This is a genomic window from Streptomyces sp. x-80, from assembly GCF_046549095.1.
Classification (GTDB): Bacteria; Actinomycetota; Actinomycetes; order Streptomycetales; family Streptomycetaceae; genus Streptomyces; species Streptomyces celluloflavus.
Genome location: NZ_JAJPWM010000010.1, coordinates 288,358 through 345,763, shown reverse-complemented (window position 1 = coordinate 345,763; position 57,406 = coordinate 288,358). Strand labels below are relative to the sequence as shown.

Below are 57,406 nucleotides of genomic sequence, written 5' to 3'. Positions count from 1 at the left end.
GGAGGACTTTTTCAAAGGAACCTCATCCACCGAAGTGGACGGGGTATCAACATATCTGGCGTTGACTTTTGGCACGCTGTTGAGTTCTCAAGGAACGGACGCTTCCTTTGCGCCTGTTTCACCAGGCCCTCCGGGCGCTTCCCTTCGGTCTTGCGTTTCCGACTCTACCAGACCCTTCCGGACCCGATTTCCACCGGTCTGCGATTCCACCTTCCGGCTTCTTCGCTTTCCCACCGTACCAGACCCGTTTCCGCATCCGGCCCCCTGTGAGATCGGGGTCGGCCTTCCCGCTTTCGCTTTCCGGCCTTTCCGACTCTATCAGGCCCGGTCCGTTCCGTTTCCGGTTCGAATTCGGTTCCGATTACCCGTCGGACGGGGTTTCGCCTTTCGGCGTGATCACTACTTTAGCGGAATTCCTCAGCGGCTCATAATCGAGTCCCGGTCCGAATTCCGGCATGCCGAAATTCTTCCCGGTGAGGGACCGTGCAGTAGTGGTGTGCCGCTGAAGCGGCGGGATGGCCACCGCAGAACCGTTCCGGCTCCGTGGCAACTCGGAGAACACTACGGACCGGGCGGACCCGTGTCAACTTGGGTCAGTTGAGGTCGTTGAGGCGCCCCTCTGCGTCCGGCTGGGTGTCCTCGACGCGGCGCAGCAGGTGGGTCAGCGCCTCACCGAGGAGCAGGCGTTCCCGGCCGGAGAGGTCCTGGAGGAGCTCTTCCTCGAAGACCGTCGCCATGCGCATGGCCTCCAGCCACTTCTCGCGGCCCTCGTGGGTCAGCTCGACGATGACGCGGACCCGGTTGGTCTCATCGCGCTCGCGGGTGACCAGGCCCTCGCTCGCCATGCGGTCGATGCGGTGGGTCATGGCGGCCGGCGTGAGGCCGAGGCGTTTGGCGAGTTCGCCGGGGCCCAGCTGATAGGGGGCGCCCGAGACGACGAGGGCCTTGAGGACCTCCCATTCGGCGTTGCTCATCCCGAGGGTGGCCGTCTGCCGTCCGTACGCGACGTTCATCCGCCGGTTGAGGCGCTGAAGTGCGGAGACGATCTGTTCCACCTGGGGGTCGAGGTCTTGGAACTCTCGCTGGTAGGCCGCGATCTGTTCCTCGAGGCTCGGCTCGGCCGGATCGGGGGCCGCATCTGAGGGCTCAGGCATGCGGCGCAGTATGGCATGGAACGCATTGGCGTTGAAGTCCTTCGGCGTGTAGCCTTTAGCTTCGAACTTTAGTGTTGAAGTCTTCAGAGTGAGACTGTCCGGTCCCTCCCGACGGCCGCCGCAGCTCGTGGGTTTCTTCCGTCCTTACGACATGACCTAGGTAGGTGAGTGTGACCACCGCGATGGGCGCCGCGCTGCGTCGGATCCAGCTGGGGAACGCGCTGAGCGCGTTCGGCAACGGCTTCACCGTTCCGTATCTCTACGTCTATGTGGCGAAGGTGCGGGATCTCGGCGCGAGTACGGCCGGTGTGGCGCTGGCGATGCTGGCGGTGTCGGCGCTGGTCGTCCTGCCGCTGACCGGGCGGGCCATCGACCGGCGCGGTCCGCTGCCGGTGGCCGTCATCGGTACGGTCTCGGCCGCCGTCGGTGCGATGGGGCTCGGGCTGTCCGCCACGGAGCCGCTGGTCATCGCGTCCGCCGTCGCGCTCGGTGCGGGTATCGCGGTGATCCAGCCGGCCCTCGCGACGATGATCGTGTGGTGTTCGACCACGGTGACGCGGTCCCGGGCGTTCGCCACCCAGTTCTTTCTGAACAACCTGGGGCTGGGCGTCGGCGGGCTGGTCGGCGGGCTGCTGGTCGACGAGACGCACGCGTCGAGCTTTGTGCGGCTGTTCGCCATCGAGGCCGTGATGTTCCTGGTGCTCGGTGCGGCCATAGCGACCGTACGGCTGCCGCGGACGCCGAAGGTCGAGGACACCGTGCCGACCGGGGAGCGGGCCAAGGGCGCCTGGCGGACCCTCTTCGCCGACCGGCGGATGGTGTGGCTGTGCGTGCTGGGGTTCGTGCTGTTCTTCGCCTGCTACGGGCAGTTCGAGTCCGGTCTGGCGGCGTACGCCACCGAGGTCACCCGGATCGCACCGGCCACGCTGGGCGTCGCGCTGGCGGCCAATACGGCGGCGATCGTGGCGGCGCAGTTCGTGGTGCTCAAGCTGGTCGAGCGGCGGCGCCGCAGCCGGGTCATGGCGCTGGTCGGGGTGATCTGGACCGTGGCGTGGCTCGCGGCCGGGGTCTCCGGGCTGGTGCACGGCTCGCAGGTGGTGGCGACGACGCTGCTGATCTCGACGTACGCGCTGTTCGGGATAGGCGAGTCGATGCTGTCGCCGACGGTGGCGCCGTTGGTGGCCGATCTGGCGCCGGCGTCCCTGATCGGGCAGTACAACTCGGCGTTCGCCCTGGTCAAGCAGTTGGCGCTGGCGATAGGTCCGGCGGTGGGCGCGCTGATGGTGGGGCACGGGATGTACACCACGTACATAGGGATGGTCGTGCTGTGTGCGCTGGGGATCACGGTGCTGTCGTTGCGGCTGGGACGGCTGCTCAGCCCGGCCCAGGACAATCCGCACCGGTCGGCGCCGGCCGTGCCCGCCGCGCGGACCGAGGCGGAAGCCGCCGAACCGGCGGTGGCCACGGTCTGAGCCGTCGCCACGTGCTGAGCCGTCGGTGGTGTCGCGCCACCCCTGCCTCGTACGGATGGCCCGTACCGACGGCTGTCCGACGGCCGGGGCCGATCTCCGGTCCCGCGGTCCGTCGGCCGCGGGACCGGTGCGTTGACGAGGCCGCGCCGCCCGCCGCCGGTCGCTGAGGGCTGTCCCGTCATACCTGGCGGGACAGCCCTCAGCCGCGGGGCAGGGCGAATTCGCACCAGACGGCCTTGCCGCCGCCCGGGGTGCGGCGGGAGCCCCAGGAAGAGGCGATGGTCGCGACGATCGAGATCCCGCGGCCGGCCTCGTCGGCGGGCTCGGCGCGGCGGCGGCGCGGGAGGTGGTCGTCGCCGTCGGTGACCTCGATGATCAGGCGGCGGTCCGTACGGCGCAGGCGCAGCCGCATGGGCGGGGTGCCGTGTTGCAGGGAGTTGGCGACCAGTTCGCTGACGGCGAGGACACCGAGGTCGTGCAGCTCGGGTGCGAAGCGCCAGGAGGCGAGGACCCCGGAGGCGAAGGCGCGGGCGCGCGGGGCCGCCTCCGTACCGCCGTGCAGTTCGAGGGCGGCGTTGTGGAACAGCTCGGCGTCATGGCCGGTCCGCTCGGGGTGCTGGAGGACCAGGATGGCGACATCGTCGTCGTGGGCGGCGGTGATGCCCAGGGAGCGCAGCAGGCGGTCGCAGACGATGTCCGGGGCTCCGGTGGCGCCGGAGAGCGCGCGCTCCAGTGCCTCGACGCCGTCGTCGATGTCCTTGTCGCGGCGCTCCACCAGGCCGTCCGTATAGAGGACGGCGCTGCATCCGGGGCCGAACGGGACCGCTCCGGAGGTGTGCAGCCAGCCGCCGGTGCCCAGGGGTGGTCCGGTCGGTTCGGCGGCGCGGCGGACGGCGCCGTCCGGGTCGCGGACGAGGATGGGGAGATGGCCGGCCGAGGCGTAGACCAGGCGGCCTTCGTTCGGGTCGTGGACGGCGTAGACGCAGGTGGCGATCTGGCTGGCGTCGATCTCGGCGGCGAGGCCGTCCAGGAGCTGGAGGACTTCGTGCGGCGGCAGGTCGAGGCGGGCGTAGGCGCGGACGGCGGTGCGCAGCTGGCCCATGACGGCGGCGGCGAGCACCCCGCGCCCCATGACATCGCCGATGACCAGGGCGGTGCGGCCGGCGCCGAGGGTGATGACGTCGTACCAGTCGCCGCCGACCGCGGCGTCCGTACCGCCCGGCTGGTACGTGGCGGCCACCCGCAGGTCGTCCGGCTGTTCCAGTTCCTGGGGCAGCAGCGAGCGTTGCAGGGTGACGGCGGCCGCGCGCTGGCGGGCCTCGCTGACGCGCAGCCGTTCGGCCGACTCGATCTGGTCGGTGACGTCCGCGCCGAAGATGAGCACGCCGTGGTGCGGGGCGCCGCAGGCGGCCTCGGGATCGGGTGCCGGGCCGCTGTCGGTGACCTCGATGGGGGTGCAGGTGAAGGTGTAGTAGCCGTCGCGGGAGCCGTCCGGGCCGGCGCCGCCGGGGACCCGCCGGGATTTGACCGTACGGGGCGTGCCGCCGCGCAGCACCTGGTCCAGCAGCGGGAGCAGGCCCAGTTCGTCGAGCTCGGGCAGGGCTTCGCGCGCGGTGCGGCCTGCCGGGCGGGCGCCGAAGACGGTGGCGTAGGCGCCGTTGACGTACGCGATGCGGTGTTCGGGGCCGTAGACGACGGCCACCAGGGCGGGGAGGGTGCCCAGGATGTCGTGGACGGAGAGCGCGTCGACGGTGGGCGGCGCGGCCGCGGGGACGGGCTCGTCGGCGGTGGCCGGGTCGGTGCGGTCGGCGGCGCGTTCGGCGCGGGCCGCGGGGACCGAGCCGGAACCGGGGGCGGCCGCCGCGTCCGCCAGGGGTGCGGCCGCCGCCCCGCGAGGTGCGGCGCGGCCGGACCGGGCGGCGGCCCGCCGCTGTGTACCGGGGAGTTTGGCGCTCCAGCGCGTGAAGATCACGGAGGTGTACCTCTTACTTCGCTTCGTCGCGCGGGATCGGGCCGTCGGCAGGGGGCTGCTCCCCCTGGCTCCGCCGGGGGGATCTCCGCCCGGCGGCAGACGGGGTGAGGGTCGGCTGAGGGCACTCTCGGCACCTTCTGGCGGAATGCAGCAAACGTCCGGAATCCTCGTGATTGTCACTCTTTGCAGATACGAGCCCACCCATGGTCACACGACCAGTGTGACCGACCGTACTGACATCCGTCAGACGCCGGGCGCCGGTGTGGAGTTCCGGGCTCCGGTCCGCCCGGACGGCCCCGGGGCCGTCGCCGTCCGTACGTGTGTGCCGGGACGGCGCGTCAGCTGGTCTCGTTGTGCCGTCCGGTGTCCGCGGCGAGTGCGAACTCGGCCCGCGGGTTCTCCAGCGAGCCGAGCGAGACGATCTCGCGTTTGAACAGACCCGCGAGGATCCACTCGGCGAGCACCCGCGCCTTGCGGTTGAAGGTGGGCAGCCGGCTGAGGTGATAGGCGCGGTGCAGGAACCACGCCGGATAGCCCCTCAGCTTGCGTCCGTAGACATGCGCGACGCCCTTGTGCAGGCCGAGTGACGCCACCGATCCGGCGTTCTTGTGCGCGTAGTCCACGAGGGGCCCGCCGCGCACCGCCGCGGCGATGTTCTCGGCGAGCACCTTCGCCTGGCGGACGGCGTGCTGGGCATTGGGCGCGCACTCCTCACGGGGATCGTCGGGTTTGGCCGGCGGTTCGGCCGTCAGGTCGGGGACCGCCGCCGCGTCACCGCCGGACCAGGCGTGCTCGACGCCGTGCACCTGGAGCGCGGCGGTGCATTTGAGACGGCCGCGGTCGGTCAGCGGCAGTCCGGTCGCGGCCAGGAGGGGGTGCGGTTTGACGCCCGCGGTCCACACCAGGGTGCGGCTGGGGAAGCGGGCGCCGTCGCTGAGCTGCGCGACACGGTTCTCGCAGGAGTCCAGCCGGGTCCGCAGCCGTACGTCGATATTGCGTGCGCGCAGCTCGCGGACGGCGTATCTGCCCAGGGCCGCACCCACCTCGGGCAGGATCCGGTCGGTCGCCTCGACCAGGATCCACTTCATGTCCTCGGGCTTGATGTTGTGGTAGTAGCGGATGGAGTAGCGGGCCATGTCCTCCAGCTCGGCCAGCGCCTCCACGCCCGCGTACCCGCCGCCCACGAAGACGAAGGTGAGCGCCGCGTCACGGACCGCGGGGTCGCGGGTGGAGGACGCGATGTCGAGCTGTTCGAGGACGTGGTTGCGCAGCCCGATGGCCTCCTCGACGGTCTTGAAGCCGATACCGGTGTCGGCGAGGCCGGGGACCGGCAGGGTGCGGGAGACCGAGCCCGGCGCGAGGACCAGTTCGTCGTACGGCACCTCCAGGTGGCCCGCGTCGCTCTCCTCGACGGCCGGCGTCGTGATGGCGACCGTCCGCGCGGCGGGGTCGACGGCCGTGACCTCGCCGACGACGACCTGGCACTGCGGCAGCACCCGGCGCAGCGGCACCACGACATGGCGCGGGGAGATGGAACCGGCCGCGGCCTCGGGCAGGAACGGCTGATATGTCATGTACGGATCGGGATCGACCACGACGACCTCGACCGACCCCCGACGCAGCTCCTGCTTCAGCTTCCGCTGTAACCGCAGGGCGGTATACATCCCGACGTAACCACCGCCGACCACGAGAATGCGCGCCGGTTCCTTCACAGAGGTTCTCCTCGCGATGTCGACCGTTCCCGGGCAGCACCCATCCGGCGGCCGGCCGGGGGTACGGCCGGCACCGGGCGCCGCGCTCCCGGGAGAACACAGCACTGTTCCATGACGCACGCCCGCAACGGCTTTGTCCACCGGCCCGTCGAAATGTATGACCGGGACCGGCCACCGGGACGGAGCGGCACGTTCCGCGTGCGGGGCATGAGCCGCGCAGGTCAGACGGTGGTGTCGCGGGACGGGTGGGGGCGCAATCGGGTCGGACCGGGCCCGTTGGGCCGATCGGGGGGCGCAACTGTACGGAACGCCCCCTTCATTCTTGACCCGGGCTCAACTATGTTCGTATCTCGTTGGGGTGGACCCTCTCGTCGGTACGCCCCGACCGTCAGGGCGGGGAGTCTCCGGGGGGAGACGTCATTACCGGGGGATCACATATGCACATTCAGGGCTCTCAGTGGCCGACAGTCATCGCCACGGCACACCCTTCCGACAGTGCCGGCAACGGAAACAGCGGTAACGGGGGCAACAGCGGCCTCGGTGGCGCCGGCAGCCGGAACGCGCCGCTGCGGGTGGACGCACAGCGCAATCTGGAGCATGTGCTGCGCGCCGCCCGCGAGGTGTTCGGCGAGCTGGGGTACGGCGCACCCATGGAGGACGTGGCCCGGCGGGCCCGGGTCGGCGTCGGGACGGTCTACCGCCGCTTCCCGAGCAAGGACGTCCTGGTCCGGCGGATAGCCGAGGAGGAGACCTCGCGGCTGACGGACCAGGCCCGCGCGGCGCTCGGCCAGGAGGAAGACCCGTGGTCGGCGCTGTCCCGCTTCCTGCGGACGTCGGTCGCCTCGGGCGCGGGGCGGCTGCTGCCGCCGGGCATCCTGCGGGTGAGCGAGCACCCCGAGCGGGTGCCGGACGGCCTGGCCGAGGCGCGGGTGCCGCAGCAGCGGATGGCGCCGGGCCCGGACGGCCAGATCGATCCGCGGGTGGCGACCGGAACGGCCGGGGTGCCTGCCGGGACGGCCGGAGTGGCGACCGGGACGGCCGCGGCGGGCGATCCGGAGGGCTTATCCGAGGGCGCCGAGGGGACCAAGGGCGCGCAGGCGCTGCTGGATGTCGTCGGGCGGCTCGTGGAGCGCGCCAGGTCGGCCGGTGAGCTGCGGGCCGATGTGACGGTCGCCGATGTCCTGCTGGTGATCGCCACGGGCGCGCCGACGCTGCCCGATCCCGGCCATCAGCAGGCCGCGTCCGCCCGCCTGTTGGAGATCCTGCTGGAGGGGCTGCGCTCGCGCCCGGCCGGCTGAGTTCCGGCGGCCGGATCCGTCGGGCGGCCCCGCACGCCGCGCCGTACGGGACGGCCGCCATGCACCGCCGCGGCGGACGGCGGTACCGCCGTGCGGGTTGCCGCCGTACAGAAGTCGCCCCGGACGGGTGGTTGCCCGGCCGGACCCGCAAGCGTGGGCCTACGGTATGGCACTCTTGCGCGGTGTTCCGGTGTGACGGCGTGTTCGGGGGGCTCGGCGATGGGTGTTGACGGGCGGGACGAGCGGCGCGGCGGCGCAGCCGGTACGGGCGGAAGCGAGGACGCGCCGCCCCGGCAGGTTCCCGGCCGGACCAGCCCGTTGGGGCCGACCCCCGCGGTAGCCGGCCCCGCGGAGCGGCACGATCGCGCCGATGCCGCCGAGTCCGCCGGGCCCAGTGTTCCGGCGCAGCGCGAACGCATCGACAAACACTCCGAACTCCCGTCCTCCGACGCCGACTTGATCGCCGCCATGCGGGCCGGGGACGACAGCGCGTACGAGGAGATGTACCGCCGGCACGCCGAGGCGGTACGGCGCTACGCACGCGGCTGCTGCCGGGACGCGCACACCGCGGAGGATCTGACCGGCGAGGTCTTCGCCCGCACCCTCCAGGCGGTGCGCGGCGGCGCGGGGCCGGATTCCGCGGTCCGCGCCTATCTGCTGACGACCGTCCGGCGGGTCGCCGCGGCCTGGGCGAAGACCGCGAAGCGGGAGCAACTGGTCGAGGACTTCGCGGTGTTCGCGGTCTCCGCGGCCGGCTCCTCGCTGGACGACGAGAACCTCGACCTGGGCGCGGACGTCCGCGCCATGCAGGAGGCCGAGCAGTCGATGGCGGTGCGGGCGTTCCGCAGTCTGCCGGAGCGCTATCAGACGGTGCTCTGGCACACCACGATCGAGGACGAGTCGCCGAGCGAGGTCGCCCCGCTGCTCGGGCTGACCGCCAACGCCACCGCCGTCCTCGCGCACCGCGCCCGCGAGGGCCTCAAGCAGGCGTACCTCCAGGCACATGTGAGCCGGTCGCTGACCGCGGGCGGCGACTGCGCCCGGTACGCCGACCGGCTCGGCGCGTACGCCCGCGGCGGGCTGCGGATGCGGGCCGAGCGGGGGCTGCGCAAGCACCTCGACGCCTGCGCGCGATGCCGTACGGCGGCTCTGGAGGTCGCGGACGTCAATCAGCGGATCGGCGCGGTGCTGCCGGTCGCGGTCATCGGCTGGTTCGCCACCGGGTACGCGGTCAAGGCCGCGGTCGCGGCGGCGGGTGTCGTGGGCGCGGCGGCGGGGACCGGTGCGGCGGCGGCCGCCTCGGGCGGCGGCTCCGGCGCGGCGGGGAGCGCCGGCGGCGCCCTGAGCGAGGGCCTGGGGACTCCGGTCAAGGCCGGTATCGGGGCCGGGGTCGTGGTGGTGGCGGGCGCGGCGCTCGCGCTGGCGCTGGCCGGCGCCCCGCGGCCGTCCCCGCCGCCGCGGGCCGAGCCGTACCGGCCGGCCGCGACCGCGCCGCAGCTGCCCTCTCCCGAGCCGCCGCCGAAGCCCACCCCGCCACCGCCGCCGCCCGCGCCGGCCGCCGCGCCGAAGCCGAAGCCCACCCCGGTGCCGACGCCGCCACCGGCCCCGTCGAAGCCGGCGCCGCCGCCCCCCAGCCCGGCACCGCCGTCGGCACCACCGCCCGGTCCCGGGCCCACCCCGACGCCCACGCCCACGCCGACACCACCGGCCCCGGCCCCGTACCGCATCAGCGCGCTGGCCTACGACTTCACCGGCGACGGCAGCCGGCCGGAGGTGCGCGCGGCCGAGAGCGACTGGCTGTGGCAGCGGAAGGCACCGCATATCGACGGCACGGCGTACCCGCACGGCGTGAGCGTGCACGCGCCGTCCTCGGTGGTCATCGACCTCAACCAGCCGTGCACCGCGTACGACGCCGTCGTCGGCGTCGACGATCTCGGCCTGGGGCCGGGGGCGCTGCGCTTCTCGGTCTACGCGGACGGGGAGCGGCTGTGGCGCTCCGGTGTGGTGCGCGGCGGGCAGCCGGCGGTGCCGGTGCATGTGCCGCTGGCGGGCCGTAGGACCCTGCGGCTGGTGGTCACTCCGGCCGGGCCCGCCGGCCGGCTGGCGTTCGGGGACTGGGCGCGGTCGCAGATCAGCTGTCGCTGACCGCGCCGGGCGCGCGTTCCAGCAGTGCGATGACCGCGGCGGGCGTGAGCCGGGCGCCCTCGGCGTGCGGCGTCGCGTACCCGCCGTCGCGCGCGCCGTCGCCGTCCAGCACGGCGCGCAGCGCGTCCGCCGTCTCCCGTACGTCCGCCGTCTCGGGGACGGTGCGCGGCAGTTCACCGCGCCAGGCGTCCGCGGCGCCCAGCAGCCGGGCCGCGTCCCGGGGCCGGCCGACGCGGTGCAGCGCCGCGGCGGCGCCCTCCGCCACCACCGCCATGACGGGTCCGGTGCAGTGCTGCGCCAGCCCCCCGCGCAGCGCCTCGCGGCAGCGGTGCAGCGCCTCGTCCGGCGCGCCCGACTCCGCCGCGATCCGGCCCGCCAGCCCGTCGAGTACGACGGTGAACTGGGGCGGCGGGGTCCCCCGCACGGCGGCCGCGCGCGCCGCCTCGCACTCCTCGCGCGCCACCTCGGTGGCTCCGCGCCGCAGCGCGATCCGGGCGCGCAGCTCGTGGTTGAAGGCCAGCGGGTCCGGGACGCCCCACTCGACGGCCTGGTCGTCCGCCCGCCGCAGGACCCGCTCGGTGGCATCCGCATCGCCCCTCGCGTAGTGGAGTTCGGCCAGCCGGAACAGGATGAACGGGCCCTCGGTGTGTGCGCCCAGCTCATGGGTGAGCGCCAGCGCCTCCTCGTAGGCCGCGCACGCCTCCTGGTAGCGGCCGCGGATCCGCCGCAGTTCCCCGGTGACGGCGGCGACCTGGGCGAGCAGCCAGCGGTCACCGACCCGGCGGGCCAGCGCGGTCAGCTCCGCCTGGTCGGCCTCGGCGGACGCCAGGCCGCCGGGCAGGTCGATCGCGTTATGGGTCCGGAACAGCAGCGAGACGCCCAGCTCCCAGTCGCCGCCGTACGCCCTGGCGGTGGCGACCGCGTCCGCCAGCAGCGACCGGATCCGGTCGTGGCCGCCGAGGAAGTACGCGGTGAACGGCCACAGCAGTCCGGGAAAGCGGGCGCTGCGCGGATGCGGGCGGCGGTACACCGTCAGGATCCGCTCGCTGCGGGCACGGCTCTCCGGAGTGCGGAAGATGCGCTCCGGCTGATGGTCCTGGAGGAGGAAGGATTCCAGCAGCCACAGTTCCAGCGCCGCCATTTCCGCCGGTCCGCCCTTCGGGGTGGCCGCCCCGGGCGGCGCGAGGTCCAGCACCCGGGTCACCCAGGTGGCGCCCTCGACCCGGTAGTTGCGCAGCCACCAGAACCAGCCCATGGCGAGGACGACCCGCCGCGCGGTGCCCTCGTCCCCGTCGGTGACGGCGCGGTGCAGCACCGCCCGTACGTTGTCCAGTTCGGCCTCGACATGCGCCAGCCAGGGCAGCTGCCCGGCGGAGCGGATCCGGGGCTCGGCGTCCCGTACGAAGCGCGCGAAGTGCGCGGTGTGCCGGGCGCGGGCGCCGTCCCGCTCGGCCAGCCGGGCGGCGGCCCGCTCCCGCGCGTAGGCGTGGATGGTCTCCAGCATCCGGTAGCGGGGTTCGGTACCCCGGTGGTCGACCACCAGCAGCGATTTGTCGACCAGCGCCCCGAGGCGGCCGAGGACGTCGTCCGCGCCGTCGTCGCAGACCGCCTCGGCCGCCGCGAGCGTGCAGCCGCCGGCGCACACCGACAGCCGGCGCAGCACGGCGCGCTCCGGCTCGTCCAGCAGGTCCCAGGACCAGTCGACGACGGCCCGCAGCGTCTGCTGGCGGGGCAGCGCGGTACGTCTGCCGCTGGTCAGCAGCCGGAACCGGTCGTCGAGCCGGTCGGCGATCTGGCGCGGGGAGAGCAGCCGCAGCCGGGCCGCGGCCAGCTCGATGGCGAGCGGCAGCCCGTCCAGCCGGCGGCAGATCTCGTCCACCGCCGCCGGATCGTCCGCCGCCCGGAAGCCGGGCCGTACCGCCGCGCCCCGCTCGGCGAACAGCTGGTGCGCGGGGGCCGGCCGCAGCGGCTCCAGCGGCCGGACGAGCTCGCCGGGCACCCCCAGCGGCTCCCGGCTGGTGGCGATCACGGTCAGCCCCGGGCAGTGCCGCACCAGCAGGTCGGCCAGTTCTGCGGCGGCGGCCACCACGTGCTCGCAGTTGTCGAGGACCAGCAGCAGGCTGCGCGGTGCGCAGTGGTCGACGATCCGGGCGGCCGGGTCGCTGTGCTCGCCGGCCGTCCGGGCCTCCATGGCCGGTGAGAAGACTGCGGTGTCCCGGCGGCCGAGCGCGGACAGCACCGCACCGGGCACCGCCTCCGGCGCGTCCAGCGGCGCCAGCTCGGCGATCCACACCCCGTCCGGATGGTCACCGGCCAGCGCGGCCGCCAGTTCCTCGGAGAGCCGGGTCTTCCCGGATCCCCCCGGCCCGGTCAGCGTGATCAGCCGCTGCCGGCGCACCGCCACCTCCGCGCGCAGGGAGGCCAGTTCGGCCTCCCGCCCGACGAACGAGTCCAGCCGCGCCCGCAGGTTCCCCCGGCGCGGCACGGCGTGCGCCGCCACGGCCGCGGCCCCGGCCGCCGCGCCACCGTCCCCGGCGCTCGCCGCCAGCAGCCGGGCGTGCAGCGACCGCAGTTCGGGGCCGGGGTCCGCGCCCAGCCGGTCCACCAGGGTGCGCCGGGTCTCCTCGTACGCGGCCAGCGCGTCGGCGCCCCGCCCCGCGTCGTGCAGGGCGCGCATCAGCTGGGCCCGGAACGGCTCGTCCAGCGGATGGTCCGCGATCAGCTGCCGCAGTTCGGGCAGCGCCTCCTCGGCGCGGCCGAGCGCCAGATCGGCGTCGAGCCGCCGGTGCAGCGCGGCCAGCCGCAGCGCCTCCGGACCGCGGGCCGCCGCCGCCCCGTCCGGCAGATCCGCGAGCGCGGGCCCGCGCCACAGGCCGAGCGCGGCGCGCAGGGTCTCGGCCGCGGCGGGCGCGTCCCCGTCCCGCAGCGCCCGCGTACCGGACTCCACCAGCCGCTCGAAATGGTGCAGATCCACCTCGTCCGGCTCCGTGACCAGCCGGTACGCGCCCGGCAGCGACTCGACCGCGGCCCTGCCGAGCGCCCGCCGCAACCGGCCGACCAGCGCCTGCAACGCGGCCGGGGCGTCCTGCGGCGGCGCGTCCACCGCCCAGACCTCCCCGATCAGCACCTCGACGTTCACCGCCCGCCCGCCCCGCAACGCCAGCGCCGCCAGCAACGCCCGCACCCGCGGCCCGCCCAGAGGCACCGCCCCCTGCTCCCCCAGGGCCTCCGTCACACCCAGAATCCGATATTTCACCCCACCATGCTCCCGCCCCACCAAGTCCCCCATAACGTCCCCCTACCTCTTCCTCCCCGTCAGCACCGCCCATACTTCCCCCCCCCCGGGCGGGCCTCCTCCCCCTCCCTCACCCCCTCACGAGGGGCAGCCGCACACCGTACGGGAGGGGACGGGTCTCCGGGGTGGGTGCTCGGACGTCAAGCGAAGCAGTCCGAGCACCCACCCCGGAGACCCGCCCCCGTCACCACGACGACAGCCCGCGCGCCCGCCCCACACCCCCCTCCCGCCGAAGGCGGAAAACCCCGCACGGCGCCGCAGCCGAGGACGTGGGGCGCACGCACCACCGTCGAACCGCCCACGACGTCAGGCGCACGCACCACCGTCGAACCGCCCACGACATCGGGCACACGGACCACCATCGAACCGCCGAGGACATGGCGCGCACAGGCAACCGCCCACGCCGCCTAGAGCCGGTCGCGGGGAACCACTCCCCCCGCGACCGCCCGCTGCCGTGCCCCCTCCCCCGTCCAGCACGTCCCCCGCCGCGTCAGCAGCCGCCGCAGCCACAGCTCCGTGGCGACCAGCTCCGCCAGCCCGTCCAGGGGCAGCGCGGCGCCCTCGGCCGCCGAGCGGAGCGCCTGGCGGACGACCCGGGCCTCCACCAGCCCGGCGTCGGCGAGCAGCGGCGCGTCGAAGAGGTGCAGCAGATCGTCGACGGCGCCGCGCAGCCCGGCGCGTACCGCGGCCGCGTGGGTGGCGTGCGAGGTGGCGCCCCAGCCGGGCGGCAGATCCCGTACCCCGGCGCCGGAGAGGACCGACCGCAGCACCGCGGCACGCGCCCCGGGCTGGACCCGCAGGGTGTCCGGCAGCGCGCGGCAGGCGAGCACGACCTGGTTGTCCAGGAAGGGCGCGTGCAGCCGCTGGTTGCGGACCTCCGCGGCCTGCTCGAAGACGCGGTGGTCGGCGGCGTGGCGGGCCAGCGCCGCGCGGGCGCGCCGCTCCCCGGGGCGGCCGGCGCCGGGCGAGCGGGTCGCCGCGTCCGCGAGCCGGACCGATACCTCGGCCAGCGCCTCGCCCGTCAGCCAGCGCGCCGCGGGCCCCGGCCGGCACCAGGTGAGGGCGGCCAGCGAGGCGTCCACCGCCCCGCCGGTCACCGGTTCGTCGGCGAACCGCCGCTCCAGGAGGCGACGCGCTGCGTCGGCGATCCCGGCGCCGTAGGGCGTACGGGCGAGCCGGCGGGCGGCGCGGTAGACGGTGAAGGGGACCAGCGCGGACTGCGCGGACCCGCCGTCGGCCTTGGCCAGCGCGGTGACCGGGCGCAGCAGATGGCGCCGGCGGCGGTCCATGAGGAGGTCGGCGAGCCGGGCCGGGTGGGCGTCCAGGACCTGGCGCGCACCGTGCCCGACGAGATGGTCCGCGCTGCCGGCCAGCAGCCGTAGGCGGTGGCGTGCCGCGCTGGTGAGGGCGGGCCCCGGCTCATCGGTGAGCGGGCCGCGCCCCAGGTCCGCGTAGGGGAGCGCCTCCTCGCCCGCCGCGACGACGACATGCCGCAGCCGCGGATTGTCGGCGATGCTGCGGGCGCGCTCCAGCTCGTCCTCGCGGGCGGACCGGCCGCCTTTCGTGGCACGGTCGTTGAAGGTGACCGCCAGCAGGCGTTCGCCCTGCCCGTTGAGCGACCCGGGCGGGCCGGGGAGGCCGGCGGCCAGCAGCGCGAGGGTTCCGGAGGCGCTGCCTCCGGAGAGGTCGGCGCCGACGCCGGGGACCGGGCCGCCGCGCGCGGCGCGCCGCTCGGCCGGGCCCATACCGGGCACCGGGCCGGGGTCCAGACCGTCCCGCCCGTCCGGGTCGGGGGCGTGCCGCGGGCCGGCCAGCCGGACCCGGACGGCCTCGACGAGGGCCTCCCGGACGCCGTCCACGGCCTGTTCCGGGGCGAGCTGGGGCGCGCCGACGGCGAGCGAGGCGGCCGGTTCGTAGGAGGTGATGTCGCCGGCGCCGCCGCGCAGCACGAGGGCGTGGCCGGGCGGCACCCGGCGGACCCCTTCGTACGGCGTCCCGGCGCCGAGCGCCTCGGGCGAGTCCGGGCAGGCCAGCAGCGCGGCGAGGTGGCCGACGTCGAGGCCCGCCTCGATGAGGTCGGCGAGCGGGAGGGCGGCGGTGGCGTAGGCGGTGCCGCCCTCCCAGGGGGTGTGGAAGACGGGCCGGGCCCCGGCCAGATCACCGGTGACCGTCAGCCGCCGTCCCACCTGGACGACGGCGGTGTAGCTGCCCGGCCAGGCGGTGAGATGGCGCAGCGCGCCGCCGCGGGCCGCGAACAGGCCGACGCGCAGCTGGTCGTCGGTGGCACCGCAGACGCCGAAGACGGCGAGCCGGGTCCCCGGGTCGGCCTGGACGACGCGGACCTCGTCCGGCCGCCAGTCGCCGACCGCCCACAGCGGATCCGGGTCGCCCCACAGGAGTTGAGCGCCCACCGGCAGGACCGAACGGCGCTCCCTGGCGGCGGCCGGTCCCGTGGTGGCACTGCTCCACCCCACCAACCAGCGCATCGCCGCCTCCACCCGATTCCCCGTCCGCCGCGCGGCCAACGGCCGCCCGTACAGCGGATCGCCAAGCTGTTGTGCGGACCATGCTGCCATGGTGGGGACGCGCCGGCGGCGTCGGAGGATGCCCGGATGCGGGCGGTTCGTGCCCCAGGGCGGGGCACGACGGCGGTACGGGCCCGGGGCGGGACGTGGGCACGGCGGCCCGGCGGCGAGGGCGCGGGGTACGGGCGCGGCGGCCCCGGGTGACCCCCCGTGTGGCCCCCTGGCGAGCCGCGGCGCGAAACATTCCCCCGCCACATTTCGGCCAAAGTCCGTACCACACAGAGCAGTTGGCGGTGTCCGGAAGTCGCGCCAACCGGACGGCCGGCTGCCGCGACCCGCTCGCGCGACGGTCCGGGAGGCGGGCTTCGCCCCCCGGACCGGACCGCCACCCGCGGGGAATGAGGTGGCGGTATCCCCCAGCCCACTGGATCCAGTGCAGCGGGCCGACCCACGCAGGACCCATCGAAGCGCTCCGGCCGGAGGGGGGCCAGCGCGCACGGCCGGGCGCACGGGCACACGTACCCGGAGCACATGCCAATTCCCGCACCCCTGTTTGAACACGAATCTCGCCATCCGGGACACCGGCCCTTAACGGTCGGGATGCGGCGAACTACTCTGGGTGGACGCATGCCCCGGGGTACCGGGGCGGCCGTCGCTGTGTCGAGGGGTGCGCATGTCCAGGGATATACGCGGGCCGAACGAGAAGCTCGGCACCGTTCTCGCCCTCGCGGGTATCAGCAATGCCGGACTGGCGCGCCGGGTCAACGACCTCGGTGCGCAGCGCGGACTGACGCTTCGTTATGACAAGACGTCGGTGGCCCGGTGGGTTTCCAAGGGCATGGTGCCCCAGGGCGCCGCGCCCCATCTGATCGCGTCCGCGATCGGCAGCAAGCTCGGCCGGCCGGTGCCGCTGCACGAGATCGGGCTCGCCGACGCGGACCCGGCACCCGAAGTGGGCCTGACGTTCCCCCGCGACGTGGGCGCCGCGGTGCGCTCCGCGACCGAGCTGTACCGGCTGGATCTGGCCGGACGGCGGGCCGGCGGCGGTGGTATCTGGCAGAGCCTGGCCGGATCCTTCGCCGTCAGCGCGTACGCGACACCCGCCTCGCGCTGGCTGATATCCCCCGCCGACAGCTCGGTGGCGCGGGCGGCGGCCGAGGCGCGCGACAAGGATGCCGCGGCCGCCGGCGACGCGGGGATTCTGCAGCATGTCGGCCACAGCGACGTCAGCAAACTGCGGGAGGCGGCGGAGGACGCGCGCCGCTGGGACTCCAAGTACGGCGGCGGGGACTGGCGTTCCTCGATGGTGCCGGAGTGTCTGCGGGTGGACGCGGCCCCGCTGCTGCTCGCCTCGTACAGCGACGAAGTGGGCCGGGCGCTCTTCGGGGCCACCTCCGAACTCACCCGACTGGCGGGGTGGATGGCCTTCGACACGGGCCAGCAGGAGGCGGCGCAGCGGTACTACATCCAGGCGCTGCGGCTCGCCCGCGCGGCCGCCGATGTGCCACTGGGGGGATATGTTCTGGCCTCCATGTCACTCCAGGCGACCTACCGCGGATTCGCCGACGAGGGCGTGGACCTGGCGCAGGCCGCGCTCGAACGCAACCGCGGACTGGCGACGGCCCGCACCATGAGCTTCTTCCGGCTGGTGGAGGCGCGCGCCCAGGCCAAGGCGGGCGAGGCACGCGCCTGCGAGGTGGCGCTGAAGGCCGCCGAGGGCTGGCTGGAACGCTCCCGCGGCGGCGACCCGGATCCGTCGTGGCTGGATTTCTACTCCTACGAGCGGTTCGCCGCCGACGCCGCCGAGTGCTACCGCGATCTGCGGCTGCCGCGCCAGGTCCGCCGCTTCACCGAGCAGGCGCTCTCCCGGCCCACCGAGGAGTTCGTCCGCTCGCACGGCCTGCGCCTCGTCGTCTCCGCGGTCGCCGAACTGGAGTCGGGCAACCTCGACGCGGCCTGCGCGGCCGGCACCCGCGCGGTCGAGGTGGCCGGCCGGATCTCCTCGGCCCGCACCACCGAGTACGTCCGCGATCTGCTGCACCGCCTGGAGCCGTACGGCGACGAGCCCCGGGTGGTGGAGCTCCGCGAACGGGCCCGGCCGCTGCTGGCCGCGCCGGCTTAGCCGGCGGCGCGGAGCGGGGGTGCGGTGGCCGGGCCGGTGGCCGGTCGGTGCCAGGGCCCCGCGCCGCGGCCCGGCGTTGTCGCCCGGTGCCGTGGCTCGGGGCCGTTGTCAGCACCACGCGGCATGATGGGTGATGGCGTCGGGATGATGCGCGGGTCCGCGGAGGGGTCGGCCCGCGGTCACGCGGTTGGGGAGGTGCAGTGGCGGCGTACGACTGCGATGTACTGGTGATCGGTGCCGGCATCGTCGGACTCTCTACGGCCCGTGCGCTCACCCGTGCCGCGCCGGGCACCCGCGTCGTGGTCCTGGAGAAGGAGTCCGGCCCGGCCCGCCATCAGACCGGGCGCAACAGCGGTGTGATCCACAGCGGCATCTACTACCCGCCCGGCTCGCTGAAGGCCCGCTTCGCCCTCCAGGGCTCGGCGGAGATGATCAAGTTCTGCGCCGAGCACGGCATCCCCCACGACGTCACCGGCAAACTGATCGTCGCCACCGACCGCGGCGAGCTGCCCCGGCTGCACGGCCTGGTCCAGCGCGGCCGCGCACACGGCCTGCCGGTGCGCGAGCTGGGCCCCGCCCAGATAGCGGAGTACGAGCCCGAGGTGCGCGGCCTGGCCGCCATCCATGTCGGCACGACCGGTATCTGCGACTTCGCCGCGGTCGCCCGGCAGTTCGCCCGCCAGGCCGTGGACGCCGGAGCGCGGGTCGTGTACGGCGCGGAGGTGACCGCCATCGGCCGCCGCCCCGGTCGCGTCGCGGTCCGCACGGCCGCCGGCCCGGTCTACCGCGCCCGTGCCCTGGTCAACTGCGCGGGCCTGCACAGCGACCGGATCGCCCGCCTGGCCGGCGACGCACCGGGCATGCGGATCGTCCCGTTCCGCGGCGAGTACGTCACGCTCGCCCCGGACCGCGCCGGGCTCGTCCGCGGCCTGGTCTACCCCGTGCCCGACCCGGCGTTCCCGTTCCTCGGCGTGCATCTGACCCGCGGCGTCGACGGCGCGGTCCACATCGGTCCGAACGCCGTCCCCGCCCTGGCCCGCGAGGGCTACGACTGGCGCACCGTCCGCCGCGCCGACCTGGCCGGCACTCTCGGCTACCGCGGCACCTGGCAGCTGGCCCGCCGCCACTGGCGCCACGGCGCCGGCGAGCTGCACCGCTCGCTCTCCCACCACGCCTTCACCGAAGCCGTCCGCCGCCTCCTGCCCGCCGTCCGCGAGGAAGACCTGCGCCCCGCCCCCGCGGGCGTCCGCGCCCAGGCCGTCCTTCCCGACGGCACCCTCGTGGACGACTTCCTCTTCACCGCCTCCCCCGGCATCATCCACGTCCTCAACGCCCCCTCCCCGGCCGCCACCGCCTCCCTCCCGATCGGACGTGAGGTGGCACGGCGGGTACTGGGGATGCTGGGGGTGGTGCGGAAGGGGCGGGGGTAGGCAGCCCTGCGCCCCGGCCGACCCACACCTTCCGCGCCCTGGGCCGGCGGGGCGGTCAGCTGTTCGGCGCCTTGAATGCCTGGATGCTCGGCGCGTTGTCGCTGAGGCGCTCGCCCTGGACGTACAGCGTCTTCTCGTTCCCGTTCCAGCGGAGCGACATCTGCATCGGGCTGGGCAAGGAGTGCTTCGGGTCGTACAGCGTGCCCATGACCTTCTCCTCACCGCTGCGCAGGTCCAGCGTGACCAGGCGCGGATCCCGGCCGCCACCGGTAGCCACCGGCCCGGCGACCGCGACCACCTTTCCGTCCTCCAGCGCGGTGGCCGCCGTCTCCCTCTTCGACCACAGGAGCTTGCCGGTCCGCAGATCCGTGGCCGCCATGCCTCCGTTGTTGCGGTAGGCGGACACCAGCACCTGCTCGTTCTCATCGACGAAGGTGGTGCGCGGCTGGAAGTCCAGATCCTTCAGCTCCCCGTTGAGCGGGAACGAGTGACTCGGCTTGAGGTCCTTGGTGTAGGTCTGGATGGATCGTTCGGCGTCCGGTCCGTCGCCGGTCTGCATCAGCAGCGTCAGCGGCCGGTCCGACAGGGTGCGCTCGACCGACCGCTGCTCATCCGGGATGTCCGAGGTGATGCTGCGGTGCTCCAGGTCGTGGAGGGAGATCTGCCGCGCCGGCTTCGCGTCGGTGCAGTCACTGGAGATCGCCAGATACTGGGGGCTCAGCCCCGTCGACGTCCGGCAGTCGTGGCCACGGGTGGTCACGTTCCACGCCTCGCCGCCGCCGGTGATGGTGAAGCCGGCGAAGGTGTTCCCGATCGCGGCACCGACGGCCTTGCCGTTGACGACGACCCTCGGTGTGCGCTCCTTCGTTCGCCCCTTGAGGTTCTTCGACCACAGCGTGTGCCCGGTGTCCGTGTCGACGGCGGAGAGGAACGAGCAGTCGTTGCCGCCCGCGTCGAAGACCACGGCACCGACACCGTCGTCGCTCGGCGCCTCGGACATGGCGCAGACCTCGCCGGCGCCCTTGGGCGTCTCGACCGTCCACTTCTTCTTGCCGCTCTTGCGGTCGAAGGCCCGTACGCCTTGGTCGTCGCCGTAGATGACGTCGTTGTTGTCGGCCCACATCGTGCGCAGGCCGTTGCGGCCCAGGTTCTCGCTCTCGGAGGCGGGCAGCGGCGCCTCCCACACCCGCGGCAGGGCATCCGCCGGCCGTTCATCGGCCGTGTGGCCGGAGCCTTTGCCGCTGAACAGGAAATAACCGCCGACACCGCCGCCGATCAGCAGGAACATCACCACGGCCAGAATGATGACCACTGGCGCCTTGCCACGGGAGGACCCACCGGGCCGGCCCGGCACTCCCGGGTACTGCGCTACCACGGGCACGCCGGGGACCTGGGCCTGCTGCTGGGCGTATGCCGGGCCCGGCGGCTGCCCGCCGGGCGGGGCCGGCGGATACGCGTACCCCTGCTGTGGGGGATGGTGGGTCCCGCCCGGGAGGGGCCCTCCGGGCTGCTGGCCGGCAGCGCCGTACGCCCCCTGTCCCATGTGCTGCTGTACCGGTGCACCAGGCGGCTGACCAGGCACGCCCTGGCCCTGATAACCGGGCCCGCCCGGATAGGGAGCCGCACCCTGATACCCCGGAACTCCCGGCTGCCCCTGCTGAGGGAAAGGCGAGGGGGCGGCCTGCCCCGGCGCGGGGACAGCGGACTGCGGACTGCCCTGCGCGGAACCGGCGACCGGCGACGGCGCAGCGGGGGACGTTCCCGGCGCACCGTACTCACCGGGCTGCCGTTGGCCGGCGGACTGCCCCGGGCCGGCGGGATATCCCTGCCCCGGGCCAGATGCCGCAGCCCTCGGCCCGTCCGGATTCTCGGCACTGCCCTGGCCACCCTGCGACACGATGAACCGACCCCCTGGTTTGGTTCTCATTACATCGGCCACGCATCGTATGCAGCGCGCTCCGCACCGCGCCAACCCCCTGGCTCCTTCTGATCCTTCCCACGGCCGGGCCGCCTCCGCGCCGCCTCCCGGACCGCTCTCCGGACCCCCTTCCGTAGAATCGACGCACTGTGTCCGAGAACCCCACCACCCCCGAAGCCCACGCGCGCCCGGCCGGCGCCCGCGAAACCGACGACCGTGCGGCCGGCACCGCCCGGTCCGCCGGCTCCGCCTCCGGGGCGCCCCGGTCCGCGTCCGGCGCCAGCGTCGCCGCCCGCCGCACCGAGCCGATGTTCCCCGACGGGACCGGCCCCGCGGCCGACCCGGCGGGCTCGCACCACGAGCGGCGGATCCGTTCCTTCCAGCCCCGTCGCAGCCGCGTCTCGCCCGGTCAGGCCGATGCGCTGCGCCGGCTGTGGTCCACCTGGGGGCGGGACATCGACGGGCTCTCCCGTATCGATCTGGCCGCGCTCTTCGGCGGGCGGCCGGTCGTGCTGGAGATCGGCTTCGGTATGGGCGAGGCCACCGCGCAGATGGCCGCCGCCGACCCGGACACCGGCATCCTCGCCTGCGACGTCCACACCCCCGGCCAGGGCAATCTGCTCGCTCTCGCGGAGCGGAACGGCCTGTCCAACGTCCGGGTGGCCAACGGCGACGCGATCATCCTCCTGCGCGAGATGCTCGCCCCCGCCTCGCTCGCCGGGCTGCGGGTCTACTTCCCCGACCCGTGGCCGAAAAAGCGCCACCACAAGCGCCGCCTGATCCAGCCTGAGTTCATCTCGCTGGTCACCACCCGCCTCGCGCACGGCGCCCTCGTCCACTGCGCGACCGACTGGGAACCGTACGCCGAGCAGATGCTCGAAGTCCTCTCGGCCGAACCGACGCTGGAGAACCTCTACCCCTCGTACGCACCGCGGCCGGACTTCCGGCCACTCACCAAGTTCGAGGGCCAGGGCCTGGACAAGGGGCACGTCGTCCACGACCTGCTGTTCCGCCGCCGGGCGGTGTAGGGGAGCGCCATCGGAGGGGCTCCCGTGCCGCGGCTCGGAGCGGGGAGCCGCCCTCGCCGAGCGGCGGGCGTGCGGAGGGGGCGTGCGGTGAGCGTGCGGAGGGCCGACGGCGCGGGGCCGCACAGGGCGGCAGTCGGCACGGGGCCGCAGTCGGCACAGGCCACCCAACGGTGCGCAGACCATCCAACGGTGCGCGGGCGGTTCAACGACGCGCGGGCGGCCCAATTGTGCGCGGGGTCGTCACTCTCCTGCGCCCCCTGCACCGCCCCGCTACGAGGCCCCTCCTCGCCGCCGACCGGTGCGGGGCCGCCACCCTCGTTAGGGTCGATGGGTGCACCCGTCCCGGCCGTCCCCGCAACCGCCCCCACCGGCGTACGCGCCCGGCCTCTGCCTGCACACACCCGACGCGCACACCCCCCACACCCCCCACACCCGTCCGTACGGCTACGCCCGCCGACGCACCGCGCTCTGGCACAGCAGGACCGTCCGCGCCATCGCCCTGGTGTCCCTGCTCGCGCTCTCCGGCGCGGTCATCGTCGCGCTGGTCCGCCGGCAGACCGGCACCGAGGGCTTCCTCGTCGGACTCGGTCTCGCCGTCTTTCCCGTACCGCTGCTCCTCGCGGCGTTCTGCTGGCTCGACCGCATCGAGCCCGAGCCCTGGCGCAACCTCGCGTTCGCCTTCGCCTGGGGCGCCTGCGCCGCCACCCTGGTCGCGATCCTCGCCAACAGCTTCGCCACCGACTGGCTGGCGGCCAATATCGCCTCGGCCTCCCCGTCCGACGCCGAGGCGTGGGGTGCGACCGTCGTCGCCCCGGTCGTCGAGGAATCGGTCAAGGCCGTCGCCGTCCTGCTGCTCTACCGCTTCCGCCGACATGATTTCGACGGCATCACGGACGGCATCGTCATCGCCGGCATCACCGCCACCGGTTTCGCCTTCACCGAGAACATCCTCTACCTCGGCAACGCCTTCGGCCAGGACCGGTCGATGGGCCACTCCGGGCTGAACTCACTCACCGCGGGCACCTTCTTCGTCCGCGTCATCGTGTCCCCCTTCGCCCACCCGCTCTTCACGATCCTCACCGGCCTCGCGTTCGGCATAGCCGCGACCCGCTACCCCCTCCGCCGCGCCGCACGGACCGCGCTGGCCCTCCTCGGCCTGCTGACCGCCGTCCTCCTGCACGCCATATGGAACGCCGCCGCCTCCATCGGCGACCTCGGCTTCCTCACCATCTACGGCCTCTTCATGGTCCCCGTCTTCACCGCCCTGACCTGGCTCGCGATCTGGGCCCGCCACCAAGAGCTGCTCTCACTGCGCCGCTACCTCGCCCCCTACACGGCCGCCGGCTGGCTCTCCCCGGCCGAACCCACCGCCCTCTCCTCCCTCAAAACCCGCGCCCTGGCCCGCGACATCGCCCGCCGCACCCACGGCCCCGCCGCCGCCCGCGCCGTCACCGAATACACCGCCCTCGCCACCGCCCTCTCCTTCCACCGCCGCCGCGCCCACCTCATCGGCCCCACCCCCGACTTCAGCAAGCGCGAGGCGGCCCTCCTGCACCATCTGTGGCAGCACCGGGGGTGGGCGTATCCGGCGCTGGCGGGGGCGTTGGTGGCTACGCATCGGCCGGTCTCCCCTCCACCGCCGCCCCTTCCGCTGCACCCGCACCGGACATGAGCCTCCCGCCTTATCGGCTCTGGGCTGTGTCCGCAGGCCAATCGGCCACGGGAATTCATCGACACCCAGACCAGCCCCCTCGCGCTCTTCTTCCCGAACAGCCACACAAATTGAACGTGGGCGGAGCTGCGGAACATTGCGGTTCCCTGCCTCCAGAAGATGCCAACCGCAGAACCAGTACCCAGGCTCTCAATATCCTTGGTGATCGAATAGCCCTGACGACGGAGTGAGCTGCCGCGCGACCCACGCCGGCGCACATCGCGCATATCGGCACCGGCGATCCGTAGACCTGAGGGCAGTTCGGCTCTCAGGTTTCGGGATGGTCCTGCGATGCCCTTCAGTGCGGAGCCGTGCTGCCAAGGAGCCGGGGACTGCCAGCCGCGGAGCGCTCGCGCATAGAGTCGGTTTGGTTCCTTCATTCCAGATGCGGAGGTTTTGAAATGGCTGGTGTACCGACCGGTGCGGTTGCCGCAGGTGGGCTGGTGGCCGGATACGGCGTCGCCCGATGGACGAAGAAGCGGCCGCTGGGTGGGGTGGCTCTGGCGGCTGCGGGGGCGGTGGCGGCGCGGGAGTGGCAGCGGAAGGCCGGGAATGTGACGGCCGTGGCGTTGAGCGGTGCCTATGTCGCGGCGTTCGCCGGGTCGCATCCGTTGGCGAAGAAGATCGGGGCGTGGCCGTCGGTGTTCGCGGTGGCGGGTGGGGTTGCGCTCGCTTCGTGGGTGGCGGCCGACCGTCGGTCGTGAGGCCGTAACGGCAAGGCGTAAGGACAAGGCGTAGGACATGGTTGCGGGCCGGGGCGATCACCGCCCCGGCCCGCAACCATGCTCTGCCCCCGCCGGTCAGCCGGTCAGCCGGTCAGCCGGTCAGCCGGTCAGCCGGTCAGCCGGTCAGCCGGTCAGGCCGAAGCCTCGTTCAGCAGGGTGAGTTCCGGGTCGGTGAGGGTGAGGTCGGAAACGGCCAGGAGGGCCGGGAGTTGGGCGGTGGTGCGGGCGCTGGCGATGGGGGCGGCGACCGTGGGCTGGGCGCCGAGCCAGGCGAGGGCGACGGTGGCGAGCTCGGCGTGGTGGGCCGCGGCCACGGAGTCCAGCGCGGTCAGCACCTTGCGGCCGCGCTCGGTGGCCAGATACTCCGCCGCCTTGCCCGAGCGGGCGCTCTCCACCGTCGTGCCCGGACGGTACTTGCCGGTCAGGAAGCCGGACGCGAGGGCGTAGTACGGGATGGCGGCCAGGCCGTTGCGGGCGGCGACATCGGCCAGTTCGCCCTCGTAGGTGTCGCGGGAGACCAGGTTGTAATGGGGCTGTACGGCGACGTAGCGGGCCAGGCCCTCACGTGCGGAGAACTCCAGGGACTCCGCGAGGCGGGCGGCCGAGATGTTGGAGGCGGCGATCTCGCGGACCTTGCCGGCCTGGACGAGGTCGTTGAGGGCGGTGAGGAACTCCGCGACCTCGACCGACTCGTCGTCGAAGTGGGTGTAGTACAGGTCGATGTAGTCCGTGCGCAGCCGAGTCAGGGAGGCGTCCACGGCGCGCTTGATCGTGGCGGCGGACAGGCCCTTGAGGTCCGGGTGGGCACCGACCTTGGTGGCGATGACGACGTCGGCACGGTTGCCGCGCGCGGCCAGCCAGTTGCCGATGACGGTCTCGGACTCGCCGCCCTTGTTGCCCGGTACCCAGGCCGAATAGACGTCGGCGGTGTCGATGAAGTTGCCGCCGCCCGCCACGTACGCGTCGAGAACGGCGAAGGACTCGGTTTCGTCCGCGGTCCAGCCGAAGACGTTGCCGCCGAGGCAGAGCGGGGAGACGGAGAGCGAGCCGAGGGGCTTCTGTGTCGCGGTCATACGCGGTTTCAGCGTGGCCCGGAGAGGAGTTATTCCGAGGGAGGGGGGAAGGGAGGGCCAATTACTCCGGTTGGGTGGTTCGTTCGGGTGTGGGCTGAGGAGTGCGGAGTGAGGAGTGTGGGGTGTGGGGTTCGGTGCGCTGGGTGCGAGGCGTCGGGCATGGGGCCCGTTCGGGTTCAGATGTTCAGGCCGCGGTCACGGAACCAGGACGTGGGGTCGATCGGGCTGCCGGCGTCCGGGCGGACCTCCAGGTGGAGGTGGGGGCCGGTGACGTTGCCGGTGGCGCCGACGCGGCCGATGACGTCGCCGGTGGTGACCTTGCCGGAGGTCTTCACCATGGAGGACAGATGGCAGAACCAGAGTTCGGTGCCGTCGTCGAGGGTGAGGACGATGCGGTAACCGTACGAACCGGCCCAGCCCGCCTGGGTGATGGTGCCGGAGTGAACCGCTCTGACGGGAGTGCCGGTCGGTGCGGCGAAGTCCTGCCCGGTGTGGTTCGCCGCCCAGCGGTCGCCGACCTGGCCGAAGCCGGCGGTGAGGGTGTAGGAGGAGACGGGGACGACGAAGTTCTTCGCCAGTTCGGCGAGGCGCGCGGCCTCCGCCTTCTCGCGGGCCGCTGCCTCCTCCTGCCGCTTGGCCTCCAGCGCCGCCGCCTTCTTGGCCGCCGCGGCCTGCTCGGCCTTCGCCTGGTGCGCGGCCGCGTCCCGCTCGGCCTGCTGCACGGCGGCCCGCTCCGCGGCTTCGCGCGCTTCCTGCTCCGCCGTGCCCTGCTGCGTATCGGCCTGCTGCAAGATGCGGCTGCGCAGCGCCTCGCCCGCGCCCTGGCCCTGCCCCGGAGCGGCCTCGTCCGGGCTGAGACCGGCTTGGACGAGGACGGAGCTGGTGTCCGCATCCGTCTTCGCATCCGTCTTCGCGTCTGTCTTCGCGGCTGTCTTCGCGCCCACGCCCACGCCGGCGTTCGCGTTCGCGTTCGCGTCCGCGTTCGCGGAGTTTGTCGTGCCGTCCGACGACATGAGGGCGCCGATACCCGGGAGGGAGGCGGGGTCCGGCAGCTTGTCGACGATGTCCTCGGCGATGCCGCCCAGGTCGGGCAGGTCGGGCAGGTCGGGCATGGAGATCGGAAGCGGCGGCTTGTCCTCGGCCGACGCCATCCCGCCCGCGCCGACCGCCGCGATGACGCCGACGCCCAGGACCGTACCGCCGCGGGCGAACCCGCTGCTGCGCTGCTTTCCGACCCGGTGCTTGCCACGGACCGTACGGATGGATTCCTCGGCGGGATTCCACTCGTCCCACGGTCCGTCGCCATCGCCGTCGCCAACGCCAACGGCATCGACGGTGCCACCGCCGATGACGGTGGCGTCACGGCTGACGGTGCCGTCGCCATTGGCGCCAGTGCCACGGTCGCCGCCCGTCCGTCCGCCCCCGGCTATCCGTCCGTCGCCGTTCCCCAGCCCAGCGCCGCCGCGATCGCCCGCACCGCCGTACGCACGGCCGGGATCACGGCCGCCGATGCGGCTGTCGGCACGGCTGTCGATGCTGCTGTCGACACGGCGGTCGTCGATACGGCTGCGGCCAACCCCACGACTGTCGCCGAGGCCATCCCTACGGACATCGGACGGGCCGGCCATACGGGCATCGAAGGGGCCGGCGAACGGGCCGTCAGTGGGGCCGCGGTCAGCGAGGTCGTAGGCGGTCGGAACCTCGGAGGCAGAGCTGTTGGACGCCACGGGGGCGCACTCCTTTCCTTCCCTCTCGCCTACCGGGTTAGCTGACGGGTTCGGAGCAGGAAGGTCTCCTACGGGCGCCCGCTGGCGGGAGGCGTCCGATTCACCCCAAGGTGGTGGTTCCCCGGTTCCCTCGGCGCGTTCCGTACACATCGACGCGGTGCTCTGTGCTGCTGTGTGGTGCTGTCCGACGTGCGGTACTGAGGTGCCTGGACGCGTCTGACGTGCCTGAAGTGCGCTTGCGGGATTCGGCGTCGGCGCGCGGGGCCGCCTCTTGCGACGGCTGAAACGACCGCGCTCCGTTATCGGACAGTAATAGAGACGGCGGCCGATTTCCAAGCGTTCCCCCGAATCCGCACCGACTTCAGGTCGGTTCTGGCCTGGACTTTTTCACCCATGAAGGCGTCAAACCGGGCGAGTTGACCGGACGTCGGCAAACGAACCTTCGACGATTGTGCGCCAGTCGTTATGCAGAGGGGTGCACGATGGCTACGGAGCGTAAGAGCGCTACGGTCTGATCATGGTCGTCAACGTCGTGAACGTCGTCAACAACGCGCAGACAGTTGCGGATCGGTACCGGGACTTCTCCTGGCGGCAGGCTCGGGGACGGTCCGAGGCCCACGAGGAACTGACCGCACGTATAAGCCAGGACCCGGAATTCTGCGATCTGCTGTCGGGGTCGCTGCCCGCCGGCAACAAGCAGCAGCCGAACCTCCTCCTCGCCGCCGTCCGCTATCTCGACGGTCCGCACGCCGAACAGGGCCCGCGCGGCGAGTCGGCGTACGGGCGCTGGCGCGAGTGGACGATCCGGCACTGGGACGAGGTCCGGACGGTGATCATGCGGCGCGCCACCCAGACCAACGAACCGGGCCGCTGCGCCACGCTGCTGCCGCTGCTCGCCCGCCTCCCGCAGCCGCTCGCGCTGCTGGAGGTCGGCGCGTCGGCGGGCTTGTGCCTGTACCCCGACCGCTATCGGTACCGGTACCGGAACGCCGGGGCCGCGGGGACCGGGACGGAGGTGGGGGCGCCGGAGAACCCGGTGACGTTCGAGTGCCGGACGAGCCGGGAGGCCGGAGCGGCGGAGCCGACGGTCCCGGCTCCCGGGGCGGCGGGCGCTCTCCCCGAGATCGTCTGGCGAGCGGGCATCGACCTGAACCCGCTCGATCCGGCCGCCGAACCCGACGACCTCCGCTGGCTGCACGCCCTCCTCTGGCCGGGCGACCCGGACCGGGCGGCGCGGCTCTCGGCCGCCGTCGAAGCGGTACGGCCGGTGCCCCGCCCGCGGATGGTGCGCGGCGATCTGGTCGAGGAGCTGCCCGCCCTCGCCGCCGAGGCCCCGCCGGAGGCGACCCTCGTCGTCTTCCACACCTCCGTGCTCACCTATCTCCCGCTCGACCGCCGCGAGGAGTTCGCCCGGCTCGTACGGTCGCTTCTCGCGGAGCGGCCGGGCCCCGGTCACTGGATCTCCAACGAGCACCACAGCGTCCTGCCGTGGATCACCACTCCGGCGCACGAGGCGCTGCGCCCCGAGGACGGACAGCCGCTGACCCTCGCGCTGGACGAGCGCCCGGTCGCCCTCACCGGCCAGCACGGCGAGCACCTGCACTGGCTCCGGGAGCCGGCAGCCGGCGGGTGAGCCGCGGCGGCGGTCCGCACGTCCGGGCCGGGCCGGGCCACGGTCACGGTCACGTACAACCTTCCCGTCACGTACGACCCTCCCGTCACGCACGCCCCACCTCACATACGCCCCGCCTCACATACGCCCCTGCGCCACCCTCCGTCCCCTACGCCCCCAGCGGCCGCCGCACCGCCAGCAGGGCCATATCGTCCGCCGACGCCCCGCCCGAATGCCGGGCGACGTCCTCGACCAGCGCGTCCAGGAGGTCGTCCGGCCCGGTGAAGTGGCGGCCGCGCAGCCGGGCCGCCGGATCGTAGAACTCCCCCGTCCGGTCCCGTGCCTCCGTCACCCCGTCCGTGAACAGCAGCAACATGGACCCGGCCGGGAAGAACGTCTCGTCCGCCCGGTCCGGCCACCCCGCCACCTCGCTCATCCCCAGCGGCAACGCGGGCGATGCCGGGGTCAGCTCGCACAGCCCGCCGTCCGGACCGATCAGCAGCGGGGCCGGGTGGCCGCGGTTGAGGACGCGCAGTGCGGCGCGCTCATCGGCGGGGACCTCCGCGAGCACGGCCGTGGTGAACCCTTCGAACTGGTCGATGCCCTCGCGCCGCCCGCCCTCCCGCTGGAGCGCCCGTTCCAGCCGGCCCGCCACCGCCTCCAGGGTGGCCTCCTGCTCCGCCGCCTCCCGGAAGGCACCGATGACGACCACCGCGGCCTCCACCGCCTCCAGCCCCTTGCCCCGTACATCGCCGACGATCATCCGTACGCCGTGCGGGGTGTCCTGGACCGCGTAGAGATCACCGCCGATCCGGGCGTCCGCCCGCGCCGCCACATAGCGCGCGCCGACCGCGAGCGGGCCGATCCGGGCGGGTGGCGTGGGCAGCAGGGCCCGCTGGGCGGCCTCCGAGACGTCCCGTACGGACGCCAGCTGGGCATCGCTGAGGCGTACGACCCGGTTGATGCCGAGCGCCAGTACGGCGACGACGAAGACCGTGGAGGCTTCGGCGACGGTCTCGTTCACCGTCGCCCCACGGTGGTACGTGACGACCCAGAGCTCGCCCGCGACGGCGGCGACGGCCGTGATGGCGGTGGTACGCAGGGAGTAGAGGGGCGCCGCGACCAGGGGGGCGGCGGAGAAGAACGGCGAGGCCGTGTAGCGGGGCGGGGTCCCGATGTCGAAGAGGAGGCCGGCGGCGATCAGGAGGACGGGGAGCCAGCGCGCCAGCCGGCGGCCGAGCGGGGACATCCGGGCATGCCGCGCCTTCCGTTCCCGATCGCCGATACGGTATTTGCCGCCTCGAAGCATCCGCACCGGCCTCTTCCCGCTCCCGCCCGTCCGCCGGGACATCGTCGTCCAGCGACACCGTCATTGAGGAAACCGTTGTGCCATGGGGCCGGCCCTGACTCCGTATCCGGATACGGAGCCGTACCCGGATACGGCTCCGGGTCCGCGCCGCCGGGCGGCACCCTCGACCTCCCAAGGCTTTCCGGTACGGGGCCGCGCGGCGAATCCTCATGGGCCGGACGGGTCACGGGGAGGGCGTGGCGGGTGAACCGGGTGAGTCGGGTGAACCCGGGGGAGTCAGAGGGAACCGGGGGAGTCAGGGGGAACCGGGTGCGGCGGGCCGGTCCGGCAGGGTGGCCGCACCACCGGCGGCGCGCCCGCCCTCGCACTGCCCCACCGTGGCGCGCGCATGCGCGAGGAACCGAGGCGTCAGCGGATGTGCGTGGTGCCGGGGAAAGACGATGTGCAGCGGCACCGGCGGCGCGTCGGGTATCGCTACAAAAGAGACGAACGGGTGGATGTGCCGTCGGCCGATGGACTCGGGGACGACGCCGACGCCACGGTTTCCGGCCACGGCCTCCAGCCAGTCGTCGAAGTTCTCGCAGTACGCGGCGACTTCGGGCCGCGCGCCCACGGGCCAGTCCGCCAGGTCCGACGTACCGCTGACCCGGTTCACCACCAGACGCCGACGGGACAGCTCCGACCAGCTGATCTCGTCCCGTCCGGCGAGCTCCGAGCGCACCGACACCGCGGCGATGCGGGGCTCGTGCAGCAGCGTGACCGCCTGCATGCCGGGAGCCGTGACCCGGCCCCGGAGGATCGCGATATCGGCCGTACCGCTGTCCACTCCCGCCAGCGCGGCATCGTGCCGGTGGACGCGTACGCCGATGCCGGTCTCCGCCTCGAACCGCTCGATGGCTGCCTGCGGCCAGGTAGCGGGGAATCCCCAGGCGAAACCGATACGGAAGAAGGAACCGTCCGCGACCGGCCGCAGCGCCGCGTCCAGACGGGGCAGCAGCATCCGCAGCTCGTCATACAGCCGGTCGCCTTCCGGCGTGAGCGTGACCTGCCGGGTCGTACGCTCCAGCAGGCGGTAGCCGATCAGCTCTTCCAGCCGCCGGATCGTACGGCTCACCGTCGGCTGGGAGAGCGCCAGCCGCTCGGCCGCCCGCGTGAAGTGCTGCTCCTCGGCCAGGGCCACGAAACAGCGCAGATGGTGCAGTTCGATCCCCGCGGCGGGCGGCTTCCGCGCACCCGGGGTCGTCTGCACACCCGGAGCCGTCTGCACACCCGACACAATCGGCGCACCGGGCACGATCGGTACGCCCCGTGCATTCCCCACGCCCTGTGCATTCCCCACGCCCTGCGTGTTCCGCATGCCCTGCGAGTTCCGCATGCCCCGAATCCTAGACAGGGCGTCGAACGCCACCTTGGCGGTGTCGGTCGTCATCCGTCGGTCGTCATCCGTCGGACATCGGACATCGGAGATCGGACATCGGGCACTGGACATCAGGCATCAGGCATCAGCCCTCCGCAGACCTCAGCGGCCCTACGGACCCGGTGATCTCGGTGATCTCGGTGACCTCAGCGGCCCCGGCGGTCTCGGCGGCCCCGCCAGCCTTGGCAGTCTCGGCAGCCCCGACACCCTGCCCGCTCCCGGCGCTCCCGGCGACCCTGGTACTCCCAGTGCCCCCGGTGCTCCCAGTGCCCCCGCCCGCCCCGGCCCCCTCCCCCGCAGGACACGCCGCCCCGCCCCCACTCCGCCCACCACGCATCCCGAGCGAGATGACCAGGAAGGCGACGACGGCCACCCCGGCCAGCAGCCACATCGCCGCCTGGTTGCCACGGAGGAACAGATCACCGAAGAGTTCATCGGCCTCCCGACTGCCCAGACCGGTGTGCGTGCGCAGCGCCGCGGCGCCCGCCGAAGGATCGGCGACCACCGCCTCGGCCCACGCCCCGCCGGGCAGGTGCCGCGCGGCGAGGGCGTCGGTCAGCGAGTCCGCCGCGGACCAGCGGTAGACCGCCATGCCGACGGCCAGCCCGATCGCCCCGCCCAGGTTGTGGAACGTCCACGACGCGCCGACGGCCGTCCCCGCCAGCCGGTCCGGTGCGGAGGACAGAGCGGCGACGGTGGCCGGGCCGAGTACGAACGCCCAGCCGGCGCCCATCAGCAGGAACGCGACCACGATGCCGGCGACGCCGCTGTCGCGGGTGAACCGCGCCTGGAGCACGGCCGACAGCGCGAACGCGGCGAAGCCGACGCAGAGCAGCAGCCGTGGCGGAAAACGGTCCGCCAGCCGCCCCACCACCGGGGAGAGCAGCGCCACGAGCGCGGTGCACGGCAGCAGCATCAGCCCGCTCGCGTATCCCTGGTAATGCCGTACCGAATACAGAAACAGCGGCATCAGGAAGAACGCCAGGCAGTAGAAGAAAGCCAGTGAGAAATCGGCCACGATGGCACCGATGAACGTACGGTTCGCGAAGAGCCGGAAATCAATGATCGGGGAGACAACCTTGCGCTCCACGACGCAGAACGCGGCGAGTGCCAGCCCCCCACCACCCAGCAGCCCGATAATTCGCCCGGATCCCCATCCCCAGGTGTCCCCCAGCGTAAGCCCCAGAATGACCGCGGGCAGCCCGGCCGTCAGCAAGATGAGCCCGAGCCGGTCCATTCGCTCGTTTCCGCCACCACGCGATTCCCGCACCGTCGGGAAACACATCGCCAGCGCGATGACGATGAGCGGAACATTCAGCCAGAACACCCAGCGCCAGCCGAACCCGCTGACGATGACCCCGCCGAGCACAGGACCGACCGCCAGGCCGACGCCGTTGACGCCGTACAGCGCCCCGATGGCCTTGCCGCGCTGCTCCGGCGGGAAGGCGTGCGCGACGATCGCGCTGGTGGCGGTGTAGAGCACGGCGCAGGCGGCGCCCTGTACGAAGCGGCAGACGATGAGCAGCCGCACGTCCGTGGCGGCCCCGGCGGCCAGCGAAGCGACCCCGAAGACGACGGTCCCGCAGTAGAGGACCCGCCGGCGCCCGTGCGCATCGGCCAGCCGCCCCATCGTCACCATGAACATGGACAGCGCCGCGATAAAGATATTCACGACCAGCTGGAGTTCGGTGACCGTCGCGCCCAGATCGCCCTGAATCTCCGGGGCCGCGGTATTGACGATGGTGAGATCGATACACCCGAGAAAGCTGATGACGCCCACTCCGGCAAATGCCCACCAGCGCCGGTACGAGCCGTACCCGTCCGCGCCGTTCCCGTACCCGTCATCACCGAGGTGCATCACATTCACCGTGCCCCGTACCGTCTTTTCGGCGCCGCCGGTTCGGCACCGCGGACGAAGCTAACGGGACGGTGCGAGGCCGGACAAATAGCCGGACCGCCCGATTCATGCGGACGGTGAATGAATGCATTTCCCGTGAATGCCCGGTAAAATCGCTTGCGGCCCGCCCCGCCGCCGGCCGCCGAAGCAACCGGCAACGGAACAGGCCGGATTCACCTGCCGTCAGAACGCTCCGGATCCGTCAGAGCACTCCGGATCCACGTACCGTCAGGATCTGCCGCCCCACCACCGGAACGAGCGCGCGCCGGTGCTCGAAAGCGGCCCGGACCTGACGTGCCTGGTTGTCCGCGCCATGGACATTGGGGTGCACAAAGGTGCACGCCTCACCGTTGCCAGGGATCTCGTCACAGAGTGCGGACGGCGTATCCGTCTGGTCCCCGTCTCCCGTGAGGTCGTCCTTGACCCCGTACATCCACCTCTCACCTTCGGGTTCACACAGCCCGTGGCCGGCGCTCGGCCCATAGCTGTCGACATAGGTCGCGCCGTGCTCGACGGCGTGCCGTTCGATCAGTTCGTTGAGCTCGCGCTCCAGGCCGTCCAGCCAGGGCATGTCCTTCTTGGCGGTGGTGCCGAGCTGACGCCAGACGCCCCAGCTACAGCCGCCGTTGACCGGAACGATCGCCGGATAGCCGACGACCAGGACCTTGGCCCGCGGCGCCCGGTCCCGGATCCCGGTCATCATCCGACCGAAATCGTGGTCCAGTTGGACGAACTTGCCCGCCAGCCACTCCCGCCCCTCCCCGGTGGTGAAGTAGTCCGTGCACGGCGTCCCGAGGCCGAGCGACCGCGCGCCGCGCTCAAGGCACTGGGTCACGATGCCCCCGAAGCCGAGGCTGTTCCCGCCGATGCCGACGCTCACGTAGTCGGTGTCGTCGTGGAGGTAATCGATCTGCGGGCGCTTCTCCCGCCAGCCGCCCGCGGGCGGTACGGAGGGCGGGCCGTGCAGCTTCGAGGCCGGCTGCGGCCCCAGAACGCCGTCCCGCACCTCGGCCGCGCCGCAGGTGACATCGGTGAGGCGCAGACCCAGCTCCTGCGCGACCTGGTGCGGGTAGTCGCGGTACGAGCGGCCGCAGCCGTCGCTCTCGCCCCACGGCCGTACGAAGACATCGGCGCTGTAGGAGTCACCGAGGGCCACATAACTCGGCGCACGGCTGTCGGCGGCACGGGCCGCCGGAGCCGGACCGAACACGGACAGAACGGCAGCGAACGCGGCGGCCGCGGCGAGCGACGCGCGGACGAGTGAGGGCATACGGGGTCTGGACATATGGTCGCCCTTCATGACGTATCGGGACGCTCTCCCAATATCGCTGCGAATCGTAACCAAACCGGCACGCTGCGCGACCGACGCATCACACACACCACCCACAGAGGTGCCCCCGCTCCCCGGCAACCACCCGCCTCCGCCGGACACCGCTCACCGCTCACCGCTCACCGCTCACCGCTCACCGCTCACCGCTCACCGGGCAGGATCCCCCCCCCGTTCCCCCGTCCCCCTGTTCCGCTGTTCCCCCGTCACGCCGGTGGGCGATCGGCACAATGAAAACGTGCCGGATCTCCATGAATCGCAGCTCGCCGAACCGCAGCCCCAAGAACCGCAGCTCGCCGAACTCAGCCTCCGCGACGGGACGACGATCCGCCTGGAACTGACCCCGACCGGCTCCGGTCCCGCCCCGTCCCCCCAAGGCCGGCCCGAAAAGGCGGACGCGCCCGATGGAGCGGACCCGCCCGAAGGCACCGGCCCGACCGTGCCGGCACCCCGGAGCGGTGCGGGCACCACCACGGCCGCCGTCGCGGCGCTGCGGACGACCCTGCGCCCGCTGGGCCCCCTGCTCCAGGAGATCCACGACGTGATCACCACGTCCGAACAGCCGCCGAACGAGCTGTCGGTGCAGTTCGGTGTGCAGGTCGGCCAGGACCTCAAGCTCGGCATCGTCGGGGTCAACGGCCGGGCGAGCCTCACGATCACGGCGACCTGGCAGCCGCGGCCCCGGGCGGAGTGAGGGGCCGATGCCGCGCCGTCCCTCAGCTGGCCCGCTCGTAGTGGTATCCGTCGCCGTGGGCGGGCCCCACGTTGTGGCGGATGCCGCTCGGGTCGTCGAGGATCAGGTACGAGGGGTCCGAGGTTCCGCAGATTCCCGTCGACCGGGCCTGGTCCACGACGGCGGGGCCGATGTTGATGCGGTTCCCGCCACCCGCCACGGAGACGAGCTTGGCCACGTTCTCGCAGTGGCCCGTACCGGTGATATCGCTGATGAGCCGGACGGCGTGACCGCCCGTGGCGGCCCGGGAGATGATCAGCGTGCCCGGCTGGATGGCGTACTGACCGGTGAGACTCCAGGTGCCGACGAAGGACGAGGGGACCTTGCCGCCGTCGGAAGTACCGCCGCCGGCCGTACCGGAACCGCCCGCACCGCCGCCGGAGTTCGCGGTGTTCGAACCGCCGGAGGAGCTGGAGCCACCGGAGCTCCCAGGGTCCGAACCGCCGGAGGCCGACGGCTGCCCCGCTGAGCCCTCACCCCGGCCCGCCGTACCGCCTTTGCCCTGGCCCTCTTTCTCCTTGCCGCCACCTCCGCCTTCTCCTCCGTCGGTGGCTTCGCTTTTGCCCTTGTCATCGGAGCCCTGTGGAGAGCTCGCGCCCTGGGGCGGTGAAGAACCGGGCAGCACCGAGGAGCCACCGGGAGTCGGCGAGGTGGTCCGGACGTTGCCGGGGCGCCCGGCTTGCGGGCCGCTGTCGGGCTGGAGCAGGGTCACGGCGCCGCCACCACCGACCCCGACCACGGCGACCGCGGCCACAATGACCATCGGCCGGCGAGACCGCCGCTCCCGCTCCGGGGTCTTGGCCGGTGACCGCCCTGCCTCCCGTGGCTCCCCTGCCTCCCCGCCTCCGGGTGCCGCTTTCTCGGCTTCGCCGACGGACGAGGCCGAAAACACAGCCGGGGCTGGCGCCAGGTCCAGGGCCGGGGCCGGGGACTTCCCCCGGAGGCCGACCGTGGCGCGGTCGGGGGTCCCCGGGGCCGACGACGCGTCCGCCGACGAAGCCGACGCGTCCGCCGCCGGAGCCGCGCCCGGCTCCCGTACGGGAGCCGCCTCCGCGTCCAGGAGCCGCGCCGCCTGCCGTGCCAGGTGCGCCACGAGCTCCGCGGGCAGCCATACGCCGTTCGCCGTCGCCTGCCGCGGGGGATCCGCCAGCAGCTCGCCCACGCCCGCGCGCCCTGCGACGTCCTTCGCCAGACAGCGGGCGATCAGGGTGCGCAGGGCCTCGTCCCGCACCTCGCTCAGATCGGGATCGTCCTCGGCGATCTGGTACATCACCGCGTGCTGATTGCCCGCGCCCTGCCCGAAGGGCAGCAGGCCCGTCGCCGCGTACATCAGGACGCAGCCGAGCGTGAAGACATCGCTCGCGGTCCCCGCCTCCTGGCCGCGGACCTGCTCGGGCGACATGAATCCGGGCGAGCCGATGACCATTCCGGTGCTGGTCAGCAGGGACTCCACCGAGGTCTGCAGAGCGCGCGCGATGCCGAAGTCGATGACCCGGGGGCCCTCAACGGTGAGCATCACATTGGACGGCTTCAGATCACGGTGCACGATCCCCGCCGCGTGGATGTCCTTGAGCGCGCGCAGCAGGCCGTCGGCCAGCGCGTGTACGGAGTCCGCGGGCAGCGGGCCGTACCGGCGGACGACCTGCTCCAGGGAGGGACCGGGCACATAGCCCGTGGCCACCCAGGGCCGGTCGGCATCGGGGTCCGCGTCGAGTACGGGTGCCGTATAGCGTTCGCCGACGCGCCGCGCCGCGTCGATCTCCCGGCGGAAGCGGGCCCGGAAGTGCGCATTCGACGTGTGCTCCTCGTGCACCACCTTGACGGCTACCGTGCGCCCGCCTTCGGACCGGGCCAGGAACACCCGGCCCATCCCCCCGGCCCCGAGCCGGCCGAGCAGCAGATAGGGCCCGATCCGTTGCGGGTCGCCCGGCGCGAGTGGCGGTATGCGCCCGAAATCATCGTCCGGTTCGCCACTCTTGGCACTGCTCATATCGATCTGATCCCCCGGTGATCGTCCCCATACGGCCGACTGAACTCGGGCAAGGATAAAGGGCGTTGCCGCAGCCACGAAGCTCCGGCGACCGGGGCACGAGCGGACGCCGGCGGGCCCCCATGTCACACATTGCGGCAACCCCGGCGGCCACCGAGCCCGGCCGGCACCACCATGGCGAACGCAGGGAACGCAGGGAACGCAGGGAACGCGGGGACAGTGGCGTACGCGGCGAACGCGACCGGCGTGCGCCCGAGGCCCATCAGCCGCAGGACGGGCCCATGACACCGGCACCCGGCGGCCAGCGCCCCTCCCGGGCCCTCGTCGCCTTCCGCCGCCTCCCGGCAAGCACCCATCACCCGCCGATCACACCTCGTGAACCACATCACATCGCCACGATCACCACGCGAGGCGGAGGCAGCACACCGAACGACGCAGCGCCCCGTCCGAAAGATCCCGGACGGGGCGCTGCGCAGCAGTTCAGAGCCGCTGTATCGCGAAGCTTCTGGTGGGCCATCAGGGGCTCGAACCCTGAACCAATGGATTAAAAGTCCACTGCTCTGCCAATTGAGCTAATGGCCCGCACCGAGCAGCATAGCCCGAGGACGCGCCGAAGCCCGAAGGCACAGGCCCCCGGCCGGCTCACCGGGGCGCGGGAGGCGTCGGCGGCGGACCGGGACCGGGCGCCCCCGGCAGCCCGGTCCACGCCCGCCGCCCGCACAACGCACAGGGCCCGTACGGCACTTGTGTGTCGTACGGGCCCTGTGGTGGATCAGCTCTTCCGCTCGGCGACCGGGCGGAAGCGATCGATCCGATCTGCTCAGGTCGGAGCAGATCAAGCCGGATCAGATCGGGTCAGACCAGATCAGCCGTTGCGCTTCCAGCGCGGCTTGTCGTCGCGGCGGCCGAAGGAGCCGGTCGAGGTGCCGGAGCCACGGTGGTCGTCGCGGCGGCCGTAGGGGCGGTCGCCGCCGCCGGAGCGGAAGCCGCCCGAGGACGGACGCCCACCGGAACGGTCGTCACGGTTGAACGGACGGTCGCCGCCGCCGGAGCGGTAGCCACCGGAGGACGGACGCCCACCGGAACGGTCATCGCGGTTGAACGGGCGGGCGGGGCGGTCGCCGCGGTCACGGTTGAAGCCACCACCGGAACGGTCGTCACGGTTGAAACCGCCACCGGAACGGTCATCGCGACGGTCACGGCTGAAGCCGCCACCCGAGCGGTCGTCACGGCGGTCACGGTTGAAACCACCACCGGAACGGTCATCACGACGGTCACGGTTAAAACCGCCACCGGAACGGTCGTCACGGTTGAAACCGCCACCCGAGCGGTCATCACGGCGGTCACGGCTGAAGCCGCCACCCGAGCGGTCGTCACGACGGTCACGGTTGAAACCACCACCGGAACGGTCATCACGACGGTCACGGTTAAAACCGCCACCGGAACGGTCGTCACGGTTGAAACCGCCACCCGAGCGGTCATCGCGACGGTCACGGCTGAAGCCACCGCCCGAGCGGTCGTCACGGCGGTCGTCACGGCGGTCGCGGCGGTCGAAGTTGCCGCGGTCGTCGCGGCGGTCGTCCCGACGCTCGTAGGAGGCGGAGCGGCGCGGCGCCTCGTCCGGCGCGGCAGCGGCCTGGGCCGGTACGACGGCCTCGGTGGGCTCGGGGGTCGCGGCAGCGGCGGCGACCGCCTCTGCCGGGTCCTCGCCCCGCTCGCGCGCGGCCCGAGCGGTCAGCCGGTCGGCGTCCTCACGCAGCTCGGTGGCGCGGCGCTGGAGGCGCTCCAGCTCGCGGGTCAGCTCCTGCACCTCGCGCTCCGCCTGCTTGGCGGAGTTGTTGGCCGAGTCGGCCTGCACCTCGGTGAGCGAGCGCGCGCCGGTGATCCGGGCGACGTCGTCGTCGAAGACACCGGCACCGCCGACGATGTGGCGCGAGGCGTCGACGCCCGCGTCCTCCATCAGGCGGAAGATCTGCCGGCGCTGGTGCGGCAGCGACAGCGAGACGACCGTGCCGGACTGGCCGGCGCGGGCGGTACGGCCCGAGCGGTGCAGGTAGTCCTTGTGGTCACCGGCCGGGTCGACGTTCAGGACCAGGTCGATGCCGTCGACGTGGATACCGCGGGCGGCGACGTCGGTCGCGACGAGCGCGTTGACGTAACCGTCCTTGAAGTCCGCGAGCACCCGGGTACGCGCGCCCTGCGTCATACCGCCGTGCAGCGCGTCCGCCTTCACGCCCGACTCGACGAGCTGCTCGGCGATCCGGTCGGCGCCCAGCTGGGTGCGGACGAAGATGATCGTGCGGCCCTTGCGGGCGGCGATGGCGGCCGTGACCGGCGCCTTGTCCTTCGGCTTCACGACGAGGACGTGGTGCGTCATGGTCGTGACGTTGCCCTGGGCGCTGTCGACCTCGTGGCTGACCGGGTCGGTCAGGTAGCGCTTGACGAGGGTGCCGATCTCGTTCTCCATCGTGGCGGAGAAGAGCATCCGCTGACCGCCCTCGGGCACCTGGTCGAGCAGCTCGGTGACCTCGGGCAGGAAGCCCAGGTCGGACATCTGGTCGGCCTCGTCGAGGACCGCGACCTGGGTGTTCGCGAGCGAGCAGGCGCCGCGGTTGATGATGTCGCGCAGTCGGCCCGGGGTGGCGACGAGGACGTCGACCCCGCGCTCCAGGGCGTAGATCTGGTTGCCCATGGACGTACCGCCGCAGACGACCTTGATCTTCAGGCCGAGGACGTCGCCGTACGGCTGGAGCGCGTCGGCGACCTGCATCGCGAGCTCGCGGGTCGGGGTCAGGATGACGCCGCGGGGCTTCTTCTTCTCGGTGTGGCCGCCGGACAGCGTGGCCAGCAGCGGCAGACCGAAGGAGAGGGTCTTGCCGGAGCCGGTACGGCCGCGGCCGAGGATGTCCTTGCCGGCCAGGGCGTCCGGGATGGTCGCCGCCTGGATCGGGAACGGGGTGGTGACACCGTTCTGCGCCAGCTTGCGGACGACGCCCTCGGGCAGACCGAGGTCCGCGAAGGTGATGGTCGGCTCAGCGGCCTCAGCGGCCTCAGCCGACTCGGCCTGGGGCTCGGCGGCCTCGGTCGCCTCGGTCGCCTCGGTGGTGTCGGCCGTCTCGACCGCGGCGGCCGTCTCGGCCGACTCGTGCGTCTCGGGAGCCGTCTGCTCGTCGTCTGCGGGCATGACGGACTGCTCAGTGGAAATTGACATGCGAAATGCGAAACCTTCCGGAGTCTCGGCACGCGCCCAAACTCCGTGTGATTTCACAAAGACCGCCTCTATGCGGTCAGCCACGGCAAGGGAGAGAACGCGCCACGCGGCGCGCTTCTGTCTGGCGCCGGGCAAATGGGATCAAACGATCTACCACCATACGCACTCCTCCCCCCGGAAGGCAAATGGCCCCCTCGCCCGCCCCTGCTTCCCCTCCCCTCCAGCCCCTCCCCCGCTACCTCACGCACCCCTCACGCATCCATCTCCATCTGCGGGTACACCGGCGAAACGGCCGACGGACCGGACGCGTGCACACTCGGCGGCGGGGAGCTGCTCGGCTCCGGCGCCGGCTTCGTGACCGACGGCGTGGGGGTCGGCGAGGGCGGTGGCGGCGTCGGCCGGCCCGCCCGCGAGGGCGGCGGATCCGCGGGCCGCTCCGTGTGCTCACCGCCGTGCTCCGCGGACCCGCCGTGCGCCGCGCCCGCACCGGGCACCGGACCGGACGGCTTCACCGGCAGCACCGGCGTACCCCGTACGGATGCCGTCGGCGTCGCACCCGCCGACGGCTCCGATTTCTCGCCCCCGTTCGGGCGCTGCGCGTCCCCGGCGGTACGGCCCATCCGCCGCGGCCCCTCGCCACGCCCGTCCGTCGTCAGCCCGCCGGGCCCCGGGCCGGCCCCCTTCCCGTCGCCGTGCCGCGCGGCGCGGCCGGACGGTTTCGGCGACTCCGGATCGCTCACGCTCATGCACCCGGCGAGCGACGCGGCCAGCGCCGAGACGGCCACCGCGGCGGCGGTCACCCGGCCCAGCGCCCGGCCGGCGGGCGCGGCCGGCACCGGCGACGGATCCAGGCAGGCGGCGGGCACCGGGCCCGCATGTGGCTGTGATGTCAGGTCGGATTGGCGCGAAGTGAGCGGGCGCACGGGCGGGACCTCCGGAGCGCGAGGAAGCGGCGACGGGCGCCCTGCCCAACTCCCGCCCACCGCCTGAGGACACGCGCACCGGGCACCCGATCCCCTCAGCCGTAACCGAGCGCGTGCAGCCGCTCGTCGTCGATCCCGAAGTGGTGCGCGATCTCGTGCACGACCGTCACCTCGGTCTCCGCCACCACATCCGCCCGCGTCTCGCACATCCGCAGCGTCGGCCCCCGGTAGACCGTGATCCGGTCCGGCAGCACCCCGGCGTACCACTCCCCGCGCTCGGTCAGCGGTGTCCCCTCGTACAGCCCGAGCAGCCCGGGGTCGTCGGCCGGCGGTTCGTCCTCGACGAACACCGCCACGTTGTCCATCAGCCGGGTCAGCTCCGGCGGGATCCGGTCCAGCGCCTCGGCGACCAGTTCCTCGAACTCCTCGCGCGTCATTTCCAGCACGCCCCCATTCTCCGCCACCGGCCCCGCAACCGATCGTCACGGCCGCACCGCCACCGCGCGAAACCACGGCCGTACGGTCCCCGCCCGCAGCCCTCCGCACCGCTCCGCCCGTTCCGGCATCGACGCCCTCCGGCCCGCTCTCCCCCATTCCGCCCCGCCGACGGCCGGCAACACCCGCACCACCGGCGCCGAATGCACCATCCGCCCCAAGAAGTTGGCGCGCCCGGCCGCCGACGCCACCGAGCTCCGCACCGCCGCCTTGGCGCCGCCGCCACCCAGCCGGACCCCGCTCCGGACACCGGGACCCGCCCCTGGCCCCCGTCCCCGGCCCCAGCACCCCGCACGTCCGGGTCCGCGTCGGCCACGACACACGCGGCGCACGGACACACCCGGCCGGCCACGAACACCTCACCGCCCCGGACAATGACCAGGTCACCCGCGCGCGCCACCCCGTCCGGCCCTCTCCGCCACCCCGCCCCGGGCCCTTCCCCCGACCCGTCCCGGCCCCCTTCCGACGGCCCCCGGTAATCCGTTTTGGCGAACCGTCCCCCCATCCCATATGCTTCTCACGTCCCCGACGGCGTCGCCAAGACGCCAAGGTGGGCCATCAGCCCTCATCGTCTAGTGGCCCAGGACGCCGCCCTTTCAAGGCGGTAGCACGGGTTCGAATCCCGTTGGGGGCACGCATTACCGTGTGCGAGACTGGCTCAGGCCGCTTTCGCACATTGCAAGGTCCTGTGGAGCAGTTTGGAGTGCTCGCCACCCTGTCAAGGTGGAGGCCGCGGGTTCAAATCCCGTCAGGACCGCTGCGGCTGGGTAGCTCAGTTGGTACGAGCGATCGCCTGAAAAGCGATAGGTCGCCGGTTCGACCCCGGCCCCAGCCACACCCATTGGAAGAAGGCCCCGATCCATCGGATCGGGGCCTTCTTCGTGCTTCTGCTCCCGCACCTCGGCCGAGGCCCGGCCGAGGTGCGTACCCGGACTCAGGCCGTGACCGGCACAGGCTCGCGGCCGCCCGGATGGCGGTGCCGCAGGACCCAGAAGACGGTGCAGGACACCACCGCCCAGGCACCCAGCACCAGGAACGGGAAGAGGTGCTGGGAGCCTCTGAAATAGACGGCGGTGTGCTGGGCGTTGACCGAGGCGCCAGGCGGCAGCCAGCGGCCGATGAAGCCGAGGACGGACGGCAGCAGCGGCCAGGAGACCGCGCCGCCCGAGGACGGGTTGCCCAGCAGCACCATCAGTCCCCAGGTGGGCAGCATCGCCCAGCGCCCCATCAGGGTGTTGAACATCGTGAAGACCATGCCGGTCGTGAACATCGTCAGCGCCAGGATCAGCCAGGACTCCATGAACGGCAGCCGCAGCGCGCCCAGCCACCAGTCCACCACCGCCACGATGGCGAACGCGCCCAGCAGCGCGTAGACGACGGTGCAGGCGATCCGTTCGGCCGGCCGGAGCCTGGCGGCGTGCACGCTGAGCTGGATCGCCCCGACAAAGCCGACGATCACCGCGGCGAGCGAGATGTAGAAGAGCGCCAGCCCGCGCGGATCGCCCTGCTGAAGCGGCTTGATGTCCCGGACGGTCACCGGCACGCCGGCCTCCTTGGCGACCTTCGGACCGGTCTCCGCCAGCAGCTGCGCCACCGACGCGCCCGCGGCACCGGCCACGTCCAGCTCCACCCCGTTGCCGCGGAACCGCAGGATCGCGAACTCCTGCTGCTCCTCGACGGCCTTCTTGGCCTCGCCGTACGTGGGGTAGAGCGTCAGCCGGAGCGAGGCGTTCAGCGCCTGCTCCATCCCGTCGGCGAACGCCTTCTGCCGCGGGGCGTCGCTGGAGCCGACGACGGCGGTGGGGATATGGCGCGGGGTCGGGTTCGCCATGGTGTAGGTGTACGACCCGGCGAAGAGACCGGCCGCCGCGGCGAGGATGAAGATCAGCACGACCGCGGGCAGGAACGGCGACTTCCTGGCGGCCGCCCATCTCCGCGACCAGGTCGGCGGCCGTCCGTGCGCCCCGTGCGGAACCGGATCACCGTGCGAAACAGGATCACCGGGCGGAACAGGATCACCACGCCGATCAGACATATGGACACGCTAAAGCACCAATGCCGGACATACCCGGGCGGGTGCCCCGGCGTCGCGGTCCGATCCGTGCCCCGGCGGCGCCCGCCCGTGGCGCCCGGTTCCGCCGGACGCCCGCAAATGGTTCGCCAGTCGATTCGGGGAGGTGAGATCCTGGAGGACGTATGACCAGTCAGCCTGCCCCCGCCCTGCCCGCCCTGCTGGAGCGACTGCCCGAGCTGATGCTGCGCGACCAGCAGCGGCTGGGGCGCCGACTCGACGGCGCGCGCCGGATCCGTAAGCCCGAAGCCCGAGCCACCGTGCTCGCCGAGATCGCCGACGGGATCGACGAGGCGGAGCTGCGCGTCGCCCGGCGGCGCGCCGCCGTCCCCGAGGTGACGTACCCGGAACAGCTCCCGGTCAGCCAGAAGAAGGACGAGATCCTCGCCGCGATCCGGGACCACCAGGTCGTGATCGTCGCGGGCGAGACCGGCTCCGGCAAGACCACCCAGATCCCCAAGATCTGCCTGGAGCTCGGCCGGGGTGTCCGCGGCCTGATCGGGCACACCCAGCCACGCCGGATCGCGGCCCGTACGGTCGCCGAGCGGGTGGCCGAGGAACTGCGGACCCCGCTGGGCGAGGCGGTCGGCTGGAAGGTCCGCTTCACCGACCAGGTCGGCGGCGAGACCCTCGTCAAGCTGATGACCGACGGCATCCTGCTCGCCGAGATCCAGACCGACCGCGAGCTGCGCCAGTACGACACGATCATCATCGACGAGGCACACGAACGCAGCCTCAACATCGACTTCATCCTCGGCTATCTGGCGCAGCTGCTGCCCAAGCGGCCGGACCTGAAGGTCGTGATCACCTCCGCGACCATCGACCCGGAGCGGTTCGCCCGGCATTTCGGCAGCTTCGCGGCGGTGGGCGCCGGGGACGGCGACGCGGCGCCGGCCGGCGCGCCGATCGTCGAGGTCTCCGGCCGTACGTATCCGGTCGAGGTCCGCTACCGCCCGCTGCTGGAGGAGGGCGGCCAGGAAGGCGACCGCGACCAGATCACCGCGATCTGCGACGCCGTGGACGAGCTCCAGGCCGCGGGGCCCGGCGACATCCTGGTCTTCCTCTCCGGCGAGCGCGAGATCCGCGACACCGCGGACGCGCTCATCAAGAAGAACCTCCGGGCCACCGAGGTGCTGCCGCTGTACGCGCGGCTGTCGCACGCCGAGCAGCACCGCGTCTTCCAGAAACACGCCGGCCGCCGGATCGTGCTCGCCACGAACGTCGCGGAGACCTCGCTGACCGTCCCGGGCATCCGGTACGTCATCGACCCCGGTATGGCCCGGATCTCGCGCTACAGCTTCCGCACCAAGGTGCAGCGGCTGCCGATCGAACCGGTCTCGCAGGCCAGCGCCAACCAGCGCAAGGGCCGCTGCGGCCGTACCAGCGACGGCATCTGCATCCGGCTGTACTCCGAGGACGACTTCCTGAGCCGTCCGGAGTTCACCGACGCCGAGATCCTGCGGACCAACCTCGCCTCCGTCATCCTCCAGATGACCGCGGCCGGCCTCGGTGACATCGAGAAGTTCCCGTTCATCGACCCGCCGGACCGCCGCAACATCAAGGACGGCATCGATCTGCTGCACGAGCTCGGCGCGCTGGAGGGCAGGGCGAAAGCCGGGGCGCCCGGCGGTTCGGGCCCGGCCCGCACGCGAACGGGTCAGCAGCTCACCCCGATGGGCCGCAAGCTCTCCCAGCTGCCGGTCGACCCGCGGCTGGCCCGGATGGTGCTGGAGGCCGACCGCAACGGCTGCGTCCGCGAGGTGATGGTCATCGCGGCGGCGCTGTCCATCCAGGACCCGCGCGAGCGGCCCTCGGACAAACAGCAGCAGGCCGATCAGCAGCACGCCCGCTTCAAGGACGAGACCAGCGACTTTCTGGCCTTCCTCAATCTGTGGCGCTATGTCCGCGAACAGCAGAAGGCGCTGTCGTCCTCCGCGTTCCGGCGGATGTGCCGTAACGAGTTCCTGAACTATCTGCGGATACGCGAGTGGCAGGACATCTACTCCCAGCTGCGTTCGGTCGCCAAGACCATGGGCATTCACCTCAGCGAGGACGATGCGGCGCCCGAGCACATCCACACTTCCTTGCTTTCCGGTTTGCTTTCGCATATCGGCCTGAAGGACACGGACGCCAAGAACGAATACCTGGGCGCCCGCAGTGCAAAGTTCGCGGTCTTCCCGGGCTCCGCCCTCTTCAAGAAGCCGCCGCGCTGGGTCATGTCCGCGGAGCTGGTCGAGACCTCCCGCCTCTGGGCGCGGGTGAACGCGAAGATCGAGCCGGAATGGGTCGAGCCGCTCGCGCAGCACCTGGTGAAGCGGACATACAGCGAGCCGCACTGGGAACAGAAGATGGCCGCGGTGATGGCGTACGAGCGGGTGACGCTCTACGGCGTCCCGGTCGTCGCCCAGCGCAAGATCACCTATGGACGGATCGATCCGGAGACCTCCCGCGATCTGTTCATCCGCAATGCCCTGGTCGAGGGTGATTGGCGTACTCATCACCAGTTCTTCCATGACAACCGCAAACTGCTCGGCGAGGTCGAAGAGTTGGAGCACCGCGCCCGGCGGCGCGACATTCTCGTGGACGACGAGACGCTCTTCGACTTCTACGACCAGCGCATTCCGGCGGACATCGTCTCCGGGGCGCACTTCGACGCCTGGTGGAAGAAGCGGCGCCAGGAGGAGCCCGAGCTCCTCAACTTCGAGCACTCGATGCTCATCAACGAATCCGCCGGGGCCGTCACCAAGGACGACTATCCGGACTCGTGGCGCCAGGGAAAGCTGAAGTTCAAGGTCACCTACCAGTTCGAGCCCGGCGCGGACGCGGACGGCGTGACCGTCCACATCCCCCTCCAGGTCCTCAACCAGGTCTCCGCCGAGGGCTTCGACTGGCAGATCCCGGGCCTGCGCGAGCAACTGGTGACCGAGCTGATCCGGTCACTGCCCAAACCGATCCGCCGCAATTACGTCCCGGCGCCGAATTTCGCCGCCCGCTTCCTGGACTCCACGGTGCCGCTGCAAGGCGCCCTGACGGCCTCCCTGGCCGCGGGGCTGCAACGGATGGTCGGGGTGCCCGTGGCGGCCGCGGACTTCGACACCGGCAAGATCCCCGACCACCTCAAGATCACGTTCCGGGTGGTCGACGAGCGGCGCCGCAACGTGGCCGAGAACAAGGACCTCGAAGCGCTGCGGCTCCAGCTCAAGCCGAAGACCCGGGCCGCCATCTCCAAGGCGTTCGAACAGGCCGCCGAGCGGCCCGCCCGGGACGGCGCGGGCGGCACGGGCGACGGCCGGGCGCCGGCGGGCCCGGAGCAGCGGACCGGGCTGACCTCCTGGACGATCGGCACGCTGCCGCGCACCTTCGAGACCCGGCGCGCAGGCCAGCCGCTGAAGGCGTACCCGGCGCTGGTGGACGAGGGCAGCAGCGTCGCCGTACGCCTCTTCGACACCGAGGCGGAGCAGCTGACGGCGATGTGGGCGGGCACCCGCCGCCTCATCCTGCTCAACATTCCCTCCAACCCCGCCAAGTTCGCCCAGGACAAGCTGTCCAACCAGCAGAAGCTCGCGCTGTCCCGCAATCCGCACGGCTCCATCCCGGCCCTCTTCGAGGACTGTGTGACGGCCGCCGCCGACCGGCTGATCGCGGCCCGAGGCGGCCCGGCGTGGGACGAGGAGTCCTTCCGGAAGCTGTTCGACGCGGTGCGCGCCGATCTGGTGGACGCGACGCTGCGGACGATCCAGCAGGTGCAGGAGGTGCTGGCCGCCTGGCAGGCGTGCGAGCGCCGGCTGAAGGCGACGGCGTTCCCCTCCCTGCTGCCGTCGCTGGCGGACGTCAAGGAGCAGCTGGCGGCCCTCGTCAAGCCGGGTTTCGTGACCGCGCACGGCGCCAAGCGGCTGCCGGACCTGATGCGCTATCTGGTGGCCGCCGACCGCCGCCTCCAGCAGCTGCCCACCAACGCCGAGCGGGACCGCACCCGGATGGCGAAGGTGAAGGAGATGCAGGACGAATTCGCCTGGCTGCTGGAGCAGTTCCCCGCGGGCCGCCCGGTGCCGGCCACGGCCCTGGAGATCCGCTGGATGATCGAGGAACTGCGGGTGAGCTACTTCGCGCATGCGCTGGGGACGGCGTATCCGGTCTCGGACAAGCGCATCGTGAAGGCGGTGGACGCGGCGGCGCCCTAGCCTTCAGCGGGGCCACCGGCGCGGCCACCGGCATCGGGTTCGACCACACCCCCTGACCTGCTGTACAGTCTTGCTTCGCAGCCCGCCGCAAGCGGAAAGCGAAAACAAGGTCCTGTGGAGCAGTTTGGAGTGCTCGCCACCCTGTCAAGGTGGAGGCCGCGGGTTCAAATCCCGTCAGGACCGCATCGATTCGGCCCGCATCCTCATCGGATGCGGGCCGTTGTGCTGTCCGGCCCCTGTGCCGATGAGCGCTCGGCCTGCCGGGTGCGGCGGACCGGACAGGCTCCGTCGGGCATCTTGACTGCGGCACGTACCGCCGGTACCCACAGAGGAGACGTGGGGGCCGGGGAGGCGCGTGCGATGACGACGATGACGACGGCGGTGCGGCACGAGACCAGGGCGCTGTTACGCGCCCATCTGGCGGCCGCGACGGGCTACCGCCATCTGACACGGCACTGTCCGATCTGCCATCAGCTCCTGCGGCTCGCCATGGAGCCGCAGGCGGCCCGTTCGCGGGACAAGGCGCCCGCGGGCACCCCCGCCCCTCCACCGGCCGTCTGCGGGCCTTCCGTGGCGGAGGACGAAAGTCCCTCGGCCCGGTGACCATCGGCGCCCTCCCCTCCCACCGTGCGGTGGCAGGCTGTTGAACGATGGCGGCGAAAGTTCACTACCGCAGCGGCCGTACCACCTTCAAGCACCACACCATGTGACGGGCGTCACCCAACAAGTTTCACAAGAGAGGGAACTTACACCCTCCCTACAGTCGGTCAATTTAATATGTGCAATTGCACCGCCCTCCAGTGGCACGAAACAAGACCGTGAGGTCGGTACAGGCAGGCCCTCACAGGGCCGCACAGGCCCCCCCTGCGGCACCGCGGCCGCACCCTCGACAGCGGACCGCCATCGGGCCGGCCGCAGGCGAACTGACGGGCGTACAGACAAAAAATCGCGCTGGACCCGGCGGAGTCCAGCGCGATTCATGACGTACCCGGGTGAAGCGGGTGTGGGCCCGTCTGAGCGGGCGCCGCGTCGTATGGAGCTGTGTGGAGCTTGGTGGAGCAGGTCGAGCAGATCGTGCCAAGTGGGCTTTTACGGGTTGGGGGGCCCGGAAACAGCCCGGTTATGCGGTTATTCAGGCCTCGCTGCGCTGCTGCGGGATGCCCGCGAGCAGTGCGCGGACCTCAGCCTCGCGGTAACGCCGGTGCCCTCCGAGCGTGCGGATGGACGTGAGCTTGCCTGCCTTGGCCCAGCGGGTCACCGTCTTCGGGTCCACGCGGAACATCGTGGCGACCTCGGCGGGCGTAAGCAGCGGCTCGGCGTCAGGGGTGCGAGCGGTCATGAGCGGCCTCCTCGGGAGAACCGAACCATCACGGTTCTTTCCTCTAAATTCTGCACCTTGACCCACGTTGCCCGAAATGGCAGACGCGGGCCGAGTCGGTTATAGGACGAACGGCTTGTCCTCGGCACTACAACTACACCATCTGTCCAACCACGTCGGCCAAACCGATGGAATTGCCCTCTCAGGTGTTCAACCTCGGCGGAAGCCGATGGACCATGCCATAGCGGACAGTCACACCGTCGTGACGATCAGTCACAACGTGATCAGGCGTCACTAGACCCCTCAAGGAACGCAATACCGATCTATCCGCCCATACTTGGGCGGAAGGAACCTTTGTCAGGCTCCTTGTCCTATTTTGGCACGAGGGTATGGCTTGTGGGCAAGGCCCGAAGTCAGTGCTTTAGGTCACCCTTGTGGCAATCGCCCGGATCGGGACCTACGTCCCACAGTGTCGGATCCGGCGGATCGTGACGCATCACGACGGCCACAACGGGCCGCGACGATCACGATGGCCACAATTCGCCGCACCCCGCGCCCCCGGAGCCCGCCCGGGGCCCTAGCTGGAGAACTGGCGTTCCCGCACCGCCCGCCACCGCTCCGACAGTTTCTCGTACGCGAGACCGGCCCGCGCACCGTCCCCGTCACGCAGTGCGGCCAGCCCCTCCGCCACTTCCGCGGCGGACCGGTCGTCCGCGAGCCGCCCCTCGGGCACCGCGTGCACCAGCCCGCCGTAATCCAGCTCCACGAGCGAGCGCGGGTGGAACTCCTCCAGCCAGCGCCCCACGTCCATCAGGCCGTCGATCAGCGGCCCCTCCTCCAGCGCGTCCCGCAGCGTCCGCAGCCCGCGCGCGACCCGGCGGCGTGCCTGCGCCATCGGCGTCCGGTAGCGCAGCAGCGGCCCCTGGCCGTTCTTGGTGTACTCCCGCTCGGCGTCGTCGAAGAGCACGAACCACCGGACCGGGACGTGCCAGGTCGCCCCGCGGATCCAGGGCCTGGCGTCCGGATTGCGCGCCAGCCACCGCTCGTAGTCGGTCGCCGCCTGCCGGCGCACCACCGGGGGCAGCGCCGCGTCCAGCACCGGCGCCGGCAGCAGCTCCGCCAGCTCCTCCAGCGCCTGCCAGCCGCGCAGCCGGGTGCGCCACGGGCAGACGCAGGTCACACCGTCCACGACGGCGACGAACGCGTCGGCGCTCTCGTGGACCGGCACCGGCACCGGCGGGGTCGGCAGCAGGTCCGCCAGCGCCCGGCGCTGCTCGTCCTGCGCCGTGGGGGTGTCCGCGCGCTTGGCATAGCGCGCCCAATGGGAGCGCTCCGGTTCGGGGAATGCCGCCAGCGGCTCGTAAACCCGCAAATAGGCCATATACGGGACCATCACCGACGACGCCAGGGCCACGCCCGCTCCTTCAAAGGAAAGTCCACCGCCGGGAGTTGCCTACCCCGCCCGGCCCGGGATACGGCAGATCGTGCCATGCCCGCCCCTCGTACGAGAGTGATCCTCCGCACCTGCCGGACCAGTGCGCCCCGGAAGTCTTACGCTCTTCCCGACCGGCCCTCCTCGCCTCCTGCCACAAGCGGGAGACCCCGCAGAGGGCGTCCTTCACGACATATGGGAGTCACTACAGTGACCGACGTACGTCCTGCCTCCGTCAGTGCCGACGGTGGCGTCCTGCACACCCTGTTCCGATCGGAGCAGGGCGGCCACGAGCAGGTCGTTCTCTGCCAGGACCGCGCCAGCGGCCTCAAGGCTGTGATCGCCCTCCACAGCACCGCTCTGGGACCTGCCCTGGGCGGCACCCGCTTCCACGCGTACTCCTCCGAGGAGGAGGCCGTGCTGGACGCCCTCAACCTGTCGCGCGGTATGTCGTACAAGAACGCCCTCGCCGGACTGGACCACGGTGGCGGTAAGGCCGTGATCATCGGCGACCCCGATCTGATCAAGACCGATGAACTCCTGCTCGCCTATGGCCGGTTCGTGGCCTCCCTCGGGGGCCGCTATGTGACCGCGTGCGACGTCGGCACCTATGTCGCCGACATGGACGTCGTCGCCCGGACCAACAAGTGGACCACCGGCCGCTCGCCCGAGAACGGCGGCGCCGGCGACTCCTCCGTCCTGACCGCCTTCGGCGTCTTCCAGGGCATGCGCGCCTCGGCCCAGCACCTGTGGGGCGATCCGACGCTGCGGGACCGCAAGGTCGGTATCGCGGGCGTCGGCAAGGTGGGCCACCACCTGGTCGAGCACCTCCTGGCGGACGGCGCCGAGGTCGTGGTCACGGACGTCCGCGCCGAGTCGGTGGAGCGGGTCCGCGCCAAGCACCCCCAGGTGGCGGCGGTCACGGACACCGAGGCGCTGATCCGCACCGAGGGGCTGGACATCTACGCGCCGTGCGCGCTGGGCGGCGCGCTGAACGACGGTTCGGTGCCGGTGCTGACCGCGAAGGTGGTGTGCGGCGCGGCCAACAACCAGCTCGCGCACCCCGGCGTCGAGAAGGACCTCGCCGACCGCGGCATCCTCTACGCCCCGGACTACGTCGTGAACGCCGGCGGCGTCATCCAGGTCGCCGACGAACTGCACGGCTTCGACTTCGACCGCTGCAAGGCCAAGGCGGCGAAGATCTTCGACACCACGCTGGCGATATTCGCTCGTGCGAAGTCGGACGGCATTCCGCCCGCCGCGGCGGCCGACCGGCTCGCCGAACAGCGGATGGCGGAGGGCCGGCGCGGCTGACAGGCGTCGCACCGGACGGCCGTGATCTCGGCGCCTCGGGGTCCCGCGCGGCTCCCCGAGGCGCTCCTCAGGCCGAAAATGCACCCTTGTGCGGCCCGCCGCGAGGGGGTGAGGGAGACATCTCTCACCACCCGTCGGCGGGTCGCCGTACAGGACAGGTTAAAATCGCAGTTGACCAGCGGGGACAGGGCGACCGAAGGTTGTGCCGAGCGGTGGGTGATACGGGCGACGTACCGTATGGCCGCGGAAGCAGGTACCGTTAAAGCTCTACGGACCGGTCTCTCTGCCGAGAGCCCGCTCCGAATCATGAACGCGTGTCAAGACTCTGGGGCCAACGAGCCCCGTCATTGAGGGGGTCGACCCATGGGGCGCGGCCGGGCCAAGGCCAAGCAGACAAAGGTCGCCCGCCAGCTGAAGTACAGCAGCGGTGGGACGGATCTCTCACGACTGGCCGACGAGCTGGGTGCATCGACGTCGAACCAGCAGCCTCCGAACGGGGAACCGTTCGAGGGCGAGAAGGACGACGACGACCCGTACGCAAAGTACGCGGATCGGTACAACAACGACGATGAAGACGAGGGCGACTCGTCCCACCAGCGTCGTCGCGCCTGACGCACCACTGTGCGTTCAAGGCACTGACAGCAGCATCACCGACCCGGTCCGGAGCATCACCCGGACCGGGTTCTGTGCTGCTCTGGTGACCGCCGCCCCGGCGGCCCCGCGGCTCAGCTCGCGTAGTCACCGGTCAGCGTCACTGCCTCTGCGTGGTCACCGCGCTCGACGATCTCGCCGCTGACCCAGGCGTCCACGCCACGGTCGGCCAGTACGGTCAGCGTGACGTCCACCGACTCCTGAGGTACGACGGCGATCATGCCGACGCCCATGTTCAGGGTCTTCTCCAGTTCCCGGCGCTCCACCGAGCCGGCCGTGCCGACCAGGTCGAAGACGGCGCCCGGCGTCCAGGTGGCACGGTCGACGGTGGCGTGCAGACCGTCCGGGATCACCCGCGCGAGGTTGTTGGCGAGGCCGCCGCCGGTGATGTGCGAGAACGCGTGCACCTCTGCCGTACGGGTCAGCGCCAGACAGTCCAGCGAGTAGATCTTGGTGGGCTCCAGCAGCTCCTCGCCGAGGGTGCGGCCGAACTCCGGGATCTCCCGGTCGAGCGCCAGCCCGGCCCGGTCGAAGAGGACGTGCCGGACGAGCGAGTACCCGTTCGAGTGAAGTCCGGAGGACGCCATCGCGATCACCGCGTCGCCCGCGCGGATACGGTCCGCGCCCAGCACCCGGTCGGCCTCGACGACGCCGGTGCCGGCGCCCGCGACATCGAACTCGTCCACGCCCAGCAGCCCGGGGTGCTCCGCGGTCTCGCCGCCGACCAGCGCGCAGCCGGCCAGCACACAGCCCTCGGCGATGCCCTTCACGATCGCGGCGACCCGCTCCGGGTACACCTTGCCGACGCAGATGTAATCGGTCATGAACAGCGGCTCGGCGCCGCAGACGACCAGGTCGTCGACGACCATGCCGACGAGGTCGTGGCCGATGCTGTCGTAGACGCCCATCTTGCGGGCGATGTCGACCTTCGTGCCGACGCCGTCGGTGGCGGAGGCCAGCAGCGGCCGCTCGTACCGCTTGAGCGCCGACGCGTCGAAGAGGCCGGCGAAGCCGCCGAGCCCGCCGACGACCTCGGGGCGGGTGGCCTTCTTCACCCACTCCTTCATGAGGTCCACGGCGCGGTCGCCCGCTTCGATGTCGACACCCGCCGCGGCATAGCTGGCACCGGCGCCCGCGGACTGCGCAGGCTCAAAGGACTCGGTAGGCATGGCCCAGAACTTTCGTGTCGTGTGTGTGCGGGCTACGGGCGGCGCAGCGCGTCGGCGCCGCCGACACCGGCCGTCAGCGTCCCGACGCCGTCCAGGTCCGGCTTGGCCTGACCAGCGTTCTCCGACTCCAGGAGGTGCTTGCCCAGCAGCCCCGGGTCGGGCAGGTCCATCGGGTATTCGCCGTCGAAGCAGGCCCGGCAGAGATTCGGCTTGGCGATGGTGGTCGCCTCGATCATGCCGTCGATGGAGATGTACGCGAGCGAGTCGGCGCCCAGCGACTTGCCGATCTCCTCCACGCTCAGCCCGTTGGCGATCAGCTCCGCGCGGGTGGCGAAGTCGATGCCGAAGAAGCACGGCCACTTGATCGGCGGGGACGAGATCCGGATGTGGACCTCGCGGGCGCCGGCCTCGCGGAGCATCCGCACCAGGGCGCGCTGGGTGTTGCCGCGGACGATCGAGTCGTCGACGACCACCAGGCGCTTGCCGCGGATCACTTCCTTCAGCGGGTTGAGCTTGAGGCGGATACCGAGCTGGCGGATGGTCTGCGAGGGCTGGATGAAGGTCCGGCCGACGTAGGAGTTCTTGACCAGACCGGAGCCGTACGGGATGCCGCTGGCCTCGGCGTATCCGACGGCCGCGGGGGTGCCGGACTCCGGCGTCGCTATCACCAGATCGGCCTCGGCCGGCGCCTCGGCGGCCAGCTTGCGGCCCATCTCCACCCGGGAGAGGTACACATTGCGGCCGGCGATGTCGGTGTCCGGGCGGGCGAGGTAGACGTACTCGAAGATGCAGCCCTTGGGCCTGGCCTCGGCGAACCTCGTGCTGCGCAGGCCGTTCTCGTCGATGGCGACCATCTCGCCGGGCTCGATCTCCCGGATGAAGCTGGCACCGCAGATGTCGAGGGCGGCGGTCTCGGAGGCCACCACCCAGCCGCGCTCCAGGCGGCCGAGGACCAGCGGGCGGATGCCCTGCGGGTCGCGGGCGGCGTACAGCGTGTGCTCGTCCATGAAGACGAGGGAGAAGGCGCCCTGCACCTTCGGGAAGACGCGGGGCGCGGCCTCCTCGACGGTCAGCGGCTTGCCGTCCTCGTCGACCTGGCCGGCCAGCAGCGCCGTCACGAGATCGGTGTCATTGGTGGCCGCGACCTGGGTCGCGCGGCCGCCTTCACGGGGCAGCGCGGCGACCAGATCCGCCAGCTCGGCGGTGTTCACCAGGTTGCCGTTGTGGCCGAGCGCGACCGAGCCGTGCGCGGTGGCACGGAACGTCGGCTGGGCGTTCTCCCACACCGAGGCACCGGTGGTGGAGTAGCGGGCATGGCCCACGGCGATATGGCCCTGGAGGGAGCCGAGGGAAGTCTCGTCGAAGACCTGGGACACCAGGCCCATGTCCTTGAAGACGAGGATCTGGGAGCCGTTGCTCACAGCGATGCCCGCGGACTCCTGTCCACGGTGCTGCAATGCGTACAGCCCGAAATAGGTGAGCTTGGCGACCTCTTCCCCCGGGGCCCAGACACCGAAGACGCCGCAAGCGTCCTGGGGGCCCTTCTCGCCGGGGAGCAGGTCGTGGTTGAGTCGTCCGTCACCACGTGGCACATCACTGAGTCTAGGGCAGGTCGCGGATTCATCCGAACCGGGGATGGCCGCTCTCTTGGACGCGTGCACAAACGGCGCGTGCGGCGTGCTTGACGCGACCGTGCGCGAACGGCCCGGATTTCCGGCCCGGCGCGCTCCGTGGGCCTTGCCGCGCCTGATCCCCGGCCGGTCCGCCCGCTCGGCGCGACCGCCGGGGCGGCTTCCCCGGCCGTCGCCGCCCCCGCCTTCGCCGCGTGTACGGAGCGCCGGATTCCGCCCCGTGCGCGGCTTGCGTCACCCGGACCGCCGGCTCACCGGTGTGAGATGCGCAACGTCCGGGGTGGCCGGTTCTGTGCGGGCCGGCCGCGGTCCGGTTCAGCGCAGTACGGGGAGGTATCCGCCGATGTCGGCGCGCTCGCCGCTGGCGCTGACGGCCGCCGCGTCCAGCGCCTCGTGCCACGCGGTACGGCCGGTCGCGAGCCGGAGCCAGGTCAGCGGGTCGGTCTCGACGACGTTCGGCGGGGTGCCGCGGGTGTGTTTGGGGCCCTCGACGCACTGCACCACCGCGAAGGGCGGCACCCGGACCTCGACCGACCCGCCGGGTGCCTTCACCGCGAGTGCGTCGGCGAGGAGGCGGGTGGCGATGGCCAGGGCCTGGCGGTCGTACGGGATCTCCGTGCCGGTCGCCGCCGCCAGGTCATCGGTGTGCACGACCAGTTCGACACAGCGGGTGACCAGGTAGTCGTCCAGCCGCATCGCGCCGAAGCGGGTGGCCAGCAGCCGGTCCGCGGGGGCGGCCGGGAGGACCTCGGCGAGCTGCTCCGCGGTGCGCGTCAGCAGCGCGTCCGGGTCGTCGGCGGCCAGGGCCCGGGTATCGGCGTCGATCCCGGCCGCGTGCGGCGCGGTCGCGGACGGCCAGTCCAGCAGCGCGACCCGCTGCTCCGGCGGGGCCGGCCGCGCCAGATTCCGCGCCACACCGCCCAGCGTCATCGACAGATGCGCGACCAGTTCGCGCACCGTCCAGTCACCGAGCCGGGTCGGCCGCGCGAACTGCTCGGGTGCCAGCGCCCGTACGGCCGCGTGCACGTGCGCGCACTGCGCGGTGAGGGCGGCACGGGTCTTGGCGGGGTCGTAACTGCGGGTGCGGGACCTGCCGCGGGCCGGAGACATGGCGCCGAGGCTACCGGGCGCGTCCGGCAGGGCCGCGGGCCGTCCGCCGACGACGACGGTCCGCCCCCGGAGCGGGGACGGACCGTCGTGGCAGCGGCGGACGCTCAGGCGAGGATGGCCGGAATGGTCTCCTCGTGCGCCACCTTCAGCTCGCTCAGCGGGATGCTGAACTGGCCCTGGATGTCGATCTCCGTGCCGTCGATCACGCCGATCCGCGTCGCCGGCAGGCCACGCGCACCGCACATGTCGTTGAAGCGGAGCTCCTCGCTGCGCGGAACGGCGACGATCGCCCGGCCCGCCGACTCCGA

37 protein-coding genes, 5 tRNA genes and 1 riboswitch (1 of these 43 cut by a window edge) are annotated in these 57,406 nt (G+C 72.3%); of the genes, 18 read left to right on the top strand and 24 right to left on the bottom strand.

Annotated features, from left to right (window positions below):
- Nucleotides 1-593 precede the first annotated feature (593 nt).
- The gene (locus tag ACLJWH_RS22450) at nt 594-1,154 is read right to left on the bottom strand and encodes a MarR family winged helix-turn-helix transcriptional regulator (protein WP_411143518.1); all 561 of its coding nucleotides are present in this window, start codon (nt 1,152-1,154) and stop codon (nt 594-596) included.
- Between the two features lie 170 nt (nt 1,155-1,324).
- On the opposite strand from ACLJWH_RS22450, the gene ACLJWH_RS22445 reads away from it, so the two are divergent.
- Entirely contained in the window at nt 1,325-2,626 is a 1,302-nt protein-coding gene (locus ACLJWH_RS22445) for an MFS transporter (RefSeq protein ID WP_411143533.1), read from the top strand.
- Between the two features lie 199 nt (nt 2,627-2,825).
- On the opposite strand, the gene ACLJWH_RS22440 is transcribed toward ACLJWH_RS22445, so the two are convergent.
- Both ACLJWH_RS22440 and ACLJWH_RS22435 read right to left on the bottom strand, forming a co-directional pair.
- The gene (locus tag ACLJWH_RS22440) at nt 2,826-4,598 is read right to left on the bottom strand and encodes a SpoIIE family protein phosphatase (protein WP_411143517.1); all 1,773 of its coding nucleotides are present in this window, start codon (nt 4,596-4,598) and stop codon (nt 2,826-2,828) included.
- Between the two features lie 338 nt (nt 4,599-4,936).
- On the bottom strand, nt 4,937-6,262 hold the full coding sequence (locus ACLJWH_RS22435; protein ID WP_411143532.1) for an NAD(P)/FAD-dependent oxidoreductase: 1,326 nt from the start codon (nt 6,260-6,262) through the stop codon (nt 4,937-4,939).
- A 485-nt stretch (nt 6,263-6,747) separates the two neighbouring features.
- On the opposite strand from ACLJWH_RS22435, the gene ACLJWH_RS22430 reads away from it, so the two are divergent.
- Both ACLJWH_RS22430 and ACLJWH_RS22425 read left to right on the top strand, forming a co-directional pair.
- Complete coding sequence (locus tag ACLJWH_RS22430; protein ID WP_411143516.1) at nt 6,748-7,608, top strand: TetR/AcrR family transcriptional regulator; 861 nt, start codon at nt 6,748-6,750, stop codon at nt 7,606-7,608.
- Nucleotides 7,609-7,827: 219 nt separating this feature from the next.
- Nucleotides 7,828-9,753, top strand: coding sequence for a sigma-70 family RNA polymerase sigma factor (locus tag ACLJWH_RS22425; protein WP_411143515.1), 1,926 nt, complete (start codon nt 7,828-7,830; stop codon nt 9,751-9,753).
- Here the strand turns inward: ACLJWH_RS22425 and ACLJWH_RS22420 are convergent.
- Nucleotides 9,740-13,009 (bottom strand): ATP-binding protein, encoded by a 3,270-nt coding sequence (locus tag ACLJWH_RS22420; RefSeq protein ID WP_411143514.1) that lies wholly within the window; start codon nt 13,007-13,009, stop codon nt 9,740-9,742. The two genes, ACLJWH_RS22425 and ACLJWH_RS22420, sit on opposite strands and share 14 nt — an antisense overlap.
- A 446-nt stretch (nt 13,010-13,455) precedes the next feature.
- The gene (locus ACLJWH_RS22415; RefSeq protein WP_411143513.1) at nt 13,456-15,534 is read right to left on the bottom strand and encodes an asparagine synthase-related protein; all 2,079 of its coding nucleotides are present in this window, start codon (nt 15,532-15,534) and stop codon (nt 13,456-13,458) included.
- Nucleotides 15,535-16,246: 712 nt separating this feature from the next.
- On the opposite strand from ACLJWH_RS22415, the gene ACLJWH_RS22410 reads away from it, so the two are divergent.
- Together ACLJWH_RS22410 and lhgO are read left to right on the top strand one after the other, a co-directional pair.
- Nucleotides 16,247-17,695 (top strand): hypothetical protein, encoded by a 1,449-nt coding sequence (locus ACLJWH_RS22410; RefSeq protein ID WP_052861638.1) that lies wholly within the window; start codon nt 16,247-16,249, stop codon nt 17,693-17,695.
- Nucleotides 17,696-17,895: 200 nt separating this feature from the next.
- Nucleotides 17,896-19,125, top strand: coding sequence for an L-2-hydroxyglutarate oxidase (gene lhgO / locus ACLJWH_RS22405; RefSeq protein WP_411143512.1), 1,230 nt, complete (start codon nt 17,896-17,898; stop codon nt 19,123-19,125).
- Between the two features lie 55 nt (nt 19,126-19,180).
- Here the strand turns inward: lhgO and ACLJWH_RS22400 are convergent, their stop codons facing one another.
- On the bottom strand, nt 19,181-20,437 hold the full coding sequence (locus tag ACLJWH_RS22400) for a PQQ-binding-like beta-propeller repeat protein (protein ID WP_411143511.1): 1,257 nt from the start codon (nt 20,435-20,437) through the stop codon (nt 19,181-19,183).
- A gap of 755 nt (nt 20,438-21,192) precedes the next feature.
- On the opposite strand from ACLJWH_RS22400, the gene trmB reads away from it, so the two are divergent.
- The 3 genes from trmB to ACLJWH_RS22385 all read left to right on the top strand — a co-directional run bounded on the left by trmB (nt 21,193) and on the right by ACLJWH_RS22385 (nt 24,486).
- Nucleotides 21,193-22,071 (top strand): tRNA (guanosine(46)-N7)-methyltransferase TrmB, encoded by an 879-nt coding sequence (trmB, locus tag ACLJWH_RS22395; RefSeq protein WP_411143510.1) that lies wholly within the window; start codon nt 21,193-21,195, stop codon nt 22,069-22,071.
- 331 nt (nt 22,072-22,402) lie between these two features.
- The gene (locus ACLJWH_RS22390) at nt 22,403-23,743 is read left to right on the top strand and encodes a PrsW family intramembrane metalloprotease (protein WP_411143509.1); all 1,341 of its coding nucleotides are present in this window, start codon (nt 22,403-22,405) and stop codon (nt 23,741-23,743) included.
- 440 nt (nt 23,744-24,183) lie between these two features.
- Nucleotides 24,184-24,486, top strand: coding sequence for a hypothetical protein (locus tag ACLJWH_RS22385; RefSeq protein ID WP_411143508.1), 303 nt, complete (start codon nt 24,184-24,186; stop codon nt 24,484-24,486).
- A gap of 152 nt (nt 24,487-24,638) precedes the next feature.
- Here the strand turns inward: ACLJWH_RS22385 and ACLJWH_RS22380 are convergent, their stop codons facing one another.
- Nucleotides 24,639-25,580 carry an aldo/keto reductase gene (locus ACLJWH_RS22380; protein WP_411143507.1) on the bottom strand — a complete coding sequence of 314 codons (942 nt, stop codon included), beginning with the start codon at nt 25,578-25,580 and terminating at the stop codon, nt 24,639-24,641.
- Between the two features lie 176 nt (nt 25,581-25,756).
- Complete coding sequence (locus ACLJWH_RS22375; RefSeq protein WP_411143531.1) at nt 25,757-26,929, bottom strand: M23 family metallopeptidase; 1,173 nt, start codon at nt 26,927-26,929, stop codon at nt 25,757-25,759.
- A 389-nt stretch (nt 26,930-27,318) separates the two neighbouring features.
- Nucleotides 27,319-27,453: riboswitch (cyclic di-AMP (ydaO/yuaA leader) on the bottom strand.
- A 371-nt stretch (nt 27,454-27,824) separates the two neighbouring features.
- On the opposite strand from ACLJWH_RS22375, the gene ACLJWH_RS22370 reads away from it, so the two are divergent.
- Nucleotides 27,825-28,940, top strand: coding sequence for a DUF2332 family protein (locus ACLJWH_RS22370; protein ID WP_411143506.1), 1,116 nt, complete (start codon nt 27,825-27,827; stop codon nt 28,938-28,940).
- A gap of 148 nt (nt 28,941-29,088) precedes the next feature.
- Here the strand turns inward: ACLJWH_RS22370 and ACLJWH_RS22365 are convergent, their stop codons facing one another.
- The 4 genes from ACLJWH_RS22365 to ACLJWH_RS22350 all read right to left on the bottom strand — a co-directional run bounded on the left by ACLJWH_RS22365 (nt 29,089) and on the right by ACLJWH_RS22350 (nt 34,827).
- The gene (locus ACLJWH_RS22365; RefSeq protein WP_411143505.1) at nt 29,089-30,168 is read right to left on the bottom strand and encodes a PP2C family protein-serine/threonine phosphatase; all 1,080 of its coding nucleotides are present in this window, start codon (nt 30,166-30,168) and stop codon (nt 29,089-29,091) included.
- Between the two features lie 355 nt (nt 30,169-30,523).
- Nucleotides 30,524-31,495 (bottom strand): LysR family transcriptional regulator, encoded by a 972-nt coding sequence (locus ACLJWH_RS22360; protein WP_411143504.1) that lies wholly within the window; start codon nt 31,493-31,495, stop codon nt 30,524-30,526.
- A 235-nt stretch (nt 31,496-31,730) separates the two neighbouring features.
- On the bottom strand, nt 31,731-33,503 hold the full coding sequence (locus ACLJWH_RS22355) for an MFS transporter (protein ID WP_411143503.1): 1,773 nt from the start codon (nt 33,501-33,503) through the stop codon (nt 31,731-31,733).
- Between the two features lie 241 nt (nt 33,504-33,744).
- Nucleotides 33,745-34,827, bottom strand: coding sequence for an SGNH/GDSL hydrolase family protein (locus ACLJWH_RS22350; protein ID WP_411143502.1), 1,083 nt, complete (start codon nt 34,825-34,827; stop codon nt 33,745-33,747).
- 280 nt (nt 34,828-35,107) lie between these two features.
- Here ACLJWH_RS22350 and ACLJWH_RS22345 point away from each other — a divergent pair, with 280 nt between their 5' ends.
- Nucleotides 35,108-35,563 carry a CU044_2847 family protein gene (locus tag ACLJWH_RS22345; RefSeq protein WP_411143501.1) on the top strand — a complete coding sequence of 152 codons (456 nt, stop codon included), beginning with the start codon at nt 35,108-35,110 and terminating at the stop codon, nt 35,561-35,563.
- 22 nt (nt 35,564-35,585) lie between these two features.
- Here ACLJWH_RS22345 and ACLJWH_RS22340 read toward each other — a convergent pair whose 3' ends face one another.
- From ACLJWH_RS22340 to ACLJWH_RS22320, 5 genes are all read right to left on the bottom strand, one after another.
- Nucleotides 35,586-37,592, bottom strand: a complete 2,007-nt coding sequence (locus tag ACLJWH_RS22340; protein WP_411143500.1) for a serine/threonine-protein kinase — start codon at nt 37,590-37,592, stop codon at nt 35,586-35,588.
- A gap of 506 nt (nt 37,593-38,098) precedes the next feature.
- Nucleotides 38,099-38,174, bottom strand: a tRNA-Lys gene (locus ACLJWH_RS22335).
- Nucleotides 38,175-38,457: 283 nt separating this feature from the next.
- The gene (locus ACLJWH_RS22330; protein WP_411143499.1) at nt 38,458-40,803 is read right to left on the bottom strand and encodes a DEAD/DEAH box helicase; all 2,346 of its coding nucleotides are present in this window, start codon (nt 40,801-40,803) and stop codon (nt 38,458-38,460) included.
- A 251-nt stretch (nt 40,804-41,054) separates the two neighbouring features.
- Entirely contained in the window at nt 41,055-41,669 is a 615-nt protein-coding gene (locus ACLJWH_RS22325; RefSeq protein WP_411143498.1) for a hypothetical protein, read from the bottom strand.
- A gap of 152 nt (nt 41,670-41,821) precedes the next feature.
- Nucleotides 41,822-42,172, bottom strand: a complete 351-nt coding sequence (locus tag ACLJWH_RS22320; RefSeq protein WP_052858520.1) for a metallopeptidase family protein — start codon at nt 42,170-42,172, stop codon at nt 41,822-41,824.
- Between the two features lie 610 nt (nt 42,173-42,782).
- Between ACLJWH_RS22320 and ACLJWH_RS22315 the strand changes: the two genes are divergently transcribed.
- The 3 genes from ACLJWH_RS22315 (at nt 42,783) to ACLJWH_RS22305 (ending at nt 43,056) form a co-directional block, all read left to right on the top strand.
- A tRNA-Glu gene (locus tag ACLJWH_RS22315) sits at nt 42,783-42,855 on the top strand.
- A gap of 48 nt (nt 42,856-42,903) precedes the next feature.
- Nucleotides 42,904-42,978 (top strand) — tRNA-Asp (locus ACLJWH_RS22310).
- Nucleotides 42,979-42,982: 4 nt separating this feature from the next.
- Nucleotides 42,983-43,056, top strand: a tRNA-Phe gene (locus ACLJWH_RS22305).
- A 99-nt stretch (nt 43,057-43,155) separates the two neighbouring features.
- Here the strand turns inward: ACLJWH_RS22305 and ACLJWH_RS22300 are convergent.
- The gene (locus tag ACLJWH_RS22300; RefSeq protein WP_411143497.1) at nt 43,156-44,256 is read right to left on the bottom strand and encodes an ABC transporter permease; all 1,101 of its coding nucleotides are present in this window, start codon (nt 44,254-44,256) and stop codon (nt 43,156-43,158) included.
- Nucleotides 44,257-44,417: 161 nt separating this feature from the next.
- Between ACLJWH_RS22300 and hrpA the strand changes: the two genes are divergently transcribed.
- From hrpA to ACLJWH_RS22285, 3 genes are all read left to right on the top strand, one after another.
- A complete protein-coding gene (hrpA, locus tag ACLJWH_RS22295) occupies nt 44,418-48,473 on the top strand; it encodes an ATP-dependent RNA helicase HrpA (RefSeq protein ID WP_411143496.1) in 4,056 nt (1,351 codons plus the stop codon).
- A gap of 108 nt (nt 48,474-48,581) precedes the next feature.
- Nucleotides 48,582-48,656, top strand: a tRNA-Asp gene (locus tag ACLJWH_RS22290).
- Nucleotides 48,657-48,842: 186 nt separating this feature from the next.
- Nucleotides 48,843-49,076 (top strand): DUF6274 family protein, encoded by a 234-nt coding sequence (locus ACLJWH_RS22285; RefSeq protein ID WP_411143530.1) that lies wholly within the window; start codon nt 48,843-48,845, stop codon nt 49,074-49,076.
- A gap of 529 nt (nt 49,077-49,605) precedes the next feature.
- Here ACLJWH_RS22285 and bldC read toward each other — a convergent pair.
- Nucleotides 49,606-49,812, bottom strand: coding sequence for a developmental transcriptional regulator BldC (gene bldC, locus ACLJWH_RS22280; protein ID WP_003949541.1), 207 nt, complete (start codon nt 49,810-49,812; stop codon nt 49,606-49,608).
- Nucleotides 49,813-50,368: 556 nt separating this feature from the next.
- Nucleotides 50,369-51,205 carry a hypothetical protein gene (locus ACLJWH_RS22275; RefSeq protein WP_411143495.1) on the bottom strand — a complete coding sequence of 279 codons (837 nt, stop codon included), beginning with the start codon at nt 51,203-51,205 and terminating at the stop codon, nt 50,369-50,371.
- 213 nt (nt 51,206-51,418) lie between these two features.
- Here ACLJWH_RS22275 and ACLJWH_RS22270 point away from each other — a divergent pair, with 213 nt between their 5' ends.
- The gene (locus ACLJWH_RS22270) at nt 51,419-52,537 is read left to right on the top strand and encodes a Leu/Phe/Val dehydrogenase (protein ID WP_411143494.1); all 1,119 of its coding nucleotides are present in this window, start codon (nt 51,419-51,421) and stop codon (nt 52,535-52,537) included.
- 363 nt (nt 52,538-52,900) lie between these two features.
- Nucleotides 52,901-53,149 (top strand): DUF3073 domain-containing protein, encoded by a 249-nt coding sequence (locus ACLJWH_RS22265; RefSeq protein ID WP_052858509.1) that lies wholly within the window; start codon nt 52,901-52,903, stop codon nt 53,147-53,149.
- Nucleotides 53,150-53,262: 113 nt separating this feature from the next.
- Here ACLJWH_RS22265 and purM read toward each other — a convergent pair whose 3' ends face one another.
- The 4 genes from purM to purL all read right to left on the bottom strand — a co-directional run.
- On the bottom strand, nt 53,263-54,357 hold the full coding sequence (gene purM / locus ACLJWH_RS22260) for a phosphoribosylformylglycinamidine cyclo-ligase (protein ID WP_411143493.1): 1,095 nt from the start codon (nt 54,355-54,357) through the stop codon (nt 53,263-53,265).
- A gap of 32 nt (nt 54,358-54,389) precedes the next feature.
- Nucleotides 54,390-55,949, bottom strand: a complete 1,560-nt coding sequence (gene purF / locus ACLJWH_RS22255) for an amidophosphoribosyltransferase (protein WP_052858595.1) — start codon at nt 55,947-55,949, stop codon at nt 54,390-54,392.
- A 354-nt stretch (nt 55,950-56,303) separates the two neighbouring features.
- The gene (locus ACLJWH_RS22250) at nt 56,304-57,098 is read right to left on the bottom strand and encodes a sterol carrier family protein (RefSeq protein ID WP_411143492.1); all 795 of its coding nucleotides are present in this window, start codon (nt 57,096-57,098) and stop codon (nt 56,304-56,306) included.
- Nucleotides 57,099-57,202: 104 nt separating this feature from the next.
- Nucleotides 57,203-57,406 carry the final stretch of a phosphoribosylformylglycinamidine synthase subunit PurL gene (purL, locus tag ACLJWH_RS22245; protein WP_411143491.1) on the bottom strand. It continues 2,046 nt past the right edge of the window, so only the last 204 of its 2,250 coding nucleotides appear in the window; the start codon falls outside the window, past its right edge; it ends in the stop codon at nt 57,203-57,205.

What these genes read in the sequence shown, in the direction of transcription:
- ACLJWH_RS22450 (WP_411143518.1), bottom strand. Translation starts at nt 1,154, where the DNA reads ATGCCTGAGCCCTCAGATGCGGCCCCCGATCCGGCCGAGCCGAGCCTC.
- ACLJWH_RS22435 (WP_411143532.1), bottom strand. Translation starts at nt 6,262, where the DNA reads ATGTATACCGCCCTGCGGTTACAGCGGAAGCTGAAGCAGGAGCTGCGT.
- ACLJWH_RS22430 (WP_411143516.1), top strand. Translation starts at nt 6,748, where the DNA reads ATGCACATTCAGGGCTCTCAGTGGCCGACAGTCATCGCCACGGCACAC.
- ACLJWH_RS22425 (WP_411143515.1), top strand. Translation starts at nt 7,828, where the DNA reads ATGGGTGTTGACGGGCGGGACGAGCGGCGCGGCGGCGCAGCCGGTACG.
- ACLJWH_RS22415 (WP_411143513.1), bottom strand. Translation starts at nt 15,534, where the DNA reads ATGCGCTGGTTGGTGGGGTGGAGCAGTGCCACCACGGGACCGGCCGCC.
- ACLJWH_RS22410 (WP_052861638.1), top strand. Translation starts at nt 16,247, where the DNA reads ATGTCCAGGGATATACGCGGGCCGAACGAGAAGCTCGGCACCGTTCTC.
- ACLJWH_RS22385 (WP_411143508.1), top strand. Translation starts at nt 24,184, where the DNA reads ATGGCTGGTGTACCGACCGGTGCGGTTGCCGCAGGTGGGCTGGTGGCC.
- ACLJWH_RS22380 (WP_411143507.1), bottom strand. Translation starts at nt 25,580, where the DNA reads ATGACCGCGACACAGAAGCCCCTCGGCTCGCTCTCCGTCTCCCCGCTC.
- ACLJWH_RS22370 (WP_411143506.1), top strand. Translation starts at nt 27,825, where the DNA reads ATGGTCGTCAACGTCGTGAACGTCGTCAACAACGCGCAGACAGTTGCG.
- ACLJWH_RS22365 (WP_411143505.1), bottom strand. Translation starts at nt 30,168, where the DNA reads ATGTCCCCGCTCGGCCGCCGGCTGGCGCGCTGGCTCCCCGTCCTCCTG.
- ACLJWH_RS22355 (WP_411143503.1), bottom strand. Translation starts at nt 33,503, where the DNA reads ATGCACCTCGGTGATGACGGGTACGGGAACGGCGCGGACGGGTACGGC.
- ACLJWH_RS22350 (WP_411143502.1), bottom strand. Translation starts at nt 34,827, where the DNA reads ATGTCCAGACCCCGTATGCCCTCACTCGTCCGCGCGTCGCTCGCCGCG.
- ACLJWH_RS22340 (WP_411143500.1), bottom strand. Translation starts at nt 37,592, where the DNA reads ATGAGCAGTGCCAAGAGTGGCGAACCGGACGATGATTTCGGGCGCATA.
- ACLJWH_RS22330 (WP_411143499.1), bottom strand. Translation starts at nt 40,803, where the DNA reads ATGTCAATTTCCACTGAGCAGTCCGTCATGCCCGCAGACGACGAGCAG.
- ACLJWH_RS22300 (WP_411143497.1), bottom strand. Translation starts at nt 44,256, where the DNA reads ATGTCTGATCGGCGTGGTGATCCTGTTCCGCCCGGTGATCCTGTTTCG.
- hrpA (WP_411143496.1), top strand. Translation starts at nt 44,418, where the DNA reads ATGACCAGTCAGCCTGCCCCCGCCCTGCCCGCCCTGCTGGAGCGACTG.
- ACLJWH_RS22285 (WP_411143530.1), top strand. Translation starts at nt 48,843, where the DNA reads ATGACGACGGCGGTGCGGCACGAGACCAGGGCGCTGTTACGCGCCCAT.
- bldC (WP_003949541.1), bottom strand. Translation starts at nt 49,812, where the DNA reads ATGACCGCTCGCACCCCTGACGCCGAGCCGCTGCTTACGCCCGCCGAG.
- ACLJWH_RS22270 (WP_411143494.1), top strand. Translation starts at nt 51,419, where the DNA reads ATGGGAGTCACTACAGTGACCGACGTACGTCCTGCCTCCGTCAGTGCC.
- ACLJWH_RS22265 (WP_052858509.1), top strand. Translation starts at nt 52,901, where the DNA reads ATGGGGCGCGGCCGGGCCAAGGCCAAGCAGACAAAGGTCGCCCGCCAG.
- purM (WP_411143493.1), bottom strand. Translation starts at nt 54,357, where the DNA reads ATGCCTACCGAGTCCTTTGAGCCTGCGCAGTCCGCGGGCGCCGGTGCC.
- ACLJWH_RS22250 (WP_411143492.1), bottom strand. Translation starts at nt 57,098, where the DNA reads ATGTCTCCGGCCCGCGGCAGGTCCCGCACCCGCAGTTACGACCCCGCC.